Annotated in this window: 47 protein-coding genes (2 of these 47 cut by a window edge); 30 read left to right on the top strand and 17 right to left on the bottom strand. The window is 69.3% G+C overall.

Annotated features, from left to right (window positions below; translation table 11 throughout):
- Positions 1-671, bottom strand: partial view of a M16 family metallopeptidase gene (locus tag KY572_RS02635; protein ID WP_224240539.1) — the 5' end (the start) only. The gene continues 850 nt to the left of window position 1, outside the view; only the first 671 of its 1,521 coding nucleotides appear in the window; the start codon lies at positions 669-671; the stop codon falls past the left edge of the window.
- Complete coding sequence (locus tag KY572_RS02640) at positions 671-2,062, bottom strand: M16 family metallopeptidase (protein ID WP_224240540.1); 1,392 nt, start codon at positions 2,060-2,062, stop codon at positions 671-673. The genes KY572_RS02635 and KY572_RS02640 overlap by 1 nt, the downstream gene beginning before the upstream one ends.
- 251 nt (positions 2,063-2,313) lie before the next feature.
- Between KY572_RS02640 and KY572_RS02645 the strand changes: the two genes are divergently transcribed.
- The 3 genes from KY572_RS02645 (at position 2,314) to KY572_RS02655 (ending at position 5,849) form a co-directional block, all read left to right on the top strand.
- On the top strand, positions 2,314-3,804 hold the full coding sequence (locus tag KY572_RS02645; protein ID WP_224240541.1) for a right-handed parallel beta-helix repeat-containing protein: 1,491 nt from the start codon (positions 2,314-2,316) through the stop codon (positions 3,802-3,804).
- 417 nt (positions 3,805-4,221) lie between these two features.
- The gene (locus KY572_RS02650) at positions 4,222-4,740 is read left to right on the top strand and encodes a secretin and TonB N-terminal domain-containing protein (RefSeq protein ID WP_224240542.1); all 519 of its coding nucleotides are present in this window, start codon (positions 4,222-4,224) and stop codon (positions 4,738-4,740) included.
- A 134-nt stretch (positions 4,741-4,874) separates the two neighbouring features.
- Positions 4,875-5,849, top strand: coding sequence for a CBS domain-containing protein (locus KY572_RS02655; protein WP_224240543.1), 975 nt, complete (start codon positions 4,875-4,877; stop codon positions 5,847-5,849).
- A 37-nt stretch (positions 5,850-5,886) separates the two neighbouring features.
- On the opposite strand, the gene dnaA is transcribed toward KY572_RS02655, so the two are convergent.
- A complete protein-coding gene (gene dnaA, locus KY572_RS02660) occupies positions 5,887-7,239 on the bottom strand; it encodes a chromosomal replication initiator protein DnaA (RefSeq protein WP_224240544.1) in 1,353 nt (450 codons plus the stop codon).
- A 380-nt stretch (positions 7,240-7,619) separates the two neighbouring features.
- On the opposite strand from dnaA, the gene rpmH reads away from it, so the two are divergent.
- The 8 genes from rpmH (at position 7,620) to KY572_RS02700 (ending at position 13,336) form a co-directional block, all read left to right on the top strand.
- A complete protein-coding gene (gene rpmH / locus KY572_RS02665) occupies positions 7,620-7,778 on the top strand; it encodes a 50S ribosomal protein L34 (protein ID WP_044189417.1) in 159 nt (52 codons plus the stop codon).
- Positions 7,779-7,792: 14 nt separating this feature from the next.
- Positions 7,793-8,197, top strand: coding sequence for a ribonuclease P protein component (rnpA, locus tag KY572_RS02670; RefSeq protein ID WP_224240545.1), 405 nt, complete (start codon positions 7,793-7,795; stop codon positions 8,195-8,197).
- Entirely contained in the window at positions 8,194-8,412 is a 219-nt protein-coding gene (yidD, locus tag KY572_RS02675; RefSeq protein WP_224240546.1) for a membrane protein insertion efficiency factor YidD, read from the top strand. Before rnpA ends, yidD begins: the two co-directional genes overlap by 4 nt.
- Before the next feature lie 48 nt (positions 8,413-8,460).
- Positions 8,461-10,272: a membrane protein insertase YidC gene (gene yidC / locus KY572_RS02680; protein WP_224240547.1), complete on the top strand. Its 1,812-nt coding sequence runs from the start codon at positions 8,461-8,463 to the stop codon at positions 10,270-10,272.
- Positions 10,269-11,054 (top strand): KH domain-containing protein, encoded by a 786-nt coding sequence (locus KY572_RS02685; protein WP_224240548.1) that lies wholly within the window; start codon positions 10,269-10,271, stop codon positions 11,052-11,054. The genes yidC and KY572_RS02685 overlap by 4 nt, the downstream gene beginning before the upstream one ends.
- Before the next feature lie 30 nt (positions 11,055-11,084).
- Positions 11,085-11,312: a hypothetical protein gene (locus tag KY572_RS02690; RefSeq protein ID WP_224240549.1), complete on the top strand. Its 228-nt coding sequence runs from the start codon at positions 11,085-11,087 to the stop codon at positions 11,310-11,312.
- Positions 11,309-12,643, top strand: coding sequence for a tRNA uridine-5-carboxymethylaminomethyl(34) synthesis GTPase MnmE (mnmE, locus tag KY572_RS02695; protein WP_224240550.1), 1,335 nt, complete (start codon positions 11,309-11,311; stop codon positions 12,641-12,643). The genes KY572_RS02690 and mnmE overlap by 4 nt, the downstream gene beginning before the upstream one ends.
- A gap of 81 nt (positions 12,644-12,724) precedes the next feature.
- Complete coding sequence (locus KY572_RS02700; RefSeq protein ID WP_224240551.1) at positions 12,725-13,336, top strand: Uma2 family endonuclease; 612 nt, start codon at positions 12,725-12,727, stop codon at positions 13,334-13,336.
- A gap of 11 nt (positions 13,337-13,347) precedes the next feature.
- On the opposite strand, the gene KY572_RS02705 is transcribed toward KY572_RS02700, so the two are convergent.
- A complete protein-coding gene (locus KY572_RS02705) occupies positions 13,348-14,403 on the bottom strand; it encodes a GspE/PulE/PilB domain-containing protein (protein ID WP_224240552.1) in 1,056 nt (351 codons plus the stop codon).
- A 302-nt stretch (positions 14,404-14,705) separates the two neighbouring features.
- Here KY572_RS02705 and KY572_RS02710 point away from each other — a divergent pair, with 302 nt between their 5' ends.
- Complete coding sequence (locus tag KY572_RS02710; RefSeq protein ID WP_224240553.1) at positions 14,706-15,314, top strand: cysteine dioxygenase; 609 nt, start codon at positions 14,706-14,708, stop codon at positions 15,312-15,314.
- Between the two features lie 142 nt (positions 15,315-15,456).
- A complete protein-coding gene (locus tag KY572_RS02715) occupies positions 15,457-15,705 on the top strand; it encodes a hypothetical protein (RefSeq protein WP_224240554.1) in 249 nt (82 codons plus the stop codon).
- A 19-nt stretch (positions 15,706-15,724) separates the two neighbouring features.
- Here KY572_RS02715 and sppA read toward each other — a convergent pair whose 3' ends face one another.
- Entirely contained in the window at positions 15,725-17,524 is a 1,800-nt protein-coding gene (gene sppA / locus KY572_RS02720; protein ID WP_224240555.1) for a signal peptide peptidase SppA, read from the bottom strand.
- 192 nt (positions 17,525-17,716) lie between these two features.
- Here sppA and KY572_RS02725 point away from each other — a divergent pair, with 192 nt between their 5' ends.
- A complete protein-coding gene (locus KY572_RS02725) occupies positions 17,717-20,593 on the top strand; it encodes a M16 family metallopeptidase (RefSeq protein WP_224240556.1) in 2,877 nt (958 codons plus the stop codon).
- A 21-nt stretch (positions 20,594-20,614) separates the two neighbouring features.
- Here KY572_RS02725 and KY572_RS02730 read toward each other — a convergent pair whose 3' ends face one another.
- Positions 20,615-22,177 carry a serine/threonine protein kinase gene (locus KY572_RS02730; RefSeq protein WP_224240557.1) on the bottom strand — a complete coding sequence of 521 codons (1,563 nt, stop codon included), beginning with the start codon at positions 22,175-22,177 and terminating at the stop codon, positions 20,615-20,617.
- A gap of 77 nt (positions 22,178-22,254) precedes the next feature.
- Entirely contained in the window at positions 22,255-24,096 is a 1,842-nt protein-coding gene (locus KY572_RS02735; protein WP_224240750.1) for a serine/threonine protein kinase, read from the bottom strand.
- Positions 24,097-24,355: 259 nt separating this feature from the next.
- On the opposite strand from KY572_RS02735, the gene KY572_RS02740 reads away from it, so the two are divergent.
- Both KY572_RS02740 and KY572_RS02745 read left to right on the top strand, forming a co-directional pair.
- Positions 24,356-25,180: a hypothetical protein gene (locus KY572_RS02740; protein WP_224240558.1), complete on the top strand. Its 825-nt coding sequence runs from the start codon at positions 24,356-24,358 to the stop codon at positions 25,178-25,180.
- A 215-nt stretch (positions 25,181-25,395) separates the two neighbouring features.
- Positions 25,396-27,342 carry a PQQ-binding-like beta-propeller repeat protein gene (locus KY572_RS02745; protein WP_224240559.1) on the top strand — a complete coding sequence of 649 codons (1,947 nt, stop codon included), beginning with the start codon at positions 25,396-25,398 and terminating at the stop codon, positions 27,340-27,342.
- Between the two features lie 1,049 nt (positions 27,343-28,391).
- Here the strand turns inward: KY572_RS02745 and KY572_RS02750 are convergent.
- A complete protein-coding gene (locus KY572_RS02750; protein WP_224240560.1) occupies positions 28,392-29,465 on the bottom strand; it encodes a sulfite oxidase in 1,074 nt (357 codons plus the stop codon).
- Between the two features lie 376 nt (positions 29,466-29,841).
- Between KY572_RS02750 and mnmG the strand changes: the two genes are divergently transcribed.
- Together mnmG and rsmG are read left to right on the top strand one after the other, a co-directional pair.
- Positions 29,842-31,665, top strand: coding sequence for a tRNA uridine-5-carboxymethylaminomethyl(34) synthesis enzyme MnmG (gene mnmG / locus KY572_RS02755; RefSeq protein ID WP_224240561.1), 1,824 nt, complete (start codon positions 29,842-29,844; stop codon positions 31,663-31,665).
- 346 nt (positions 31,666-32,011) lie between these two features.
- Positions 32,012-32,665, top strand: a complete 654-nt coding sequence (rsmG, locus tag KY572_RS02760; RefSeq protein ID WP_317987797.1) for a 16S rRNA (guanine(527)-N(7))-methyltransferase RsmG — start codon at positions 32,012-32,014, stop codon at positions 32,663-32,665.
- Positions 32,666-32,721: 56 nt separating this feature from the next.
- On the opposite strand, the gene KY572_RS02765 is transcribed toward rsmG, so the two are convergent.
- Both KY572_RS02765 and KY572_RS02770 read right to left on the bottom strand, forming a co-directional pair.
- On the bottom strand, positions 32,722-33,228 hold the full coding sequence (locus KY572_RS02765; RefSeq protein ID WP_224240563.1) for an Ig-like domain-containing protein: 507 nt from the start codon (positions 33,226-33,228) through the stop codon (positions 32,722-32,724).
- A 102-nt stretch (positions 33,229-33,330) separates the two neighbouring features.
- Positions 33,331-34,812, bottom strand: coding sequence for a serine/threonine protein kinase (locus tag KY572_RS02770; protein ID WP_224240751.1), 1,482 nt, complete (start codon positions 34,810-34,812; stop codon positions 33,331-33,333).
- 3,135 nt (positions 34,813-37,947) lie between these two features.
- On the opposite strand from KY572_RS02770, the gene KY572_RS02775 reads away from it, so the two are divergent.
- From KY572_RS02775 to KY572_RS02795, 5 genes are all read left to right on the top strand, one after another.
- Positions 37,948-38,739 (top strand): ParA family protein, encoded by a 792-nt coding sequence (locus KY572_RS02775; RefSeq protein ID WP_224240564.1) that lies wholly within the window; start codon positions 37,948-37,950, stop codon positions 38,737-38,739.
- A gap of 110 nt (positions 38,740-38,849) precedes the next feature.
- Positions 38,850-39,752 (top strand): ParB/RepB/Spo0J family partition protein, encoded by a 903-nt coding sequence (locus KY572_RS02780; protein ID WP_263451351.1) that lies wholly within the window; start codon positions 38,850-38,852, stop codon positions 39,750-39,752.
- A 3-nt stretch (positions 39,753-39,755) separates the two neighbouring features.
- On the top strand, positions 39,756-40,205 hold the full coding sequence (locus tag KY572_RS02785) for a bactofilin family protein (protein ID WP_224240566.1): 450 nt from the start codon (positions 39,756-39,758) through the stop codon (positions 40,203-40,205).
- A complete protein-coding gene (locus tag KY572_RS02790; protein ID WP_224240567.1) occupies positions 40,205-40,765 on the top strand; it encodes a hypothetical protein in 561 nt (186 codons plus the stop codon). Before KY572_RS02785 ends, KY572_RS02790 begins: the two co-directional genes overlap by 1 nt.
- 118 nt (positions 40,766-40,883) lie before the next feature.
- Positions 40,884-41,348: a CoA-binding protein gene (locus tag KY572_RS02795; RefSeq protein WP_224240568.1), complete on the top strand. Its 465-nt coding sequence runs from the start codon at positions 40,884-40,886 to the stop codon at positions 41,346-41,348.
- A gap of 504 nt (positions 41,349-41,852) precedes the next feature.
- Here KY572_RS02795 and egtD read toward each other — a convergent pair.
- Both egtD and egtB read right to left on the bottom strand, forming a co-directional pair.
- The gene (egtD, locus tag KY572_RS02800) at positions 41,853-42,851 is read right to left on the bottom strand and encodes an L-histidine N(alpha)-methyltransferase (RefSeq protein WP_224240569.1); all 999 of its coding nucleotides are present in this window, start codon (positions 42,849-42,851) and stop codon (positions 41,853-41,855) included.
- Between the two features lie 19 nt (positions 42,852-42,870).
- On the bottom strand, positions 42,871-44,163 hold the full coding sequence (gene egtB / locus KY572_RS02805; protein ID WP_224240570.1) for an ergothioneine biosynthesis protein EgtB: 1,293 nt from the start codon (positions 44,161-44,163) through the stop codon (positions 42,871-42,873).
- A gap of 410 nt (positions 44,164-44,573) precedes the next feature.
- Here egtB and KY572_RS46980 point away from each other — a divergent pair, with 410 nt between their 5' ends.
- The 3 genes from KY572_RS46980 (at position 44,574) to KY572_RS02825 (ending at position 49,088) form a co-directional block, all read left to right on the top strand.
- Complete coding sequence (locus KY572_RS46980; RefSeq protein WP_263451284.1) at positions 44,574-46,535, top strand: ATP-binding protein; 1,962 nt, start codon at positions 44,574-44,576, stop codon at positions 46,533-46,535.
- A gap of 255 nt (positions 46,536-46,790) precedes the next feature.
- Positions 46,791-48,302, top strand: a complete 1,512-nt coding sequence (locus KY572_RS02820) for a hypothetical protein (RefSeq protein ID WP_224240571.1) — start codon at positions 46,791-46,793, stop codon at positions 48,300-48,302.
- 72 nt (positions 48,303-48,374) lie between these two features.
- Positions 48,375-49,088 carry a hypothetical protein gene (locus KY572_RS02825; RefSeq protein ID WP_224240572.1) on the top strand — a complete coding sequence of 238 codons (714 nt, stop codon included), beginning with the start codon at positions 48,375-48,377 and terminating at the stop codon, positions 49,086-49,088.
- A gap of 65 nt (positions 49,089-49,153) precedes the next feature.
- Here the strand turns inward: KY572_RS02825 and KY572_RS02830 are convergent, their stop codons facing one another.
- Entirely contained in the window at positions 49,154-49,801 is a 648-nt protein-coding gene (locus KY572_RS02830; RefSeq protein ID WP_224240573.1) for an NADPH-dependent F420 reductase, read from the bottom strand.
- 108 nt (positions 49,802-49,909) lie between these two features.
- On the opposite strand from KY572_RS02830, the gene KY572_RS02835 reads away from it, so the two are divergent.
- From KY572_RS02835 to KY572_RS02850, 4 genes are all read left to right on the top strand, one after another.
- Positions 49,910-50,809: a LysR family transcriptional regulator gene (locus tag KY572_RS02835; RefSeq protein ID WP_224240574.1), complete on the top strand. Its 900-nt coding sequence runs from the start codon at positions 49,910-49,912 to the stop codon at positions 50,807-50,809.
- 160 nt (positions 50,810-50,969) lie between these two features.
- Positions 50,970-51,524, top strand: a complete 555-nt coding sequence (locus tag KY572_RS02840; RefSeq protein ID WP_224240575.1) for a hypothetical protein — start codon at positions 50,970-50,972, stop codon at positions 51,522-51,524.
- A gap of 21 nt (positions 51,525-51,545) precedes the next feature.
- A complete protein-coding gene (locus KY572_RS02845; protein WP_224240576.1) occupies positions 51,546-52,136 on the top strand; it encodes a hypothetical protein in 591 nt (196 codons plus the stop codon).
- Positions 52,137-52,255: 119 nt separating this feature from the next.
- Positions 52,256-52,675: a helix-turn-helix domain-containing protein gene (locus tag KY572_RS02850; RefSeq protein ID WP_224240577.1), complete on the top strand. Its 420-nt coding sequence runs from the start codon at positions 52,256-52,258 to the stop codon at positions 52,673-52,675.
- 77 nt (positions 52,676-52,752) lie between these two features.
- Here the strand turns inward: KY572_RS02850 and KY572_RS02855 are convergent, their stop codons facing one another.
- The 4 genes from KY572_RS02855 to KY572_RS02870 all read right to left on the bottom strand — a co-directional run.
- Complete coding sequence (locus KY572_RS02855; protein ID WP_224240578.1) at positions 52,753-53,409, bottom strand: hypothetical protein; 657 nt, start codon at positions 53,407-53,409, stop codon at positions 52,753-52,755.
- Positions 53,410-53,437: 28 nt separating this feature from the next.
- Positions 53,438-54,925, bottom strand: coding sequence for a hypothetical protein (locus KY572_RS02860; RefSeq protein ID WP_224240579.1), 1,488 nt, complete (start codon positions 54,923-54,925; stop codon positions 53,438-53,440).
- Between the two features lie 239 nt (positions 54,926-55,164).
- Positions 55,165-56,100 (bottom strand): DUF2381 family protein, encoded by a 936-nt coding sequence (locus KY572_RS02865; RefSeq protein ID WP_224240580.1) that lies wholly within the window; start codon positions 56,098-56,100, stop codon positions 55,165-55,167.
- Between the two features lie 103 nt (positions 56,101-56,203).
- Positions 56,204-57,671 carry the 3' portion of a serine/threonine protein kinase gene (locus KY572_RS02870; protein WP_224240581.1) on the bottom strand. 548 nt of this gene lie beyond the right edge of the window, so 1,468 of the gene's 2,016 nt are visible here — the last part of the coding sequence; its start codon lies off the right edge, out of view; it ends in the stop codon at positions 56,204-56,206.

Raw genomic sequence — 57,671 nt, forward strand, 5'->3', positions numbered from 1 at the left:
GTGGCGGGCACACCGGACACGGGGTGGCCGTACGGGTGGTGCGCGCCGAACACGGCCTGCTGGTAGGCCAGGCTGGCCAGGAACCAGGGGATGCCCAGCCGCCGCACCAGGTCCGCCTGCTGCTGCTTCTTGCGCCGCTCGAAGTCCTTCTGCGCGAGCGTGGGCCGGCGCGCCACGTCCGACAGCAGCGAGAGCGCCTTGTCCACGTGGCGCGTCAGCACGCGCGCGCCCACCATGGCGCCATCCGCGCTGACCGACACCGAGGGCGACACGCCCAGGTCCGCGAAGGCGTTGTCCAGGGCGACGGTGTCCTTTCCGCCCGCGCCCTCGAGCAGCATCCGGTAGGAGATGTCCGCCAGGCCCCACTGCCCGGCCGGGTCCTGCGCGCCGCCGGCGGCGAAGGCTACGCCCAGGAAGACGAGCGGCAGCTCGCGGCGCGAGTTCACCAGCACGGTGAGGCCGTTCTCCAGCTTCACCTGCTCGAAGACGGGCAGCACCAGCTCGGGAGACTTGCCCGTGCCCGGCATCCGCGCGCGGAAGGCCTCGGGGTCCTCCGTGCGGGGCGCCTCGGCCTGGGGCGCGGGCGCGGGCGCGGGCTTCGTCTCGGCCGGGGGGGTGGTGGCGCAGGAGGCCAGGGCGAGGAGGCAGAGCGCGAGGAAGAGGCGACGCATCACTTGTTCTCCTTCGGAGCGGCGGGGGCCTGCGGCGGCGGCACGGCGTGCAGCACGACGCGCGCGTCCGGACGCAGCATCTCGTTGGCGTAGCGCTTCACGTCCTCCAGCGACACGGCCTGGTAGCGCGCCAGGTCCTGCGCCAGGTAGCTCGGCTCGCCGATGAAGTGGTTGTAGCTCTGGAGCACGTCCGCCTTGCCGCCGAAGCCGCCCACGGACTCCAGCCCGGAGAGCATCTGCGTGTCATAGCGGGTGCGGGCGCGGTTGAGCTCCTCCTGGGTGATGCCGCTCTTGCGCAGCTCCTCCAGCACCGCGTCCACCTCCTTCTTCAGCGTCTCGGTGGAGACGCCGGGCCGCGCCACCACCTCGATGGTGAAGGCCGACTGCGCGCCCAGGCTCTCCTGGCTGGCCTCCACGCTCTGGGCGATCTGCTTGTCCAGCACCAGGCGCTTGTAGAGACGGCTGGCCTTGCCGGTGGCCAGCACCGTGGCCAGCACGTCCGCGGCGGCGTCCCCCTCGGTGAGGTAGGCCGGGCTGTGCCAGGCCAGGCTGAGCATGGGCAGGGTGGCCACCGTCTCGTCGTGGCGGATGACCGTCTCGCGCGTGAGCTTCACCGGCGCCACCTGGGGCTTGTCCGGCTTGGGGCCGCCAGGCAGGGTGCCGAAGTACTTCTCCACCAGGGCCTTCGTCTTGGCCACGTCGAAGTCTCCGACGATGGTGAGCGTGGCGTTGGCGGGCGCGTACCACTTGCGGAAGAAGCCCTTCACGTCGTCCAGGCTGGCGGCGTCCAGGTCCTTCATCGAGCCAATCACCGCCCCGTGGTACGGGTGCGGCAGCGGGAAGAGGGCGTGCCACAGCTTCTCGTTGGCCAGGCCGTAGGGCGCCGTCTCGGTGCCCTGGCGGCGCTCGTTCTTCACCACCTCCTTCTGCGTCTGCAGCTTCTCCTCGGTGAGCGCGTCCAGCAGGAAGCCCATGCGGTCGCTCTCCAGCCAGAGCGCCGTCTCCAGGTGGTTGCTGGGCACCGTCTCGAAGTAGTTGGTGCGGTCGTAGTTGGTGGTGCCGTTGAGGTCCGTGGCGCCAATCTGCTCGAGCAGCGAGATGTGGACGTCATCCGCCACGTTCTTGGAGCCCTGGAACATCATGTGCTCGAAGAGGTGGGCAAACCCGGTGCGGCCTGGGGCTTCGTGGTAGGCGCCCACGTGATACCAGAGGTTCACCGAGACGATGGGCAGCTTGCGGTCCACGGAGAGGATGACCTCCAGACCGTTCTTGAGCTTGTACTTCTCGTAGGGGATGGAGAGGACCTCGCGGCCAGGCTCCAGCGGCTTCGCCTCCTGGGCGAGCGCGGGCAGACCGAGCGCGAGGACGACGGCTGCGACGAGGGCTTTCATGCGCGGCTTGCGCCTCCTTGGGTGCCCCTGCGCTTAGCACGTGCCACCGCCCGGGTGGGGAGAGATCAATCGAGGGAACAAGCGCCTGCGTCCATCTCCCGCCTGGGCAGTTGTCAGGCAGGGGAGCGCGGATAGTTGGGGAAGGAACAACTGCGGCGCTGTTCGGTTGTGGGCGCCCGATGAACTATTCCCACTTTCGACGAGTCTCCTCCCTTCGCCGTTCGTGTCCCTCTTTCTCCTGGCTGCCTTTCGTGGGTCTGCTGGTCGCTCTCTCGGCAGCGGCGGCACACGCCGCGGATGAAGGCATCGGCGCGCAGGCCCGGCCGAACCTGGCCTTCGCCGACGTGGCGCCGGTGCGCACGTTCCACGTGGCGGTGAATGGGAGCGACGGAAACCCGGGGACGGCCTCGAGCCCATGGCGGACGATCAACTACGCGGTCACCCGCCTGCGTGCTGGCGAGGCGGCCTACGTGCACGCCGGCACCTACTCCGAGCGGGTCGTCATCCACTCGAACGACGGCACGGCCACGGCGCCCATCCAGCTGCTGGCGGCTCCCAACGAGGCGCGGCCGGTGATTCGCGGCGGGGACTCGAAGACGGGCCCGATGGTCCGCATCACGCGCAGCTACTGGGTGGTCTCCGGCTTCAACATCCAGCCGGCGGGCAGCCAGGTGCAGGGCGTGGCGTTCGAGGGTGCGCGCTTCGTCGTGGTGCGCGACTCGGAGGTCTCGGGCGGGACGGGCCCCTCGGCGGTGGTGTTCCACCGGGGCGCCAGTGACATCGGCTTCCTGCGCAACAAGGTGCACGACTACACCTTCGGCTCGCACGACAGCCACGGGATGCTGGTGCTGCCGGACACCGCGCGCATCCTCATCCAGGGCAACGAGTCCTGGGGCAACGGCGGAGACTCGTTCCAGTGCCAGGGCACGGACACCGCCTCGGGCACCGCGCTGCCCATCGACATCACCGTGGAGAACAACCGCTTCCACGAGGACCGGGAGAACGCGGTGGACATCAAGACGTGCGACCGCGTCACCGTGCGCAACAACAAGTTCTACGGCTACCGCCCCACCTCCACCGCGCCGCAGGGGGACGCCATGGTCGTCCACTGCTCGGCGCGCCGCATCCTCGTGGAGGGCAACCGCATGTGGAACAACGGGCGGGGCATCGCGCTGGGCGGCACGCAGATCTGGCGCGAGCCGGTGACGGACGTCATCATCCGCCGCAACCTCGTGTTCGACAGCACCACGTCCGGGGGCGGCAAGGGCGAGGGCCTGAACGTGGGCACCAGCCGGCGCGTGCGCGTGCACCACAACACCTTCGCCTTCATCCCCATGGGCGCCATCCGGGTGGCGGACAGCTCCAACGGCCCCCCGGAGTCCACCGAGCTCTACAACAACATCCTCTATGCCACCCCGCGCGCGCTGGACGTGGCCCTGGCCACCACGGTGGGCTTCAAGTCGGACGGGAACGTGGCCTACCAGGCGGGCAGCGACTCCGTCTTCCGCGTGGACGGGCGCTCCACCACCCTGAGCGCGTGGCGCTCGGCGACGCGGCAGGATGGCTCGAGCCGCATGGCGGATCCGCTCTTCGTGAGCGAGCCGCGGGCCAATGACTTCTACACGCTGCCGGGCTCGCCGGCCCGGGACATGGCCCTGCCGCTGCTCATCCCGGCGCCGCCGCTGCTCACCGGTCCGTGTGGGACGGGGCTGGACGCGGGCTTCCTGGAGTCCTGCACCTGAAAAAGACAACAGCCGTGATGCTCTCCGGGGGCTGAAAGAGCATCACGGCTGCTGGAATACCACGGGTCGTCCAGGCATCGGTGTCGGGGAATCCGATGCCTGGGGGGCGGTGCCCCGCGGCTTGCTGCGATTCACCTCTTCATCACGTCCTTGGCTCCTGCCTGCGCCTTTGGATCGGTCGGTGGCAGGTGCCTCGGCTGCTTCTGGGAAAAAGACCCGGAAATATTCGATCCGGCCACATCCCTCGAGAGGTAGGAGGTGAGCGCAGGCCTGCCTCCGGGGTAGTTCCACTCGGAAGCCGAGCCTTTTCGCGGGGCGGGTGGGCGGAAGGGCAGGCAACGGGGGTGGGAGGATGCGGGCGGAGGGGGTCGCTATCCTGGGCCCATCCGCCCTGAAATCCGGAGCCTGGAGGAACCCATGAGCCTCGTTCGTGTCGTCCTCGCCGTGGGGGTGCTGCTGTGTATGCCAGCCCTGGCGGACCCGCCTCGCGCAGACTCCAAGCGCATCACCATCGATGTGGTGAAGGCGGACATCCATGACGTGCTGCGGATGCTGGCGGAGTACGGCCGGCTCAACGTGGTGGTGTCCGACGAGGTGCAGGGCAAGGTGACGCTGCGGCTGCGGAACGTGCCATGGCGAGAGGCGCTCGACACCGTGCTTGCTTCCCACGGGCTGGGCAAGGAGCTGAAGGGCAACGTGCTGCGCGTGGCGCCCATGAAGCGGCTGACCGAGGAAGCCGAGTCCCGCGCGAAGGTGAAGCAGGCGCGCGAGGAGGCGGCACCGCTGAACACCTACCTCATCCCGGTGAGCCACGCGCGGGCGTCGGACCTGCTGCCACACGTGCAGGCGCAGCTCTCGCCGCGTGGCCGTGCCAGCGTGGACGCGCGGACCAACACCCTCATCGTGACGGACGTGGCGCCGGTGGAGCTGCCGTAGCGCGCTTCGTCCTCTGGCTCGGCTTCCGGGTTGGTGCTCCGGGCACCGGACGGGAGCGAGCCCCTCGCTCGGGTGCCTCCGGACGTGGCGGTGTCCACGCTCCAAGGAGCGACGCACTCACGAGGAGGACGATCATGGCGACAGAGCGAGGAGAGAACATCCAGGACATCGGGCCGGAGACGGGCGGGACACGTCGAATCATCACGCCAGAGACCCGAGCTCAGCGCAGCGAGTCACGGGCGGCGCAGACCTATGCCTTCTTCCTGAGGGACCTGGAGGCCAAAGGCCTGGACCGCAAACTGGCCGAGCAGGCGATCCAGTCGGTGCTCTGCGTGATGGAGCAGCGGCTGATGACGGACGAGGCGCGGCACATGGAAGCGCAGCTACCGAGGAAGGTGGTGGCGCTGCTGGAGCGGTGCGAGCGGCACAAGGAGCATCCCTACCGGAAGTTCGGCCGGATGGAGCTCTTGGGCATGGTGTCCGAGGACCTGGGAGTGGACATCAAGGAGGCCGAGCGCATCACCTGCGCGGTGTTGGCGACGGTGCGTGAGCACATCACCGAGGGAGAGGCGATGGACGTGCTGGGCCAGCTGCCGCACGAACTGCGCACGCTCTGGGAGTTCAACGGAGCGAGTACCCCTCGGCACGGGCTGAGAGGCCAGCACGGGAGGACGGGCCGGCACGTGGAAGAGGTGATGACGCGGGATGTGGAGGTAGTGCACCCGGAGGACACGCTGCGCGAGGTGGCGGAGAAGATGCGTACGCTGAACGTGGGCCCCATCCCGGTGTGTGACGGGGAGCGGCTGCAGGGCATCATCACGGACCGGGACATCGTGGTGCGAGCGGTGGCGCAGGGGATGGACTGCAACACCACGCCGGTGTCGCGGGTGATGACGGAGGAGGTGGAGTGGATCTACTCCGACGAGGACGTGGGGATGGCGGCGGCGCGGATGAGGGATGAGCAGATCCGCCGGCTGCTGGTGGTGGACCGGGACAAGAAGCTGGTGGGCATCCTGTCGCTGGGAGACATCTCCGAGGCAATGGGCCAGCCCGAGGCCGGCCGCACGCTGGAGGCCATCTCCGAGCCCTCGCAGCCGATGGCCCACTGAGGCAACGAGGGGGACGGCAGCTCCGGGGCTGGGCGACTCACCCGCCGCCCAGCTTCTCCTCGAGCTCCTCGAGCTCGCGCTTCACCGCGGGGTCCGTCTCCCGGGCCGCCTCGATCTTCCGCACCGAGGAGATGACCGTGGAGTGGTCCTTGTTGAAGCGCGAGGCAATCTCCGGGAACGAGCTCTTCGTCAGCTTGCGGCACAGGTACATGGCCACCTGGCGCGCGTGGGCCAGGGCCTTGTGGCGCCGGTCCTCCTTGAGCGCCTCCACCGTCAGCTTGTAGTACCGGGCCACCTCGCGCTGGATGACTTCCACATCCACCACGCGGCTTGCGGGCAGGATGTCCTTGAGCACCTGCGAGGCGAACTCCACCGTCACCGGCTGGCGCGACAGGCTGTGGATGGCCGACAGCTTCACCAGCGCCCCTTCCAGCTCGCGCACGTTCTTCTGGATGTGCCGCGCGATGAAGTGCGCCACGTCGTCCGGCAGCGACAGCCGCTCGGCCTCCGCCTTCTTCTGGAGGATGGCCACCCGCGTCTCGTAGTTCGGCTCGCGGATGTCCGTAATCAGCCCCATGGTGAACCGGCTGCGCAGCCGCTCCTCCAGGCCCGGAATCTCCGAGGGCAGCGTGTCGCTGGTGAGGACGATGGCCTTGTTCAGCTCGTAGAGCGTGTTGAAGGTGTAGAAGAACTCCTTCTGCGTCTCCTCGCGCTTGCCCAGGAACTGGATGTCGTCGATGAGCAGCACGTCGCACTCCTCGCGGAACTTCCGCCGGAAGTCCGCCATGCGGTGCTCGCGCACGCTCTCCACGTACTCGTTGGTGAACTGCTCGCTGGACAGGTACACCACGCGCTGGGACGGGTCCTTCTCCCAGATGTGGTTGCCCACCGCATGGAGCAGGTGCGTCTTGCCCAGCCCCGTGCCTCCATAGATATAGAGGGGGTTGTAGTTGTGGCCCGGCTTGTCGGCCACCGCCGCCGCGGCCGCCGCCGGCAGCTGGTTCGAGTCCGACACCACGAAGGTAGCAAAGGTGAACCGGACACTCAGCCGGGGCGGCCGGGCCAGGTTCTCCTTGACTGGCGGTGCGGGAAGCAGGTTCACCGAGGCGGAGGACTCCACCACCACCTCATAGGCCACTTTGGCCAGCCCCTCCCCTACCCGGGCCAGGGTTGCCTCCAGCAGCGCGCGGTAGTGGTCGTCCACCCAGTCGCGGAAGAAGCGATCAGGAACGCCCAGCACCAGCGCACCCTCACGTACATCCAACGCCCGCATCCGCTCCAGCCAGGTCAGCGCATACGTCTTCCCCTCTTGCCGGAGGGTATCCAGCGTCCGGGCCCAGATAATTCCAGCACTTGGCGGCGTACTCAGAGCTTCTGCGAGGGCACTCACGCGTGTCTCGGGGATGCAAAATCGGCCACGGGCCGAGGGCCGACCGTGCTAACAAACGCACAGTGGACGATCAAGGACCTGAGTCAAAGCACCGGAAAGCCGATGGTTTCTGGTGACGTTTTTGATCGGCAACCGCCATGCCGCCGTGACGGAATTGTGGTGGCCACACCCCGACCCCCCAGGTCTTGGGGGCGCTTGCCTGGGCTTCACTCGGAGTGTGGAACGCGCAAAAAGAGCGGGGCTGATCGGGCGGCCGAGCACGGATGTGGGCCTGTCATGACGTCCAACGTTGACTTGGGTGGGGGAACGGGTTACGAGCGCCGCCTTTTCCCAAGGCCGCGCCGGATCAGAGGTGCCGCCGGAGTTTCAGGAGTTCAGTCATGGCCAAGGCCAAGCGCACGTATCAGCCGTCGAAGGTGAAGCGCAATCGCACGCACGGGTTCCGCAAGCGCAACAGCACGCGCGCCGGACGCGAGGTCCTCAAGCGTCGTCGGGCGAAGGGCCGCAAGCGCCTGGTGGTGTCCGCGCCGAAGAAGTAAGCCCAGAGGCACTCGTGACGGACGCGGGCGCGGGGGCAGCACGCCAGGGAGAAGGCTTCCCCAAGGCCCTGCGCCTGCTGCGCCGCCACGAGTTCCTCCAGGTCCAGGAGGGTGGGCAGAAGCTGTCGCATGACTGCCTGCTCGCCCTGGTGAAGCGCAATGGCCGGCCGTACACCCGGCTGGGGCTCACCGTGTCCAGCAAGGTAGGCAACGCGGTGGTGCGCGTGCGCCTGCGCCGCCTGCTGCGCGAGCTGTTCCGCAAGCGGCGTGGGCAATGGCCCGCCGGGCTGGACGTGGTGTTGGTGGTGCGTTCCTCGGGGAAGGATGTCTCCTTCGCTGAAATGGCACGTGCCTTCGACGGTGTTACCCGCAAGCTGCAGCGCCTGTCTCCCGCCACGCCAGGAGGGGCTTCCAAATGAGTCCGCTCGCCTTCCTCCTCGCCCTGCCCATCCGCTTCTACCGGCGGTTCATCGGGCCGCTGCTGCCGAAGGTGTGCCGCTTCCACCCCTCGTGCTCCGCGTACGCGCTCCAGGCGCTGGAGAAGCACGGCGGCCTCAAGGGCTCCTGGCTCACGGTGCGGCGCCTTTCGCGGTGTCACCCCTTCCACCCTGGTGGCCTGGATCCGGTGCCTTGAGCCCGGCGGCCGCCCCGTCCTGCCCTCTCCGCCGCGAGAGGGGACCTTATGAACCTTCCTGACGATCCCTTCTCACCCGACTCGAACGACTCGCAGAAGCGGCTGATGATTGCGCTCGGCCTGTCCTTCGTGGCCGTCACCTTCTACATGCTCGTGCTGGCCCCCCAGCAGCAGCCGCCACCCGCCGTGGCGAGCGCGGACGGGGGTGTCATCGAGGGCCCGGCGGACGCGGGCGCGTTGGCCGCGGCCCCGCAGCAGCCCGGGAGCACGCCCGAGGTGACGGCGCCAGGCACGCCAGCGGCGGAGCCGGAGCTGGCGGTGCAGACGGTGCAGCGCACGCGCCAGGAGGCCGTGTACGCCTTCTCCAACGAGGGCGCGGGCTTCACCTCCGCGGAGCTGCAGGGCCCGAAGATGCGCGAGCAGCAGACGCTGGGCATCGCCGAGGGCTACAAGAAGCTGTTCGGCGCGGAGCTGCCGCCGCCGCCGCAGATGAACCTGGTGCGGCCGGTGCCGGGCCAGCCGCTGCCGCTGTCGCTGTCCATCGAGGGCGCCGCGCCGCTGCCGGCCAACACGCGCTGGGCGGTGGCCGAGACGGGCCAGGACAGCGTCTCCTTCACCACGCGCCGCGGGCCGTGGGAGGTGACCAAGACGCTGGCGTGGCCGCACGCGGGCTTCGAGCTGGCCTACACGGTGCAAGTGAAGAACACCTCCGGCCAGGCGCTCACGGGTGAGCTGCAGCTGCACCACAACCGCGCCATCGATCCGAACTTCGAGCACGCGCCGTCCTTCTTCGGCGGGGTGGGCAACCAGAGCCGCGCGGCGTGCCACGTGGGCGAGGACCTGTACAAGCTGGTGCCGGACGAGGATCCGCCGGAGATTGCCCAGGGTCCGGTGCACTACTTCGGCATCGACCAGCAGTACTTCCTGTCCATGCTCTACCCGATGGAGGGGCCTCGGCCGGGGCGCTGCGTGCTGACGGCCACGCCCACGGCGCGCCAGGTGATGACGGCCTTCCCGCTCTCGGTGGGCGCCGGCGAGACGGTGACGCTGAAGTTCGGCGGCTGGTTCGGCCCGAAGGATCCGGACTTCCTGCTGCCCGTGCCGGGCCCCCAGGTGCTGAGCAGCACGGGGATGACGGCGGCGGCGTGGCACCCCACGCTCGAGAAGACGGTGGACTTCGGCATCTGGGAGCTCATCTGCAAGGTGCTCCTGTTCTTCATGAAGAAGTTCCACGCGCTCACCGGCAACTGGGGCGTGGCCATCATCCTGCTCACCGTGCTGGTGAAGCTCGTGCTGCTGCCGCTGACCTACAAGTCCATGGTCGGCATGGAGGCGGTGAAGGAGCTCCAGCCGAAGATGGAGGAGCTCAAGAAGAAGTACGCGGATGACCGCGAGCGGATGAACATGGAGGTGATGAAGCTGTACCAGCAGGCGAAGGTGAACCCGCTGGGCGGTTGCCTGCCCCTGCTCATCCAGATGCCGGTGTGGATCGCCCTGTTCACCTCGCTGCGCAACAGCTTCGACATCTACTGGGAGCCCTTCTTCGGCCCGGTGTGGAACGACTTGACGTACAAGGACCCCACCTACCTGCTGCCCCTGGCGCTGGGCGTGTCGATGATCATCACCCAGAAGATGCAGCCGCAGATGATGGATGCGGCCCAGGCGCGCATCATGATCTGGGTGATGCCCATCATCTTCACGGCGACGCTGCTGCAGTACCCGGCGGGCCTGTCGCTCTACATCTTCACCAACAACCTCCTCTCCATCGGTCAGCAGTACGGGTTGAGGAAGTGGCTGGACAGGCAGAAGCTCAAGCGCGGGGGAGCACCGGTGGAAGCCGTGGGAGGCAAGCGCAAGTGAGCGAGCAGGCCCTACCGCAGCAGCAGCCGCCCTCGGGTGCCAACGGCGGTGGCACCACGCGCTCCCGGGTGGAGCGGCTCCTCACCGACATCCTCGGGCTGATGGGCTACCCGGCGCGGCTGGAGTTCCAGGATGCCTCCGATGGCAGCCTGGCCGTGGCGCTCCACTTCGAGTCCGGCGCGCCTGCGGGGGTGGAGACCGGCAAGCGCAGCCAGGTGGTGGACTCGCTCCAGTTCCTGCTCAACAAGATGCTCCACCGCCCGGGCGTCGAGCGGCGGTGGGTGCTGCTGGGCGCTGGCGTCTTCCCCGAGCCCCGGCCGCGCAAGGAGCCGCAGGCTCCCGCGCCTGCTCCTGGTTCGAACGGGGCCGCGGCCGCCGCTCCCGCGCCACGCCAGCCTCCGCCTCCCAAGGCCCAGGCGCAGGCGCCCGCTCCGTCCGCGCCTCCCAAGGCCGCCAAGGCTCCGGCGCCCGCTGCGGCACCGGCCAGACGCGCGGAGGCGGATGAGCGCACGGTGGAGGTGAGCGAGGATGCGGCGCTGAAGGAGGCTGCCCGTCAGCTGGCCGGGAAGGCAGCCACCCTGGGGCGCTTCTATGCCATCGCCGCTATGAAGGTGGAGGACAGGGCTCGCGTCTTGAAGGCCGTGGAGGGTGTGACGGGCGTGGCGGTGGCGGGCGAGGGCGAGGGCCGGTGTCGCCGGGTGGTGTTCACTCCGGAGAAGCCGGCGCCGCTGCCTCGCAAGCTCCTGCTGCCGGATGATGACGAGGACGACTTCGAGGGCTGAGTCCGTTTCGCTCGGCCTGCAGGAGAGGATATGGGCAAGGCGAAGTCTCTGAAGGACAAGTTGTTCGGCGCGGCCGTGCTGAAGATGAGCTTCCGCCTGCGCGGGGACGAGGACTCTCCGGCCTTCAAGTTCGTCTACCCGGGCGTGCTCCGAGACCTCGAGCTGGAGGACGGCGCGGTGGAGAAGTACATCGAGGAGAACCGCGAGGCCGTGGAGAAGGCCGCTCGCGGCTCCTCGCCGGCTCCTGGCGCGCGGTGAGCCACGCCACCATCGCCGCCCTGGCCACGGCGCCCGCCGCGGGCGCGGTGGGCATCCTCCGGCTGTCGGGCCCGGCCGCGCTCGACGTGGGCCGCAAGCTGGCTCCCGGCATCCCCGCCGAGCCCACGCCCCGCCACGCCTACCTCGCCAGCTTCGTGGACGCCGAGGGCCGGACGCTCGACGAGGGCCTCTTCCTCTACTTTCGCGCGCCGCGCTCCTTCACCGGTGAGGACGTGGTGGAGCTCCAGGCGCACGGCAGTCCGCGGCTGCTGCAGCTCCTGCTCCGGCGTGTGCTGGAGGACGAGCGCGTGCGCCCCGCGCGCCCCGGTGAGTTCACCCGCCGCGCCTTCCTCCATGGGCGCATGGACCTGACGCGCGCCGAGGCCGTGGCGGACCTGGTGGCGGCGGACTCGGAGGCGGCGGTGCGGGCCGCGGCGGCGGGGCTGTCCGGAGCGCTGTCCACGCGCGTACGAGGCCTGGAGGAGCCGCTGCGCTCGCTCCACGCGGACCTCGAGGGCGTGCTCAACTTTCCGGACGAGGCCGAGGGCGCCGATGAGGACATGAGCGCCCGCGTCGCGGCGCTGCGAGCCCAGGCCCAGGGGTTCCTCGACGAGGCGGGGCGTGGACGGCTGGTGCGGCGAGGCGCTCGGGTGGTGCTCTACGGGCCGGTGAACGCGGGCAAGTCCACCCTCTTCAACCGGCTGGTGGGCGAGGCGCGAGCCCTCGTGGACGATGAGCCCGGCACCACGCGCGACGTGCTGGAGGCGCGCGTCGAGTGGGACGGGCTGGCGCTGGCGCTGCTGGACACCGCGGGCCTGCGTGAGGCGCCGGGGCGCATTGAAGCGCTCGGCATCGCCCGGACCCGTGAGGCGCTCGCCGCCGCGGACCTGGCCGTCCTCGTGCTTCCTCCCGAGACTCCCGACACCGTGGCCGAGGCCTGGGCGCGCGAGGCGGGCGCCACGCCGGTGCTGCACGTGGCCGGCAAGTGCGACGTGGGGGGAGCTGCCCTCTCCTTCCAGGGCGCGGAGCAGCTCCGCGTGAGCGGGCTCACGGGAGAGGGTGTCGAGGCGCTGCGCACCACCGTCCTCTCGCGCCTGTGGGGAGGCGGGACGCCCTCGGCCGTCGCGCTCGTCTCCGAGCGTCATGCTGATGCGCTGCGCCGGGCCTGCGACGCGCTGGCGCGGGCCGAAGAGGCCAGCCGCGTGTCCACCCTGGAGGTCGTCTCGGGCGAGGTAGGGCTGGCCCTCGAGGCGCTCGGCGAGGTGTCCGGCACGCACGTCTCCGAGGCCCTCCTGGACGCCATCTTCCAGCGCTTCTGCATCGGCAAGTAGGCCATCTCCCGAGGGCCGCCGGTCGATGTCAGACCGCTCCCTATCATGCGTTCTCGTCCAGCCGCCGCACGGGAGACAACGGTGACGCAGACCCGCATTGATCAGGCGACGTACTCGGTCCTCAACGCGCTACCCCTGGGGTGGGTGGGGGAGATCGTCGAAGACGAACTCGTGGCCTCGCCTCGGCCCCTGGCCGCCCAGACGCGCGCCGCCTTCATGCTGGGTGTGGAGCTGGGAGAGCAGCTCGACCAGCGGCGCGGGGGCAATGGCCGCTGGTGCTTCCTGCGCGCGCCGGAGCTGCACCTGGGCCGCGACGTGATGGTGCCGGAGCTGGCCGGCTGGCGCCGCGAGCGCGTGGACACTCCGCCGGATCCGAGCGCCCCCTTCCTCTCCCTCACGCCCGACTGGGTGTGCGAAGTGGTCTCTCCGGTGACCATCGCGCTGGACCGCACGCGCAAGCTGCCGCTGTATGCCCAGCACGGCGTGTCTCACGCGTGGTTCATCGATCCGGAGGCGCGCACCCTCGAGGTGTTCCAGCGCCTCAAGCGCGGCTGGCTGTTCGCCGCCTCCTACGAAGGTGACGCCGTGGTGCGCGCCGAGCCGTTCCCCCACGTGACGTTCCACCTCGGCTCGCTCTGGCTGCCCATGGAGCTGGAGACGGAAGCGCCCCGGGCGCTCGCCATGGCGCGCTAGGCCTCGGGGCCTCAGTTCGGGCGCAGATAGGTCTCGTTGCCCAGCCGCAGCAGCCGGCGCACCGCGCGCAGCAGCAGCTCCGGATCCACCGGCGCAGCCAGGAAGCCCAGCGCTCCCACCGCCTGGGAGCGCTTCAGCTCCTGCTCTGGCGCCTTGCCCGCCACCAGCAGCCTCGCCACCAGGCGCTGTCCGAGCGCCTCCACGGCCGGCAGCGGCGACACCACCACGGTGTCCTCACCCGCCTCGCGCACCTCCGCCGCGCTCACCACCCGCGCGGGGATGCCCGCCTCGCCCAGCACGCGCTTCAGGCCCGTGCTCGCCTCCGGGCCCCAGCCGTAGATGAGCACCCGGGCCACCGTCGAGGCGGTCCGCAGCGCCGGGAAACCCAGGAGGGTATCGGTTACCGACACGAGCTGATCCGACACCGGCTCCAGCTCCAGCTCCAGCGGCGACAGCAGCGGCAGCCCGTCCTGCTCGTACGTGGTGGCCCGCGCCACCGGAGCGTCCTCGAGCAGCTCCTGCTCGATGACCACGTCCTCGAGCATGCAGTTCGCCATGAAGTGCATCACCTCATCGGCATCCGGCAGCGAGACGCCCGGAGAGGCCGCGGGCGTCGGCGTCGCGTACACCTCTCCGCGATACAGCCGGCCGATGGCCCGGTTGATGGCCGCATCCGTCGCGAGCCGCGGCACCACCCGCCCCTTGCCCGACACGCTCTTGACGACATCCAGCGCATCCAGGCTCGCCGGCGCCGCGATGGCCACCACCAGCACCGAGTCGCGCGTGCCCTCCAGCCGCAGCGGCACCACCCGGTAGCACTCGGCCACCTTCACCGGCACCAGCCGCGCCAGTCGCCTGTCGAGCAGCTGCGAGTCCAGGTCCACCGCGGGGATGCCCGTCTGCTCCTCCAGGGCGGAGAACACCTCGCGGGCGCCCGCGAAGCCCTGATCCACCACCACCTTGCCCAGCGGCAGGCCCCACTGACGCTGGAACGCCAGCGCCGATTGGAGCTGCAACGAGTCCACCACCCCACGCTCCAGCAGGATGTCGCCCAGTCGCTTCTTCATGGTCCGTTCCTCACTGCCGCCCCCTGAGGCGGTCCACGGTGGGTGACCCGGCGGACTGTGAGTCACTCGGGCCGGGAGTGACCAACGCTCTTACCGGCCCCTCGCCTGCCCGTCTTCTTCCCGGACGCCAGATGCTTCCGCTTGGGCGCCACAACCCCTGGACTTTCCAGGATTTTCCTCGAAGCTCTCTGGGTAGGCGGGCTGTACGGGTTCTGGAGGTGTGGGCCCCTGCGTCGTCTCCTGGGCAGGCGTGCGGCGAGGACTCGTTTGAGTGCCAGGGTAAGTGGTAGTGCGAGCACCCCGTGCCCATCTTCCGGGGCGTGTACGAGGCGTCTCTAGAAGAGGTGCTCCGGTGCCTGCGGGATGAGGTCCACGGGGCTTGCGGCGCGATGAAGGTGGGGCGGCGGCTGGAAGGTGTCCGCGTCCGCCCCGAGTCCCTGGGCCCCTTCCTCCACTTCAAGCGCGGGCGCTACACGCGCAACCTCGTCTATAGGGACCCTCGCTTCGAGGTGGTGCTCAACTGCTGGGACAGCGGCGTGTCCTCGCCCATCCACGACCACTCCGAGCAGGAGTGCTGGTTCAGCATCCAGGCGGGCACCTTCATCCTGGAGGACTACCCGCTGCTGGCCGGCGGGCGGAAGCCCGGGTACGCGCTGCTGGGGACGCCGCGCATCTCCGAGCCGGTGGGCGCGGGCCATGTGGACTACCGTGGGCCGCTGGACTCCATCCACCGCGTCTCCGCGCTGGAGGGCCCCGCAGTGACGCTGCATGTGTACGCGTCGCCGGTGGAGCAGTGCCTGGTGTTCGATGTGCGCCGCCAGCGTTGCGTCCCGCGCCAGCTCTGCTACCACTCCGTCTTCGGCCGTCCCGTGGCCGAGCGCCCCCTGGGCGAGCTACCCGATCGGGCGTAGGGTCCGAGGTGCGCGTCCGGGGTAGTGTCACCGTCCGCCAGTAGGGTGCGCCCGTCACCTGCTCCCAGGCGTCCCACGCCAGCAGCGGAGCGTCAGCGGTCCTTCCAACGACGCGTCCGCGCGGGTGACTTCGGAGGTTGCCATGAGAATGCAGGGTTGGATGCCGGGCCTGGGCCTGGCGCTGGGAATGTGGCTGAGCGCCACGCCGGCACACGCGGACGACAGGCGCCGCGAGCCCGCGCGCTGCGAGGACCGCTGCGATGACGAGTCCAAGCGGTGCCGGGAGATCTGCAAGAAGTACGCGGGCAACGACAACGACGCGTGCTTCAAGGCGTGCAGCGACGAGGAGAAGCGCTGCACGGCTCAGTGCAAGGAGGCCTCGCGCAGGTAGGCCTCCCCCCTCGAGCTGACTACCAGCGGGTGTCGGGCAGCGGGGCCCGGAGCGCCTGCGACTCGGTGCGGATGAGGCCCAGCCGCACCCCCAGCCGGTACAGCGCCTGCGTCTGCTCCACCACCGGCGTCCACGGAGCGAGCGCTCTCACCGAGGCACTCGCCTCGTCCTCGCTGTTGTCGCCGGCGCCGCCGCCGAGCATCTCGGCCAGCACCTCCGCCGGCTGCTTCTTGCGCGGGAACACCTGCACGTGCACCTCGGCGTCCTTGGAGAGCTTCGCGGCCTCCCGGGCCAGCTCCAGCGCCTTGGGGAAGCCGCCGACCTCGTCCACCAGCTTGTTCGCCTTGGCGTCCTCGCCCGTCCACACGCGGCCCTTGGCCAGCGACTGCAGCTGCTCCAGCGGCATGTTGCGCCCCTTGGCGGCCCGCTGCGTGAAGTCCGCGTAGACGCGGTCCAGCGCCGCCTCGTTCTTGGCCCACTGCTCCGGGGTGAAGTCCGCGTCCGAGCTGTACATGGTGGCGTCCTTGCCCAGCGCGATGGTCTCCCAGTTCACGCCCAGCTTGGACCAGAAGTCCGCCGTCACCATCTTCCCGCCGAACACGCCGATGCTGCCGGTGATGGTGCCCGGCTGGGCGACGATTTTGTCCGCGTCCATGGAGACGAAGTAGCCGCCGCTGGCCGCGTAGGTGGCCATGGAGACGATGACGGGCTTGCCCTTCTCGCGAGCGCGCTGCACCTCGCGGCGCACGGTGTCGCTGGCCACGTAGCTGCCGCCCGGGCTGTCCACGCGGAAGACGATGGCCTTCACCTTCGGATCCTCCGAGGCCTTGCGCAGCGCCAGCGCCACGCTGTCGCCGCCCATCGTCTGGTCTCCGCTCAGCGGGTTGGAGTCGCTCTTGCCGCGAGAGACGCCGCCCACGCCGTACACCAGGGCAATCTTCGAGTCGCCGCCAGTGTTGGGCCGGCCCGCGCGCTCCAGGTACTTGTCCACGAAGAGCAGCTTGCTGTCCGTGCCCCCCAGCTGCTTCACCTTCTCGAGCAGCTCGTCGCGGTAGATGAGGCCGTCCACCAGCTTCGCCTCCAGGGCGGCCTGGCCCAGCAGCGGCGCCCGGTCGATGAGGGCCTTCACCTCGTCCTCGCTCAGCTTGCGGTCCTCGGCGATGCCGCGGACGATCTGCCCGAACAGGCTGCCGAGCAGCTTCTCCATGGCCTCGCGGTGCGGAGGGGTGAAGGTCTGCTCGGTATAGGTGTTGACGGCGTTCTTGTACTCGTAGCGCTGGCCGATGCGCGGCTGCACGCCCACCTTGGCGAACGTCTCCTTGGCGAAGGGCGTCTCCATCGCCACGCCCGTGAGGTTCACGTCGCCCGAGGGCTGGATGTAGACTTCATCGAACGCGGCGGCCAGGTAGTAGGCGCCGGTGGCCCCGCCGCCCTCGCCGAAGGTGTCCGCGTAGGCGATGGCCTTCTTGCCGCTGGCGCGGAAGGCCTTCACCGCGTCGCGCAGCTCCTGCACCTCGGCGAGCCCGCCGGGCTGGCCCACGTGCACCAAAAGCCCCTTCACGCGCTCGTCCTTGGCGCCCTTCTCCAGCGCGTCCAGCACGTCGCGGATGGTGGTCTCCTTCTGGCCGAAGGCGCCCGCCAGCGAGTCCTCCGCCACCACCTCGGGCAGCGGCTTGTCCAGGTCCAGCTCGAGCACCACGGCGCCCGGCACGGAGGGCTTGCTCGAAGCCGCCGCGACAACCAGGAGCATGAAGCCGAAGAAGACGAGCACCGACAGGGCTCCAATGACGGCCAGCGCTCCGACGATGAAGCGTTTCATGTGACGCAGACTCCTCGGGACCGGTGAATGGTCGGCCCGGAATGGGTGCTTACTACTAACGAGCCCCCGGCACGATGTTCCAGCACATGGAGATGGGCACCCGGGCGTCCCGGGCCCCGAGCCCCAGGCTCCAAACCCACTCCTATCGCACTGTCCACGGTCGGCCGTGCGAGCGGACGGCTCTTTCTCGGGATGACGTGTAGGGTTCGCGGGGTTGGAAGCCCCGTGCACTCCCTGTGGACCCCCGAGAACCGCATGCGCCGTCTCTCCCTACCCCTCTTCGCAGCCCTGCTGCTCGGCGCCGCGCCGGTGCTGGCACAGGGCCCAGCCCCCGCTGCCCCCGCCGCGAAGGCGGCCCCCACCAAGGCCAGGGCCGGCACGCTCGCCCCGGTGGCGAGCGTCGAGGGCATCAACGAGTACCGCCTCCCCAACGGGCTGCGCGTCGTCCTCTTCCCGGACCCGACCAAGCCCACCGTCACCGTCAACGTCACCTACTTCGTGGGCAGCAAGCACGAGGGCTACGGCGAGGCCGGCATGGCCCACCTGCTCGAGCACCTGCTGTTCAAGGGCACGCCGAAGACGCCCAACGTCCCCCAGGCGCTCACCGAGCGCGGCGCCCGGCCCAACGGCACCACCTGGCTGGACCGCACCAACTACTTCGAGACGCTGCCCGCCTCGGACGCGAACCTCTCGTGGGCGCTGGCCTTCGAGGCCGACCGCATGGTCAACAGCTTCATCGCCAAGAAGGACCTGGACAGCGAGATGACCGTGGTCCGCAACGAGCTGGAGCGCGGCGAGAATGATCCGCACTCGGTGCTCCAGCGCCGGGTGATGAGCGCGGCCTACCTGTTCCACAACTACGGCAAGCCCACCATCGGCACGAAGGCGGACCTGGAGAACGTGCCCATCGATAGGCTCCAGGCCTTCTACCGCAAGTACTACCGGCCGGATAACGCGATGCTCGTGGTGGCCGGCCGCTTCGACGAGGCCAAGGCGCTCAAGCTCATCCAGGACACCTTCGGCCGCCTCCGTCCGCCCGCCCAGCCCGTGCCCCGCACCTACACCGAGGAGCCCACCCAGGACGGTGAGCGCCAGGTGACGCTGCGCCGCGTGGGCGAGACGGGCGCGCTCACCGCCGTCTACCACGTGCCCGAGGGCGCGCACCCCGACTTCGCCGCCATCGACGTGCTCACCGAGGTGCTCGGCGACAACCCCTCGGGCCGGCTCTACAAGGCGCTCGTCGAGACGAAGAAGGCCGCCCGCGCCTACGCCTACAACGCGCAGCTGCAGGACCCGGGCGTGCTGACGTTCGGCGCCCAGGTTCGCGAGGGCCAGTCGATGGACACCGCGCGCGAGGTGCTGCTCGAGACGGTGGAGGAGGCGGCCCGCACGCCCTTCACCGCGGAGGAGGTGGCCCGCGCGAAGACGAGCATCCTCAAGCAGTTCGAGCTCATCCTCAATGACTCGGAGCGCTCGGCCATCTTCCTGTCGGAGTGGGGGGCCATCGGCGACTGGCGGCTGTTCTTCCTGCACCGCGACCGCATCGAGGCGGTGAAGCCCGAGGACGTGACGCGCGTGGCGGCCACCTACCTCAAGACGTCCAACCGGACGCTGGGCCAGTTCATCCCCACGCCGAAGCCGGACCGCGCGGAGCTGCCGCCGCGGGTGGACGTGACGGCCATGCTCCAGGGCTACAAGGGCCGCGCGGCCGTGGCCCAGGGTGAGGCGTTCGACCCGTCGCCGGCCAACATCGAGGCGCGCGTGCAGCGCTCGCAGCTGCCCGGCGGGCTGAAGCTGGCGCTGCTGCCCAAGAAGACGCGCGGCGAGATGGTGAACGTGGTCGTCAACCTGCGCTGGGGCACCGAGCAGGCGGTGATGGGCAAGGCGGAGGCGGCGAGGACGGCGGGCGCCATGCTCCTGCGCGGCACGAAGACGAAGAGCCGCGAGCAGATTCGGGACTTGTTCGACAAGCTCAAGGCGCGCGTGAGCGTGGACGGCGGGCCCACGGGCGCCTCCGTCTCCGTGGAGACCACGCGGCAGAACCTGCCCCAGGTGATGAAGCTGGTGGCCGAGGTGCTGCGCGAGCCCGCCTTCGATGCCAAGGAGCTGGCGCTGCTGCAGCAGGAGCGGCTGGCCGGGCTGGAGAAGGCTCGCACCGAGCCGGACACGGTGGGCAGCTACGCGTTCCGCCGGGCGCTCGGCGGGCACTACCCCAAGGGCCACCCCTACTACGTGTCCACGGTGGAGGAGGACCTGCAGGCGCTGAAGACGGTGACGCAGGAGCAGGTGCGCGCCTTCCACCGCGACTTCTATGGCGCCTCGCAGGGCGAGGTGGCGGCGGTGGGTGACTTCGAGCCGAAGCAGCTCTCGGGGCTGGTGGGCGAGCTGTTCGGCGGGTGGAAGAGCCCGGCGCCGTACGCCCGCGTGCCGCAGACCTTCAACGGCGCGGCGGCGCAGGCGCAGGCGCTGGAGACGCCGGACAAGGCCAACGCCTTCTTCATGGCGGGGCAGAACCTTCAGCTCAAGGATGACAACCCGGACTGGCCGGCGCTGATGCTGGGCAACTTCATGTTCGGCGGTGGCTTCCTGAACTCGCGGCTGGCCACGCGCATCCGCCAGAAGGACGGCCTGTCCTACGGCGTGGGCAGCGGGCTGAACGCGGGCTCGTTGGATCCGGTGGGCTCGTTCTTCACCTACGCCATCTACGCGCCGCAGAACGCCACGAAGCTGGAGGCCGCGATGCGCGAGGAGCTGGGCCGGGCGGTGGAGAAGGGCTTCACTCCCGAGGAGCTGGAGAAGGCTCGCGCGGGTCTGCTGGAGTACCGGCAGACGGGGCGCGCGCAGGATGGCGGGCTGGCGCGGACGCTGGCCAGCTACCTGTACTTCGGGCGGACGCTCGAGTTTGACGCGGCGCTCGAACAGCGCATGGCGAAGCTGACGAGCGAGGACGTGCGCCAGGCGCTCGCGCGGCACGTGGATGTGAACAAGCTCACCGTGGTGAAGGCCGGAGACTTCGCCGGGGCGGCGAAGAAGGAGAAGCCCTCGGTGCCCGCCAACGCCGCTCCGTAGGAGCGACGGATGGGAGGAGGCTCAGGGCTTCTGGGCCTCCTCTTCGTCGCGCAGCAGATCCACCAGCACGAACGTGGTCTGCCCGGCCTTCACCTCGATGGGCCGCTCCACGCTCTTCTTCAGGGCCGGGTTGACGAGCTTCAAGGTGTACGTGCCCGGGTTGATGTCCAGGCTCGCCGAGGGCTCCACCCTGGCCAGCTTCTGGCCCTGGAGGTAGATGAACGCCCAGGGCCGGACCTCGATCTCCAGCAGGCCTGACTTCGCACCCGGCACCGCCTTGATGTCCACGGCGGGCGTGGGCGCGGCAGCCTCGGCGGGAGGACTGGGGGGTGGACTCACGGGCTCGGCGGGGACGGCCGGCGCGGCGGGAACCGCCACGGGAGCGGGTGCTGGCGGCTCGGAGTCGTCGGAGAGCAGGTACCCGCCTCCCGCGAGGAGCAGCACGGCGCTGGCAAGCACCGCGCGCCTTCGCCCATCGGTTCGAGAGGGAGCTGCCGGAGCCGCGACCGGAGGCGGTGCTGACGGAGACTCCGTGGGCGCCGGGCGGATCAACGTGTCCGAGATCAGGTCCTGGACGGACAGCACCGAGGACGGGCTCGGGGTGGGGCGAAGCGCCGTGTCCTCGAGCGGCTCGTTGCTCGGGGGCAGCGGGAGGGATGGGGCCTGCTCTCTCGGTGGCGAGACCTGGGCGATGAACTGGGCGACGTGCCCGGTCGTCACGGGCTTGCCCGTGGACAGGAGGTACTCCTCCAGGGCCGTCTGGAAGGCGAGGCAGTCCGGGTAGCGCTGGGCCCGGTCCCGGGTGATGGCTCGCTCGAGGATGCGCAGCACGGGCTCGGGCAGCGTCGGCTGGAGCTGAGCGGCGGGCGTCGGCGTCTCGTACAGGATGGCGTGCATGAGGCTGACGTCCGTGTCCGCCTGGAACGGTCGCTGGCCCGTGAGCAGCTCGTAGAAGACGATCCCCAGCGCGTACACATCGACCTGCCGATCCAGCGTCTCGTTGCGGATCTGCTCGGGCGGCATGTACGCCAGCTTGCCCTTGATGAGCCCGGTCTGCGTGCGGTGCTGCTGGCCGGCGGCCTTGGCGATGCCGAAGTCCACCACCTTCACGGAGCCCTGACGGGACACCAGGATGTTGTCCGGGCTGATGTCGCGGTGGACGATGTTCAGCGGCTGGCCGGTGGCCGGATCCTTGAAGTCGTGGGCGAAGGTCAGGCCCTCGCACGCCGCCGAGAGGATGCGCGCGCAGAGGGCGGGAGGCAGCGGAGCGCCGCGCGTCAGCGCGTCATCGAGGAGCGTGCGCAGGCTCGGCCCGTCGATGTACTCCATGGCCAGGTAGTAGGCGCCGTTGGCCTCGCCGAAGTCGAAGATCTGGACGATGTTCGGGTGGGTGAGGCGAGCGGCCAGCGTGGCCTCGCCGAGGAACATCTGGACGAAGGACGGGTCCAGGGCGAGGTGTGGCAGGACGCGCTTGAGCACGAGCTGCTTCTCGAAGCCCATGGGGCCGGAGGTTCTGGCGAGGAACACCTCGGCCATGCCGCCGACCGCGAGCTGCCGGATCAACTGGTACTTGCCGACCTGCATGGCGGGCGGATCCTCCGGGCCGGGAGCACACCGACGGCCCGAGACGGTGACAGCCACCGCCGCGAGCCGGGCTCAGCCTACTCCTCGAGGTTGATCTTGATGACCTTGGTCTCGCCCGGCTTCAGCTCGAAGGCCTGGGTGATCTTCTTCTTCAGGTCCTCGTTGACGAACTGCACGGTGTACCTGCCCGCCGGAGTCTCCACGGGATCAAACGGCGTCTGTCCCAGGTTGCGCCCGCTGAGGATGACGGTGGCGTAGGGGCGGACGCGGAACACGACGGTGCCCTTGCCCACGGGAGCCGTCGGAGCCGGCTTGGGCGGCCGAGGCTTGGGCTTGATGTTGGGCTTCGGCGGGTTCGTGGGCGTGGGGTCGGGGCTCTCGGGAGTGGCAGCGGCGCCGTCTGGCGGACGGGCGGGAGGATCGACCTTGGCCAGCTCGACCGGAGGGGTGTTCTCGGGGGGAGTGGCCGGAGGCGTGCCCGTCTCTCCCTGGGGCTTGTCGGGCTGCTCCGGTGAGGGCGCGGTGTCTGGCTTGGGAGGGTTCTCCGCCACGACGGGAGGGCTCGGCGGCTTCGGCTCGGTCGTGGGAGGAGACAGGACCACCGGCGGAGGCGTGACGGGGTCTGGCTGGGAGCGGGTCCGCCAGAGCACGAAGCCACCCCCGACGAGGAGCAGCGCGGCACCCGCGGCGGCGGGTAGCCACCGCTTCCTGGAGGTGGTGGGAGCAGTGGTGTCCTGCTTCGTCGGTGGCGCCTCCTCGACAGGGAGGGCCATCGTCTTCGAGGGGAGCTCTTCGGGTTCAGCCTGGCGCGGAGCGGTCTCCTCCACGGGAGCCACCATGTCCCCGGTTCGCGACTTCGGGGCCGGGCGCGTACCGCTGCGAGGCCCGGTTCCCGGGCTGGAGATGGGGGCGGGCGTGTGGGTGGGCGTGGCGGAAGCCCGCGGGCCACTGCCACTGCCACCGCGCGCCGTGCCCGACTGCGGGGTGGGCATGGGCGCGTCGGTGGAGGGCGTCACCTGGGAGATGAGCTGGACGATCTGCTGGGTCGTCACGGGCTTGCCGACGGAGAGGATGAACTCCTCCAGGTCGGCGGCGAGCGCGAGGCAGTCCGGGTAGCGCTGCTCGCGGTCCTTGGACAGCGCGCGCTCGAGGATGCGCTGGACGGCCTCGGGGAGCTCCGGCCGGTGCTGGGCGGCGGGAGTCTGGGGCTCGAAGAGGATGGCCTGCATGAGGCTGGCATCCGTGGGAGCATCGAAAGGCTTGTGGCGCGTGAGCAGCTCGTAGAGGACGACGCCGAGCGCATACACATCCACGCGGCGGTCCAGGTTCTTGGCGCGGACCTGCTCGGGCGGCATGTACGCCAGCTTGCCCTTGATGAGCCCGGTCTGCGTCTTGTGGCCCTGGCCGGCGGCCTTGGCGATGCCGAAGTCCACCACCTTCACGGCGCCCTGACGGGACACGAGGATGTTGTCGGGGCTGATGTCGCGGTGGATGAGCCCGAGCGCCTCACCGGTGGCGGGGTCCTGGAAGTCGTGGGCGAAGGCGAGGCCCTCGCAGGCGGAGGCGATGAGGCGGGCGCAGACGGCGGGAGGCAGGGTGAGGCCAGCGGTGTTGGCGCGCTTGAGGAGGACGCGGAGGTTGGGCCCGTCGATGTACTCCATGGCGAGGAAGTACTCGCCGTCGGCCTCACCGAAGTCGAAGATCTGGACGATGTTGGGGTGGTTGAGCTGGGCGGCGAGCTTGGCTTCGGCGAGGAACATCTCGACGAAGGTGGGGTCCTCGGCCAGGTGCGGGAGGATGCGCTTGAGCACCAGCGTCTTCTCGAAGCCCATGGGGCCCGCGGCCTTGGCGAGGTAGACCTCGGCCATGCCACCGGTGGCGAGCTTGCGAACCAACTGGTACTTGCCGAGTTGCTGCATCACGAGCCGGATCCTCCTCGAGGGGTGGACACCCTCCAGGGCGAGGGCGGGTGGAGACCGCCGCGCAGGGCAGACGGTGACACAGAGTCGGGTCGGAGGGGAATGCGGTAGATGAGAGAGCGGTGACCCGAATGCCTGCCCGCCTGGAGATCTAACGGGTCATGGACAGAGGGGCCAGTGCCAGGGTGGGTGGGAGCGGGATGTCCATACCCTGCTGGGAGCATGGCCGTGCCGGTGGCGGCTCCTAGCATCCCGGATCATGCGCCACGAGATGATCCCGAGGGCCTGGGTGCTGCTTGCCTGCTGGCTGTGCGTGGGAGGGATGCCCCGGAGTGCCTTCGCGGAGGGGGCATTCGAGCGCTCACTCCAGACGGCGGTCCGGCTCTACGAGAGCCTCGAGTTCGAGAAGGCCCTGGAAGAGCTCCAGAAGGCACGCCGGAGGGCGCGTGGGACCGAGCAGGAGGTGAGCATCTACCTGCATGAGGGCATCTTCCTGGGAGACATGGGAGAGCGCGAGCAGTCACGCGCCGCTTTCAGGAAGGGACTGCTGCTGAAGCCCGAGGCGATCCTGCCCCTCCTGACTTCTCCAAAGCTGGAGAGGGACTTCGAGGAGATCCGTGGCGAGGTGATCGCGGAACTGGCACGTGAGCGCCGGGACCAAGAGAGCCTGTCACGCGCGAGTGGCTCTGGAGATCGGCCCGAACTGACTGCTCGACCGAATCTGAAGCCACCGGAAACGGCTGGGCCCGAGTTCATGGCTGTCACGGAGGAAGCGCGAGCGCGCTCACGTGTGCCGGTGGCGCCGTTGGTGCTTGCGGGAGTGGGCGTACTGTCCGCAGGAGCGGGGGCTGTGTTCGGGTTGCAGTCACGCTCCAACGCTTCGAAGGTAGGGGATGCCTATGCAGGAAGGCTCCCATCCTCGACAGAGGTGAGGGAATTGCGGTCGCGCCTGGATGCTGCTGGTGCCCAGGCTTTCACAGCCAGCGTGTTGTTCGGCACTGCTGCTCTCGCAGCAGGAGGAGCCGTGGTGACCTGGCTGCTCACCTCGGATCACCCAGGTCCGAATGCGGGGGAGATACGCTGATGCGGTCTGTGGCTGGCTGGATGGGTGCGCTGTTGCTAGTAGCTGGGTGCGCTGTGCCAGTAGGTGTGAAGACGTGTTCCTCGGATGAAGACTGTATTTATGAGGGTGGGCTCTGCGACGTGAGAGCGAGGCTCTGCTACACGGAGCCACCGGTCGATCCGAGCGAATGCTCCCCGCTGTGTCCCGACTATCAGGTCTGCACCCGAAGGGGCTGCGTGGCTCGATTCGACTCATTGGTCATCGAGACGCCCGCTCACAATGCGCTGCTTGATGCAGGGTCTGTACAGGTAGTGGCCCGACTCACCGTCAAAGAGGCCTATCGGGGTGATACCCGCTTTCCTTCCGATGTGGACTTCAAAGCGGCGCTGAGTGGCGGTGGTTTGGGTGGAGCTATTGCGAACTTCGGCCACGACGACGCTGGTACGTACACCGCAGTTTGGACACCGCCGGCAGTGGAGGCCAGCGTCACCCTGCGTGTCGCGCACCGGGAGGCGGATGCCGGGCTGGCGGACACCGTGACGGTGAGAGTGGATGCGGTGCCGCCGGTGTTCAACGTCTCCGTGCCGCCCGCGACTACTGGCGTGTCGAACGGAGGCACGACGTATGCGGACCCCGATGCGGGCAGCCTCGCCAATCTCTGGAAGAGGGATCAGCAGGTGCGCGTGGAGATCCAGACCAATGAGGTGAATCTAGATACAAGCACCCTGAAGGTAGCCTTGAGGGGAACGGACGGTGTTGCCTCGCCCCCGGTTCCCGTGACTCCGGTGACCCAGGGCTGCACCGCTGTCTTCTGCGGCGAGGCCGCCTTGAATCTGTGGGAGCCGACCCTCGATGCATTCCGCGGGTCCATGGCCTTGGAGGTTCAGGGCAATGATCTCGCTGGGAATGTGGGGACGACATCTCCGGCTTCGCCCCTGGTCAATGTGACGCGCTGGAAGTGGGCTGTCAGCGGTCTTTCCGGCACCATCAGGACCAGCCCTGCCATTGGCGAGAGAGGGACCGTCTACATCGGCACCTCCGACGGCAAGGTAGTGGCGCTCACTCCCGAGGGTAAGAAGGCATGGGAAGTGATGCCGGGTGGCTCCGTGGCCAGCTTGGCCGTGGGGGCTTCCGATGGAGGAGTGGAGTCGGTCTATGTGGCGACCAATTCCATGAACAATAAGACTGTGCTCCACGCACTCTCCAGTGAGGGGGGAAGATCGCGGGTGCGCTGCCCCAGTGGCACTGCTGAACTCGATGGGCCGGTTCTGGGCGCCATGGCTGTCACGATGACGGGAACTGCGCCGAACCGATTCGAGTCGGGCGTGGCCGTCATCAATAGCGGTGCGACCACTCAACTCTGGGCTGTGCGACCCGACGCATCAGGGCTCTCGCAATGTATTCCCTCCAGTTCAACCTTCGCGATTCCTGGGACGATTCCGGATGGTTCGCTGGTGGCGAGTAGCGCCAACTTCTTCTACCCGACGGCAGCTACAGCCTCGATCGTCAGCTATACCTTTGGTGGCAACGCCTTGAATTGGACGGCTTCAGCTGGTGCGCAGCCCGTCTATGGACTTGCCCTGACGGGTGACAGCCTCATTGGCGGGGCGGCGGGTGCTCTCCCCAGTCAAGGAGGCCTCTACTTTGTTCCTGTTACGGGAAGTGCCACCGCTACGCTACTGACGGGTACAGGTGGCGGCCGAGTGTGGAGCCCTATCATCGGAACCGGCGGAACCAATATCTTCTACGGCCAAGAAACCGACGCCGACCAAGGTGATCTCAAGAAATATGATCTGCCAGGCCAGACGGTTACCAATTCCGCCATACCTAATATAGGGGTGTTGAAATATGCCCCGGCACTGGGGGCTGACGGAGTGCTGTATACGGCACCGAGTTCTTCAAACGTCGTATCGGCTTGGTCCGCGAACGACCTCAGCGCACGTTGGGCGGTCATTCTGAGCGGGGCAGCGAGTGCCTCAGTGGGGCTGGACTGCGCAAGAAACGCTTCCGGCACGGTCGTACCAGGCAGGCCTGGGACGCTCTACGTGCCGTCCGGAGGAACACTCCACGCCATCATCGTGGACAGCCCGGGCCTCACCCGGGATGCGGCCGCTTGGCCCAAGTACCAGCACGACGCTCGCAACACTGGCAACCCAGCCACACCTATGCCCAACTGCCAATAGTGTCTGGGGGAACCTTGGAACGAGTAGCGCGGTCGGCCCGAAGCTTGTGGTGTGTGTGGGCTGTCGTGCTCGCCGCCTGCTCGTCGAGCCACAACGAGGCGATGAAGTCCGAGCCTCCAGCCTCCACCGTGCGGCCCGTGCCCCAGGTCTCGGGAACACCAGCCGTGGAACCACCCTCCTCTCCCCGCCCGTTGATCCGTCCGGATGCCGGTGCCCCCGGCTGTACTTCTTGCGGTCCGAATGATCAGTGCGTGGAGGGGCGATGCGTGTGCCAACCCCTCACCTGTCTGTCGCTCCGTCAACGCTGCGGACAGGTGAGCGATGGGTGTGGCGGCATCCTGGACTGTGGGCGCTGCTCCCGCTGCCTGCCCGAGGAGATGGACTGCTGCGGCTCATGCATACCGAGGTCCGAGGGACGCTGCCCCGACAACGTCCACTGTCCTACGCCTCTGCCCGTGAGATGACGCGCGGCGGATCTCCCACCACTTCCGGTGTCAGACCGGAGGGTTACTCCTTGGTCCAATCCGACGAAGGAGTTCCTCTGAAGTCCACGCTTCCCATTTTCTCAAGCATCGCTTCTGTCCCGGGCTCCTTGCCCGAGGAGCGCGAGTGCTCCGCTCCCTCGGGCGCTTCCTGCCATCCGGAAGCGTGCTCGGGCCGCGGCAGCGTCCGTGAGGCGCTTCGAGACGCCCTGGGACTGGCCTGCGTGGCGTCCTCCAGCCCTTCGGGAACAGAGCCCTCGATGCCGGTGTCTCTCTCAAACCATGGGGTTTCCGTTCACGCCACGCGGCTCGCTCATGCGAGCTCTGGAGCTTCCACTGTGACTTCCATCTGTCCGCCCGAGGCGTCGGAGTTGGTACAGCCCTCTCCCGAGACGCCGGAGGCCACGGGCCTTCGAGGCGGCACGCCTGAGCCTCGCCTCCTTCCTGTCTCGCGACTCTCCCGGAATGCCGGACGCGCGCCCTCCCCTCCTCGCGAGCAGAGCGGCTCTCGCGAGCCGCGCAGCTTCGTCGATGTGCTGAGCTGTCTGATGTAGCCGGCGGCGGGCCTCAGCCCACGTTCACCACTCGCACCTGCACCGCGTTGTTGCCGTAGCCCAGCCGGTTCCAGGGCGCTGTCTCCGGCTGCGTCTCGCCCGCCTCGTCCGTGGCTCGCGCCCGCAGCGTGTGTCGACCCGCGGTCGCGTCCTCCCAGGTGAAGGCCCAGCGCACCCAGGCCGAGGGCCTCGGCGTCTCCAGCAGCGTGGCCGGCTTCCAGCTCTCCCCGCCGTCCACCGCCACCTCCACCTGCACCACCCGGCGCTCTCCGCTCCAGGCCATGCCTTGCACCACCACCCGCCCCGGCGCCACGCGCTCGCCCTCCTCCGGTGAGGTGATCAGCGACTTCACCCGCATCCGCGTCACCGGCTCGGCGGCCTGGCCATTGGCCATGTCGTAGATGTAGCGCTCCCGCTGGTAGTAGCCCTCGAACGGACGCGTGAGCGCCTCGATGCGGCTCACCCACTTCACGCTCGCCATGCCGTACCAGCCCGGCACGAGCAGCCGCACCGGCGCTCCATGCGCTCGCGTCAGCGGTGCTCCATTCATCTCCAGCGCCAGCAGCGTGTCCGGGTGCAGGGCCTTGCTCAGTGGGAGGGAACGGGCGAAGCGCTTGCTCCCCTGCCCGTCGGCTCCCTCCACCAGCACCTCCACCACATCCGAGCGCAGGCGGGCCCTCCCGAGCACCTCCGCCAGCGGGACGCCCTTCCACACCGCCGTGCCCAAAGCTCCCTGCATCCACGGCTCGCCCTCGGGGAGCGGTGTCATGGAGGTGCGCCCGTTGCCCGCGCACTCCAGCGTCGCTGTCAACGTGCGCAGGGTTCCTCGCGACAGCTCCGCCAGCCCCAGCGTGAAGGCCGTCTCCACCGCGCCTCCCACCGTGATGCGGTGCGTGGCGGCGGGCAGCTCCGGCTGCGGGTGGTTGCTGCGCACGTAGAAGGAGGCGGTGGGCGTCTGCGCCTCGGCCAGGGCTTCCGGCGGCGTCTCCGCGTTGAAGGGCTCGGCCTTCACCACGACGAGCCTGGCACGCTCCTCTTCCTCGCGGACCTCCCGCGAGGGCTCCGCCGTCCCCACATCCGTCTCCATCGCTCCCTCCCCGGCCTTCCCCTCCGTGGGAGATGGGATCCGCCGCTGCTCGGGGCAAGGTCCTTCGTTCAATGGTGTGCATCCGGGCGCCGGGGAGGCCTGTGTCCCCCCTCCCGCCGCGCTTTGGGCGAACTGGTATGACAAGCAGACAGGTTCGGCCGGAGCGCGCCGCCCGGGCCCCTCCGATGACCTTGGCGGCGACGAACCACCTCCTTAGAGGGGGGGGGCGGCCGGGCGGTCGAGGGAGAGGTGTCCTTCCCGCTCGCCGCAGCCGGCGGCGGTCCGGAACGCGGCAGGCGAGCGTCTCTCGTGGTAGGGCTCGGGACGTGGCACACCTCCGTCCCGCTCCCGCCCCTCGCGGGGAGCTCTTCCAGCCATGAAGCACCGGTATGACGTCATCGTGGTGGGCCTGGGCCATGCCGGCTGCGAGGCCGCCCTCGCTTGCGCTCGCATGGGGCTGGAGACCCTCGGCCTCACCCTGAAGCGCGAGCGCGCCGCCGTCATGAGCTGCAACCCCGCGGTGGGCGGCACCGCCAAGGGCCACCTCGTCCGCGAGCTGGATGCCCTCGGCGGCGAGATGGGACACGCCGCCGACCGGGCCGGCACCCACTTCAAGACACTCAACGCCTCCAAGGGTCCCGCCGTCCAGGCCACCCGCGTCCTTTGTGACCGCGAGGCCTATGCGCGCATCGTTCAGTCCGTCCTCTTCTCCCAGCCGAACCTCACCGTGCACGAGGCGGAGGTCTCCTCCCTCGTCGCCGAGAACGGCCAGGTGGCAGGCGTGGTGCTCGGCGATGGAACCCAGGTGCAGGCGCGCGCCGTGCTCCTCACCACCGGCACCTTCCTCCAGGCCCTCATGCACGTGGGCGAGAAGAAGGAGGTGGGCGGGCGGCTCGGGGATGAGGCCGCGAAGGGCCTCTCCGACTCGCTGCGCTCCCTGGGCTTCGCGCTGGGCCGCTTCAAGACGGGCACTCCCGCGCGCCTCAAGCGGGATTCCATCGACTGGGAGGCCGTGGAGCCCCAGCCGGGAGATCTCCCTCCGCGCTTCTTCTCCTGGCGCACCCGCCGGGCCGTGGCAGCGGGCGAGCCCTTCCCGCTCCAGCCGGCCGTCACCTGCGGCATCACCTTCACCACGCTGGAGACGCACCGGCTGCTGCGCGACAACCTCCATCGCTCGCCGCTGTTCCAGGGCGACATCGTTGGCCGAGGGCCTCGGTACTGCCCCTCGCTGGAGGACAAGGTGGTGCGCTTCGCCGCGCGCGAGCGGCACCAGGTGTTCCTGGAGCCCGAGGGCCCGGACTCGCCGCTGGTGTACCCGGCGGGACTGTCCACCAGCATGCCCGCGGACGTGCAGCTCGAGTTCCTGCGCACCATCCCCGGCCTGGAGCATGTGGAGGTGGTCCGCTTCGGCTACGCGGTGGAGTACGACTACGCGCCGCCCACGCAGCTGTCCGCCACGCTGGAGACCAAGGCCGTGCGTGGCCTGTACTTCGCCGGCCAGCTCAACGGCACTTCGGGCTATGAGGAGGCGGCCTTCCAGGGGCTGTACGCCGGCATCAACGCCGGGCTGCGGGTGAAGGGCGAGCCGCCGCTGTTGCTCGGCCGGGACGAGGCGCACGGCGCGGTGCTGGTGGACGAGCTGGTGACGAAGGGCGTGGACGAGCCCTTCCGCATGTTCACCAGCCGCTCGGAGCACCGGCTCAAGCTGCGCGAGGGCAACGCGGAGCTGCGACTGGCCCGGCACGGACACCGGGTGGGGCTGGTGCCGCGCGAGGCGCTCGAGCGGGTGGAGGCGCGGGCGCGGGCCGTGGCGGAGGAGGTGGCGCGGCTGAAGCGCACCGGGCTGGCCCCGCGGCTGAAGCGCCCCGAGGTGAGCTACGCGGCGCTGGCGGCGGAGGCGCGCCAGTGGCCCCCGGTGCCGCCCGAGGTGGCCGAGGAGGTGGAGGTGGAGGTGAAGTACGAGGGCTACATTGCCCAGGCCGAGCGCGCCGCGGCTCGGGAGGCGGAGGCGTGGGACGGCTGGGTGATTCCGGCGGGCTTCCGGTTCTCCGAGGTGCGTGGCCTGTCGGCCGAGGCGGTGGAGAAGTTCACGGCGCACCGGCCGGGCACGGTGGGACAGGCGCGGCGCATCCCCGGGCTGACGCAGGCGTCCCTGTCCCTGCTCCTGGTGGCGCTGAAGAAGGAGCGCGCCGCCGGTTAGGGCACGTGGGCGATGCGCCGCCAGATGTGCGGATCCGGCGCCCACGGTAAGGCTGATCGACAGGGAATTGATCAGAACGCTTGGAATCCGACCCCGCATCGGTGTATTTGCTGCCCCCCCCGCCGAGCCTGACTTCTGGCCCGAACAGAGGGGACTCAGCGGGTCGGATCAGGCTCCACCACCCTGTCAAGTTGGTATGTCCCGGTGCGCTTTCGAGCACGGCGCCCGAATGTGATTCTGTGGACATGATCGCCACCGCCCTGTGGAAAACGTGTGGATAACCCACGCTTTTCTGGAGCGATCAACGAAATCAACGACTTGCGGGCCGGGGGGCTGTGGAGGATCTGTGGAAAACAGCCGCTTCTTTGATCAGCTCCAACAGGGGTGTAGCGCGCTGGGGGTAGGACTCGCCGAAGACGTCCCGCCGAAGCTCCTGCGCCTCATGAATGAGCTTCTGAAGTGGAATGCCAAGGTGAACCTCACCGCCATCACGGCGCCCGAGGAGGTGCTCGAGAAGCACTTCCTGGACTCGCTCGCCGTGCTGCCCGAGGTGGAGAGCGCCGCCTCGCTCCTGGACCTGGGCGCGGGGGCTGGCTTCCCGGGCCTGCCGCTCAAGCTGGCGCGGCCGGCGCTCACGGTGACGCTCGTGGATGCGGTGGGCAAGAAGGTCGGCTTCCTCAAGGCCGCCATCGCCGCGCTCGGGCTGAAGGACGCGCGGGGGCTTCATGCTCGAGCGGAGGGCAAGCCCGAGACCGAGGGCATTCCTCGCGCCGAGGTGCTCATCGCTCGCGCCTTCATGGACTTGCCTGACTGGCTGAACCTGGCGCCCGCCTACGTGCTGCCGGGAGGCCGCGTGGTGGCGATGCTCGGCAAGGCCTCACCGGAGTCGGAGCTGCAGGCCCGTGCCTCCGAGCGCACCCTGCGCCTGGTCTCCTCGCGTCAGTACCGCCTGCCGTTCTCGGGCGCCGAGCGGCAGATCGCCGTCTTCTCCAAGGAGTGAGCCGCCCGAGGCGCGCTCCCTGGCCCGTCAGGACGGCGTGGTCGGTGAGGCGCTGATCAGCGCGAGCGCCACGCCACGGACTCCGACTGCAGCGAGAGGATCCGCGAGCTCTTCGGCAGGGCTCCTCCCGCAAGGCACGTCGTCGCTCCCGAGAGCGTGAAGGTCGTCGAGGCCGACAGGCCCTGCGCGTTCGTCACCGTGGCCGTGATGGACGGCGTGGTGCCCGTCAGCACGCACTGCGATGGCGTCCACTCCACCTCGCTCTGCGCGGCTTCCGTCGTGGGTGTCCCGAGCGTGCCCGTGTTCGCGGCCCAGGTGATGGTGAGTGCTCGTGCCTGCGGATCACTCGCCACGACGCGGAAGGTGACGCGGCTGCCCGCGAACACGCGCAGATCAGACTGAAAGGTGCTCGTGATGCGCGGCGCGGACTGTGTCTCCGGCGCGCGCGCCCGTGGGGCGGCGGAGCGGGCCACCGGCTCGGTGGGGGGCTGGCTGCATGCGCCTGCCACCACTCCCAGCGCGGCCAGCACCGCCCTGCCCGTCCATCGTCTGTGCGAGTGCATGGCGCGCCTCCCGGCTCCTCGCTCGCGAAGGCGGGCGATGCGCACAGTGTAGGAGGCTCCCCAAGGCGGGCCAGTTTTCAGCGCCCTGCCCTGCCCTGCATTTCAGAAGTCGATCTTCTTCGGGCCTGGGCTGATCAGCGCAGAGTCGGTCGGCGAGGGCAGCGGACAGTCCGGCCCGTACAGCTCGAACGAGCGCACGTGCATCCAGCTGCCATGCACACTGGCGCCGACGAGGCGCACGTACCGGGCGACGCGCTGAGGGAACCAGACCCGGCGCGGGACGTCGTTGTTCGAGGGGATGTTGATCAGCGAGTGCAGGAAGGTCCAGCGCACGCCATCCAGGCTCGTCATCACGGCGCTTCGAGCCGTGGCGCCCAGGCGCGTGTCCCAGGCCCAGTCCACCACCATGGAGTCGATGAGGTGGTTGTGCCCCAGGTCCACCGTGAGCACCGGGTGATTGAGGTCGGCGCTCTGCCAGAACGTCTGCCGGTCATGGTCGAACGCGCGCTGGGGCTCGTCCTTCCCCCAGTGTGACGAGGCGCTCGGGGTTCCCGCCCTCGCGAAGTCACACGCCAGGGGCACGTGGGCTGCTGCCTCCTGCTCCCTCACCTGCGGTGGCCCCTGATCCGTGCCGGGATTGTGGATCATCTCTGGAGGGCTCGGGAGGGAGCCTCTTGGAGGGCGTTGCCCGAGGCGGTCGGGGCGCTGGGGAGGCGATGTGGGGCTCCTGCCAGGCTCGGTTGTGTCGGGCGGAGCGGGCTGGGTGACGCGGCCCGTGACGAAGCCGGCGGCGAAGAGGAGGACGGCGGCGCCTGCGCCGATGGCCACGGGGCCCAGGCGACGGCGAGGCGTCACGCGAGGCGACTCCGGTGAGTCGAGCTGGCGCAGCGCCGCATCGGCCGAAGCGAAGCGGTGAGCCGGATCCACCGAGGTCAGGCGTGCGAGGAAGTCGCGGAAGTGGACGGCGACATCCACGCGCGTGGCGAGCATCTGCTCCCCTTCCTTGCGCAGCCTGGACTCGCGCGTCCACGAGAGGGATTCCACGAGCGTGACGCCGAGGGCGAACAGATCCGTGGTGGCGTCCAGCTCGCCACCGGCCTGTTCGGGAGGAGTGTAGTGAGAGGCCTCGGGGCTGGCGCGGCCGCGGACCCAGCCCGCGCCGAAGTCGACCAGGAAGAGCGCGCCATCCGGACGACGGATCAGGTTGGCGGGCTTGAGGTCGCCGTGGAACACCTGAGGCGATCGACCTTGCAGGTAGCGGAGGATGTCGAGGACCTGTCGAGCCAGATCACGGGCTTCGAGCTCGGTGTAGTGGCGGCTGTCGAGCTCGGCCTCGAGCGGGGTGCCTTCGATGAACTCCTGGGCCAGATAGAGCCGGGTTTCAGCGCCGACCCCCAGCTGCAGCATGTCGAGGTAGCGCGGGATGCGCGGGTGGGTGAGGCTCTGAAGCTGTCGTGCTTCCTGGTGGAAGGCTTGGAGGGTGGTCGCGGCGGGCTCGAGGGAGAAGGACAGCTCCTTGAGGACGATCAGCCCGTCGGTGTCATCGGCGAGATAGGTGCGGGCAGCTCCGCGCTGTCCGAGCATCTGACGCACGCGGTAGGGCCCGACGCGGACCGCGACTCCACAGTGGGTGCAGCGTTCGCCACCTGCCACCTGCGCGCAACCGGGACAGATACCTGCTGGCGGAAGAGGGCCCGTGATCAACGTTCTTCTGGGTCCTGACGACATGGGACGGCCTCCCACCGCGAACGGTCATTCATTCTCCGCCGGTGAGGAGATGGGGACAAGGGCAGGGGCAGGCAGGGAGCGACGCTCGCGACGTGTGGAGGTTCGAGGGTCGCTCTCTCCCCACCTTATATATGCAGCTGCGTGAGTCCCGGGGGAGGAGCAGTGCTTCCGGGTGTTATGCGCGTGAGTCAGAAGATGAGGCATGAGCTGAAAGGCCTGGGCGCATGCATGCAGTCGGGTGACCAGCTTTCGAGCTGCTGCTGACCTCGAGGTTCGAGTCACGGGTGAGCGTGGGTCGAAGCGGCACGAGGGTTCGATGATCAGCCAACGTCTCGCGGACCTGGCGCAGTGGTTGATGCACGAGTTCCCACGGTTCGTTGCGCGCGTTGCTGGCACGGGTTCTCGGGCCTGGGGACGCAGGTCGCGGGTCCCTCGTCTCGGCGCGGGTCCCCCCATCAGCGGATGGGTCCTCCCGCGCCGGCCGTCCCGCTCTCCCAGGATTCGCGGCACGAGGTGGCTGCGCTGTCGACGATGCATGCGGCTGAGCTGGTATGGCTGTCAGACAGGTTGCTGATGGCTCGTGGATGGAGGCATCCCCTGCGTGCCGTGATCAGCGGGTCTTGCGGTCAGCTCGTCGATGCGCGGTGAATGGAGTGTCGACCCTCGCGCGCGATGTTCCATGTGGAACATCGAAGCAGCGAGGTCTCCCTTCTCATCGCGTGGAGTGACAGTCCGCGTATGGCATGCGCTGTCCATGCCTCTTGTTCCAGGTGGAACGGCTCATGGAGGGCTCCAGGATGCGAACTGGAGGCGCTGGTCACCTGCTTCGTGGAGCGCTGAGGTCTGTCGTGCGGTCATGCCTCGCGCGGTCTCCCAGGACACGCACTCCGGCCTGGTCTTCATGAATCCCCACGCCCTCATGATGAGCAGGCAGCCCGGCCGTTCAATCCACTCAAGAGCCCAACCACGTTCCACGTGGTTGTTCGTGGTCGCTGAGCGGAGTCGCTCCTGGCTGATCAGCGACACCAGCCTCTGTCACGTGGAACGCTCGCAACGGGGGAAGGTCGAATCAGGGAGGCGTCGCTGCTCGGTCGTCGTTCCTTGTTCCAGGTGGCACGCAGAGGTCTGCGATGCGGCCATGGCTGCTCATGGTCCGGTCTGTCGGTCGGCCTTCGTTGTTCCACGTGGAACGCGTGGCCCCAGATGAGGGCGCGCGAGATGGTTTCGGTTCCTTGATGCAGCCGACCCTGTTCCACGTGGAACGTGCGTCTCCGAAGTTGGGTGAGCTGCTGGAGTCCACTTGAGCACCAGACCTTCGTGTTCCACGTGGAACGTGCAGGGCGGCAAGGAGCGTGACCGCCAGGAACTCCAATCCGTTACTCGTTCGCTTGTTCCACGTGGAACGTGCGTGGCCGTCACGAGTCGCGCAGCTGGGTTCCATCTCCTTGATGCGCTCGCCCTGTTCCACGTGGAAGCTCCGGGGCCGGAGAAGATCGACCCGCGCGGGCCTGCTTGATCAACCATGCCTTCGGGTTCCACGTGGAACACTGGTGTCCGCGGAGAGGCCCGCTGTTGGGCTCTCCCTTCGGGTCTTTGTTGGGCTCTTCATTGAGTCTTGTTCCACGTGGAACGCGTGCGCCGGCATGGGGGCTGTTGGGTGCGGTCTTCCGGTCTCCCGCTCCACCGTGTTCCACGTGGAACGTGCGTGTCCCATCAAGGTCGATACGTGGAGGAGAGCTGCCTGATCAGCAGACCCGGCTTGTTCCACTTGGAACGTGCGCGCTATCGGGAATGCGCGCGCCGGATGGTCGCGCGTGCCCCATGTGATGGACCCTGTTCCACGTGGAACGTGGGCATCAACGGAGCAGGTGAGTCTCGGCGTGCATACGTGTTCCGTACGGCGGCTCCTGTTCCACGTGGAACGTGAGCATCAACGAAGCAGGTGAGTTCCGGGCGCCCATGCGTTCCGTGTGGTGGCTCCTGTTCCACGTGGAACGTGAGCGCTAGCGAAGCAGGTGAGTTCCGGACGCGGCCACGTGTTTCGTGCGGTGGTTCCTGTTCCACGTGGAACGCGAGCATCAGCGAACCAGGCGAACTCAAGCTGTGGCCACGTACTCATTCATTCGACGCTGTTCCACGTGGAACGTGGGCATCAGCGAAGCAGGTGAGCGCCAGACATCCGACGTGCTCAGGCGTTCGACGCTGTTCCACGTGGAACGCGCGGTGCCAGTGCGGTCGAGCACTCATGGATGACGGCCCAGTTCTCAGCCCGGCCCTGTTCCACGTGGAACGTGCCCGAGCCATCGGGGCTCTGTCTTCCCAGGAACCGGACGCGGCTCATGGGACTGGTGGGGTGGAGGCAAGTCGAACAAGGGAAGCCGGCAGAGTCCTCCCCGATGTTCGCGCAGGCCCAGTGCACGTCGACTGATCACGGACACCAGAGAAGTCGACCGGACCCATTCCGCGCCGACCCACCGTGAGCCGATGGAGAGCGGGACGGCCGGCGCGGGAGGACCCATCCGCTGATGGGGGGACCCGCGCCGAGACGAGGGACCCGCGACCTGCGCCCCAGACCGCGGACCCGTGCCCGGCGCGCCCGTGTCACCCGGTCCACCCGCGCCACCCCTGATCAGCAACCTCCGCCCTCCGTGCCGGATGAAGCGCCCCCAGCCCGCGCTCCACCGCGCACCCGAGGCCCCGCAACCTGGTCCGCCGGCCGGTCCCGTTCCACGTGGAACACCAGCCCGACAGGGGTTCCGGCCCCGTGCCGGAGACCCGCTCTCGAGCCCCTGCCAGAGCCCGCTCCAAGCACCTCAGTAGGGGAGGGAGCAGGCAGAAAAGGACACTGGATTGGATGTTGGTTTGGTGGCTCAATGCGCCCGCACTTTCGTGCTCCCGGCGACACCCGAACCGTGCCGCCCGGACCCCCGAGAGTGCCTCGGAAGGCAACGCGGAACCCCGGACACCGGGCACCGAATGAGGATGGGCCACGTGGGTCGAATCATCTGCATCTCCAACCAGAAGGGCGGCGTCGGCAAGACGACCACCGCCATCAACCTCGCCGCCAGCCTGGCCTCGGCCGAGCGCCGCACGCTCCTGGTCGACATGGATCCCCAGGGCAACGCTGGCAGCGGTCTGGGCCTCAAGCGCGACGCGCTTCACGGCACCGTCTATGAGGCGCTCCTCAATGGTCGTCCCATGAAGGAGCTGCTCCACCCCACCGAGCTGCGCTACCTCCAGGTGGTCCCCGCCACCCCGGACCTCACCGGCGCCGAGGTCGAGCTCGTCAGCCAGGACCGCCGCGAGTTCCGCCTCCGCGACGCGCTGCGCCCCCTGGCCAAGGAGTACGACTACATCCTCATCGACTGCCCCCCGTCGCTCGGCCTGCTCACCCTCAACTCCCTGGTCGCCGCCGACTCCGTCCTCATCCCCCTGCAGTGCGAGTACTACGCGCTCGAGGGCCTGTCCCAGCTCACCCACACCGTGGACCTGGTGCGCCAGGGGCTCAACAAGGACCTGAAGATGGAGGGCATCCTGCTCACCATGTTCGACGGTCGCGCCAACATCGCCAACCAGGTGGTGGATGAGGTGCGCGGCTACTTCAAGGACCAGGTCTTCGGCGTGGTGGTGCCCCGCAACGTCCGCCTGGCTGAGTGCCCCTCGTTCGGCAAGCCCATCATCCTCTATGACATCAAGTCCAAGGGCTGCGAGAGCTACCTCGCGCTCGGCCGCGAGATCATGAACCGCGAGGGCAGGAAGCCGCCTGCGCGCAAGGTCGCTTGATTCACGATCCGACTCCAGGAACCCTGCCTCAACCTTCTCCCTCCCGCCTCCTCCTATAAGGAAGAGCGGAGGGGCCCGGCGCTCCGGCGCCACCGCGGAGACGAGACGTGCTGAACGCGAATGCTGGTGACAAACAGAAGCGGGCGCTGGGCCGAGGCCTCTCGGCCCTCATCCCCCAGGCCGGCCCCGCCGCCGCCGCCAACACGGTGGCCGAGCCCGCGCCCGCGGCTCGCAACGGCGTACTCAAGCTGCCCATCGAGTCCATCCATCGGGACAAGGAGCAGCCGCGCCGCTACTTCGACGAGACGAAGCTGGCCGAGCTCACCGAGTCCATCAAGGTCCAGGGCGTGCTCCAGCCGGTGCTCGTGCGAAAGGACGGCAACAGCTACAAGCTCATCGCCGGCGAGCGTCGCTGGCGCGCGGCCCAGGCCGCCGGCCTGAAGGAAGTCCCCGCCCTGGTGCGCGAAGTCACCGAGGCCCAGGCCTTCGAGCTCGCCCTGGTGGAGAACATCCAGCGCGCCGACCTCAACCCCATCGAGGAGGCCGAGGGCTACCAGCGCCTGATGGAGGAGTTCAAGCTCACCCAGGAGCAGATCAGCCAGCGCGTGGGCAAGGAGCGCTCCACCGTCGCCAACGCCCTGCGCCTGCTGTCCCTCCCAGAGGATGTGAAGGGCCTGGTGGCCGATGGCTCGCTGAGCATGGGCCATGCGCGCGCGCTGCTCGGCGTGCCGCGGCTGCCCGAGATGCAGGCGCTGGCGGTGCAGGTCGCCGAGAAGAAGCTCTCGGTGCGTGACACCGAGAAGCTGGTGCAGCAGAAGCGCCAGCATAAGAAGGATGGGGGCCGGCCTCCGAAGCAGAGCCCCCAGGTGAAGTCCCTGGTCGAGGAACTCCAGCGTCGATTGGGGACAAAAGTACGTCTGACGGAGAAGGCTCCAGGGAAAGGAACTTTGGAAGTCGACTTCTTCTCGTACGATGACCTGGACCGTCTCTTGAAGCTTCTCAGGAAGGAGTAGCGCGTGGCGCTCCTCGGCGGGAAAAAGGACGAAGCACCCAGCAGCAGCAGCAAGCCATTGTTCAAGCGGGAGGAGGATTTCGTGTCGACGCGTCCAGGCGACATTCACACGCTGCTCGGTAAGGGGAGCGATTTCACCGGCAAGCTCACCTTCGAAGGGCAGGTGCGCATCGACGGCAAGTTCAGCGGTGAGATCTTCACCAAGGACACCATCGTCATCGGTGATGGGGCTCGCGTGGAGGCCACCATCAGTGCCGGCACCATCATCATCCACGGCACCGTGGTGGGGAATGTCACGGCCACGCAGATCATCGAGCTCAAGCAGCCGGGCCGCGTGAAGGGCGATCTCCAGACGCCGGCCCTCACCATCGAGCGAGGCGCCACCTACGACGGCAACTGCCGGATGGAAGGCAGCAAGCCGGCGGCGCCCGCGCCGGGCGGCGACAGGAAGTAGTGCCGTCGCTCCGTCACAAGGGGCTCCGGGCGGCCGTGCTGGCGCTCGCCGTGCTGGCCGCCGGGTGCTCGAAGAAGAAGGAGGAGCCTGCTCCCTCGCCAGGGAGCGGGACCTCGACGGGCACCGCTGAGCGCCCGTCTGCCCCGCGTGCGGGCGTGAAGGTGCCCCTGCCGCCCGGCTGGTCGGCGCTCGTGGCGGGGGACGGCAGCTTGCAGGTCGGGCCTCCAGGCCAGCCCGTGCTGCGTGTGGATCACCGCCCCGGCGAGGGAGCGAAGATGCCCTCCGCCGAGCAGCTCGCGGACTCCATCAGCCAGCAGTACTCCGACTTCCAGGTGTCGCTGGATCAGGAGGAGGGCGACGCGAACGTGGCCCTCGTGCGCATCACCCTGGCCCCGAAGCTGGCCGACGGTGGCCTGGGCCCGCATGGGCCCGCGCTCCTGGGCGCCCGACGCGTCGGGGATGAGCTGTTCCTGTGCGCCACGCTGCCCGGAGTCACTCCCGAGGACGTGCGCCTGGCCACCGAGGCCTGTCGGAACATCCAGGTGCAGGCGGCGCCGTAGCAAGCCTCACGGCAGGGACTCGGGACGAACTGGCCAGCGCTTGCTGATCCGCTCGCTCAGCCCACGCCGTGTGCCGCTCCCCACGTCGTGCGCAGCTTGTCCGCACGGGAGATCATCCATGGACTGGAGAGCGAACCTCGTCGAGGACGACGTTGCGGTGCAGGACATCCTGCGCCAGGCCCGCAGGGTGGCGGTGCTCGGCATGCGCCCGGAGAGCCACGCCCACAAACCCGCCTTCGCCGTCCCCGAGTACCTGCAGGCCCACGGCTACGAGGTGATTCCGGTGCCCACCCACGAAGGGGCAGGGGACCGCATCCTCGGGAAGCCCACCTACCGCGCCGTGGCGGACGTGCCGGGCGAGGTGGACATCGTCGACGTGTTCCGTCGGCCCGAGGACATCGACGCCCATGTGGAGGACTTGATCAGCAAGCACCCGAAGGTGGTGTGGTTCCAGCTCGGCATCCGCAATGACGCGGCGGCGGAGCGGCTGGCGCGCGCGGGCATCCGCGTGGTGCAGGACCGGTGCATGAAGCTCGAGCGCATGAAGCTCGCGGAGACCGAAGCCGGCACCTCCGCCTCCTAGGCTTGGGGGCTCCTGTCAAGCCGCACACCCCCTGTGGGTGTCCCACCCAGGGTGGCTCGGAGTCGTTCAAAAGGAGGCCCACGCGGGCCGTGAGCACGTCCCACACGCAGTGGGGCTTCACGTTTCCGAAACGAATTCATAACCTATGCCTCACGCCTGGAAGTTGGCCCCCCGTTGGGCACCGGCCCCGGTGCCCGCGCATCGAGAAGGAGTGAAAGCAATGGCTCTCCCCGAGTTGCTCTCCCCCGCCGTCAGCGTCGTCGGGGTCCTCCTTCTGGGGCTGCTCACAGCGGCTACCCTCGCGGCCAGCAAGGCCCGCCCGCAGCCGGTGCCGGTGCGCCGCGACTCTCCGCGCCGCCGCCGCTGATCACCGCCAGGCTCCGTGAGCCCCCAGCGCATCGGCCTCCCGGTGCCGGGCGACATGTACCCTGAAGACTCGAAGCCGCGGACCGTGCGCCGCTGGAGGCGAGGAGCTCCCCGCCTCGCGCCGCGCGCCGCGGGCCCTCAGCGCTTGAAGGCCAGGGAGAGCGCGAAGTCTCCCGAGGGATCCGTCCACCACGCGGTGAGGTGAAGCCCCGCGGCGGCCAGCTCCGCCTCCACCTGCCGAGGGTGGAACTTGCAGCTCACCTCCGTGCGCAGCACCTCGCCCTCCTCGAAGTGGGCGAAGCACTCGAGCGCCGGCAGCCGCACCACATGCGAGCGCTGGGCGATGAGCTGCATCTCGATCCAGCCGTTCTCCTCGTCATAGGGCGCGTGGTGCGCGAAGGCCTCCACGTCGAAGTCGGCGCCCAGCTCGCGGTTGAGCACGCGCAGCATGTTGCGGTTGAACTCGGCCGTCACCCCCGCGCTGTCGTTGTAGGCGGCGAACAGGCGTTTCGAGCACTTCACCAGGTCGGTGCCCAGCAGCAGGCCCTCTCCCGGCTCCAGCCCGTCGGCCAGCTCTCGGAAGAAGCGCGCGCGCTGCAGCGGCTTGAAGTTGCCGATGGTGCCTCCGAGGAAGACCACCAGCCGCCGGCCTCCCCGGGGCAGTCGCCCCAGGTGGCGCTCGAAGTCGCCCACCACCGCGTGCACGTGCAGCCCCGGATAGTCGTACGCCAGCCGCTGCGCCGCGCCGCGCAGGAAGGACTCGCTCACGTCGAAGGGCACGAAGCTCCGCAGCCCTTCCTCCATGAAGGCGTCCAGCAGCAGGCGCGTCTTCTCGCTCGTTCCGCTGCCCAGCTCGATGAGCGTCTCCGCTCCGCTCAGCCGGGCGATCTCCGCCGCGCGCGCCTCGAGGATCTCCCGCTCGCGCCGCGTGGGGTAGTACTCGGGCAGCCGGGTGATGTCGTCGAAGAGCTGGCTGCCGCGCTCGTCATAGAGCCACTTGGGAGACAGCTCCTTGGGGCGCCTGCACAGCCCGGTGATGGCATCCTCGCGCAGCGCGTTCAGCGCATCTCCTGGCCGCACGTGCACGTCCACCGTCACCGCCCGTGCGCGCGCAACACTTGCTCCCAGCACCCTCATGCTTTTTCCCCCCTGACCTTCACTTCACGCTCCGCGCGCAGCGGAAGCCGGCGAAGATCTGCCGCCGAATCGGAAAGTCCCAGTTGCGGAAGCTGTTGCGCACCGCCACGGGCGCGCTCGCCCAGGCGCCGCCGCGCAGCACCTTGTAGTCCGCGCCGAAGAAGACCTCGGAGTACTCGCGGTACGGGAAGGCGCGGAAGCCCGCGTAGCCGCTGAAGTCGCTGGCCGTCCATTCCCACACGTCCCCCAGCAGCCCCCACACTCCGTCCGCGCTGCGGCCCCGGGCGAACGCACCCACGGAGGCCGGGCCCCACGTGTCACCGCCCAGGTTGGCGTGCAGGGGCGTGGGCCGCGCGCCGCCCCACGGGTGCTCGCGTGGCGTGCCGTCGCTGCCCTGCGCGGCCTTCTCCCACTCGGCTTCGGTGGGCAGGCGCTTGCCGGCCCAGCGCGCGTACGCGTCCGCCTCGTACCAGCACACGTGCTGCACGGGCTCGTCCTTGGGTAGCGGTTCGATCCAGCCGAAGCGTCGGCGCAGCCACACATGCTGGCCCTGTGGCAGCCAGAAGAGCGGGTGGCTCAGGCGCTCGGACTGGATGAAGTCCCAGCCCTTCGGGTGCCACCAGCGCGGATCCTCGTAGCCACCCGACTCCACGAAGACGAGGTAGTCCCCGTTGGTGACGGGGTGCGCGTCGAGCAGGAACGCGGGCACGTCCACCGTGTGCGCGGGGCGCTCGTTGTCATAGGCCCACGGGCCGTCACTGCCCAGGCGCACCGGGCCGCCGGGGATGAACACCTCGTGCTGGGGCACGGCGCCGGGGCGCGGGCTCTCCCGAGCGGCCGGGCGGTACTCCCACGTCGTCATCAGCTGCAGCGTGGCGGCGAGCGTCTCCGCGTGCTGCTGCTCGTGCTGGGCCACCATGCCGAAGACGAAGCCGTCCTTGAGCAGGGGCTCGGGTGAGTCCTCCGGCAGGGTGTCCAGGTGCTCACGGACGGCCTGGCGCACGCGCGCGGCGTAGGCGAAGGCATCCTCCGGAGCGAGCAGCGGAAGCTGGGAGCGGGTACGGCGCGGGTGGAGGAAGGCGTCGTAGATGGCGTCGAAGGCCGGCTCCGTGAAGGACCGGCCACCCAGGGCGCGCAGCAGCCACTGTTCCTCGTAGTTGGCCACATGCGCCACGTCCCACACGAGGGGAGACATCAGGGGCGAGTGCTGGCGCAGCAGCTCCGCTTCCGGCAGCCCCGCCAGCATGTCGAGCGTGCGCGCGCGGGCGCTCTCCAGCTCCCTCCAGGCGTGAGCCTTCCAGGGAATCTCCATCACACGCCTTGCTTGTCTCGCGCCGCCCAAGTGCCCCCCTGTGCGCCGAAACTAGGCAGCCTGCCGTGGACTGGGGAGCGCCTGTCTGCACGTATCCGCACTTTGCGTACGCCACTCCACGTCCGGATTGTCTGTTTCGGACGATTCGCCGGTGTTGGGTGCTGGCGCGAGCCTTCGAGCCAGCGCTTGCCCCTCGCGGACGCAGGTGTGGCAATGATGCGGGGTGGAAGCCAGGGGGGCGATGGAGGGGGGACACGGCTTCCGCCCATCCCAGTCAGCGCAGTCCTCGGATGCCTGCCATGACCACACGCAAATCTCACACCTCGCTGCCACCGGTGCGCTCGGAGGAGTCTGCCCGCGGGGCCGCCGGGTCCCCGCCGCAGGGCAGTGCCGAGGAGTCACTGTCGAGGATGCTCGAGCTGCAGGCGGAGCTCGCCGCGCTGGCGACGCGGGGAGAGATGGAGGCGGTGATGCGGCTCATCGCCACGCGAGGGCAGGAGCTCTCGGGGGGGGCGGGAGCGGCGGTGGCCCTCATCGAGGAGGGGGAGATTGTCTGCCGCGCCGGCACGGGCAGCGTCGCCCGGGCGGTGGGTGAGCGGATGCAGCTGGAGGGCACGCTGACGAGCCAGTCGATGGCCTCGCGTCAGGCGATGCGCTGCGACGACACGGAGCTGGACACGCGGGTGGACCGGGCGACGTGCCGGCGGATGGGAGCGCGCTCGCTGGTGGTGACGCCGCTGGTGTTCGGGGAGCGTCCCGGCGCGCTGCTCTTCGCGCTCTCGCCGAGGCCGAACGCGTTTGGCGAGGTGGAGGAGCGGAGGGTGTCGCTGCTGGCCCGGAGCGCGGGGCCGCTGCTGGCGCTGGCGCAGGCGTCGAAGGTGGCGGTGGAGCGCGAGCGGGAGCTGTGGGCCCTCAAGGAGATGATGCGCAGGCGGGACGCGGAGCTGGAAGTGGTGATCCAGTCCATCGAGGAGCCAGCGTACCTGGTGGGCGAGGGCGGTGCGGTGCGAGCCAACCGGGCGGCGCTGGAGCTGCTGGGAGCGGACAGCGCGCTGGGGCTGAGGGGCCATCCCGTGCTGCTGGCCGAGCGGCTGCAACCGCGGAGTCCGGAGACGCAGGCCCCGGTGGGACTGGACGAGGATCCGCTGGCGCGGGCGCTGACGGGGCAGCCGTGGACGCGGGAGCTGGTGGTGCGCCACACGCGGGCGGGGATGGATGTGCGGGTGCGCACCTCGGGAGCGCCGGTGCGGGTGGACGGGAAGGTGGTGGCGGCCGTGGTGGTGCACACGGACGTGGGAGCGCGGCGGCGGGTGGAGGAGCAGAAGGATCAGTTCCTGACGCTGGTGGAGCGCTCGACGGAGTGCATCGGCATCACGACGCTGACGGGGCGACCGGTGTACCTGAACCCGGCGGGGCGGGGGCTGCTGGGCTTCGAGAGCCAGGAGGCCTTCCGGGCCAGCGCGGTGCTGGAGACGTACCTGCCGGAGGACCGCGAGGCGGCGCGCGTCGCGTTCACGGCGGTGCGGGAGCGGGGACACTGGGAGGGCGAGCTGCGGCTACGAGACAGGCGTACGGGCGAGGCGATCCCGGTCTGGCATCAGCTCTTCACGCTGGTGGCGAGGGAGACGGGGCGGCCGGTGGGCCTGGGCTCGGTGACGAGGGACTTGCGCGAGCCGCTGCGCGCGGAGGCGGTGCGCGAGCGGCTGATCGACATCGTCAGCAATGATCTGCGCGAGCCGCTGTCGGCAATAGCGGTGGCGGCGTCCACGCTGCTGCGGCGGGGGGAGCTGTCGGAGGCGGACACGAAAGCGGCGGGGCGCATCGCGCAGAGCGCGGAGCGGATGGGGCGGCTCATGGGCCAGGTGCTGGACTTCACGCGGACGTACCTGGGCGCGGGGCTGGTGCTGCTGCCCACGCGGATGGACCTGGATGTGGTGGCGCAGGACGTGGTGGCGGCGGCGGAGCTGGAGCACCCGGACCGGCTGGTGCGCTACGTGAAGCGAGGGGACGCGAGCGGGCTCTGGGATAGGGAGCGACTGGTGGAGCTGCTCTCCATGTTGCTGGGCCACGCGCTGCGAGGGAGCCCGGCGGAGCGGCCGGTGGACCTGAGGTTGAAGGGGGAGGGGGAGGAGGTGGTGGTGGAGGTGTCTCGGACGGGAGCGCCCATCCCGGCCGAGGTGCTGCCCCAGCTCTTCGATGCGTTCCGTTCCTCCCCGGTGGACGAGGCGCGCCGCGAGCACGAGGGACTGGGGCTGTTCCTCGCGAGGGAGATCGCCCGAGCACATGGAGGAGACGTGGAGGTGCGCTCGAGCGCGGCGGAGGGCACCACGTTCCGGGTGCGGTTGCCGCGAGGGGCCGCGACGGTCGATTGAGGCAGGGCGGTACGGGTGGAGGTGCCGGGCTGCGCGGGAGGGGATTCCCGACGCATGATGCCCTCACATCATGCGGTGGACGCTCTACCATTCCGGGGAGCCGCGACCCGGAGGTGCGGAGTGGCCCTGCAACGCCCGTACGCAGCCGTCACCATCACAGTGCTGCTCGTGAGTGCCTGCGCGAGTACTCCGGACCGCCCCGCCTGTGCGGACGATGGCGGGGGGAGATGCACCGCGGGAGACGATGCACAGCGGGTGCACTGGGCCTTCCTCCTGAACAAGGAGCAGGAGCTGAAGCAGTCCGGCCTGCGGGAAGAAGCCCGGCGCCGTGAGCACCTGGTGCTGGCGGAGATGACGGTCTGGCTGCATGCGCAGGACGCTGAGACGCTGGCGCGTACCTCGCCGGAAGAGATGTACCAGCGGCTCAAGGCGGCCCGGCAGCAGAGGGAGCGACAGGAGCAGGCGCGCGCAATCGCCGTGGAGGCGAGGCTGGATGAGTTCCTCGACTGGGCCGAGCGGCGGTGGGCTCGGAGCGCGGTGCGCTTTCGCAGCGTGGGGCGCGAGTATCTGATGACCGAGAATCCCCTGCGCCAGCAGACCGAGGATGCACTGACGGCGGCAGTGCTCGACTGGGCGTTCACGCACACGCAGGATCCGGACTTCCTGAGCCGGAGCCCGAACGAAGTCGCGGTCTATGTCCTGGCGAAGAACAGCGTGCTGGCCACGGCGATAGAGCTGGGGCAGCAGGCGCCCCCACACCTGGACTACACGCCCCAGCCGGACGAGACGGAGGGCACACCGGAGGAACTGGCGGTGGAGCTGCTCGTGGGCCTCACTCCAGTGGTGGGAGAGGCAGCGGACCTCCACTCCCTTTTGACGGGGCTGAGCATCACGGGTCGCCCGCTCCGCAAGGAGGAGCAGCTGCTGGCGGCGGTAGGGGTGCTGCTGCCCTTCGTGTCTGGGCGGATGCTCGCGGGAGCCGAGATGGTCGAGCGGGCGGCGCTGCTCACGGGACGGGGACTGGAGGAGGTACGGGTGCTGCAGCGGGTGGCCTCGCACGTGAGCCCGGAGGAGGCGCGCGAGGTGGACCGGATGCTGCGCGCCGCGTCGAAGGGCGAGCGGATCGGCGCGACGGATGTGGAGCTGTTGAAGCGCATCGCGCGGAAGCTGGAGCGACCGCTGAGTGAGGCGTCCGAGACGCTTCGCCGAGGCGGCAGGGTGCCCTTTCTAGGGGTGCGCAAGGGCGCGGACGGAGTGCGTCTGGTACCCGGAGAGCCCGCGCATCTGGCTCAGTGCTGGGTGGACTATCAGTTCCGCCATCCGAGCAGGTACCCGCGCTTCACCTACGCGCCGGACGAGGCGTGGAAGCGGCTGTACGAATCCATCCTCCGGAACAAGGAGGCGGGCACGGCCTTCGAGCAGTCAGTGCTGAAGCTCGGTGGGCACGAGAAGAATGTGGCGATGATGATGCCGCCGCCGAGTACCCAGGTACAGGGCTTCATCCCAGACGCGGTGCGAGGCAAGCCGAGCGAGCTGGTTTGGGGCAGGCCCTATCAGTTCGTGGAGGTGAAGGCGCGCGCGAAGCTGGACCTGGGGGGCAACCTCAAGGCCATGCTCGACTACGTGGACGCCTTCGGAGGCCATGTTGAGCTATGGATTCGCTCCGTGAAACATCCAGAGGGACTGACCCGACTCTCTCAACCACTGCTACGGCGCTTGAAGCAGCTCGAACGTGAAGGGAAAGCGACCATCAAGCACCATCCTTAGGAATGCCGCATGCCCTCCAGGCCCCTCATCACCGAGTTCAACCTCTGGCCAGGGCCTCTTCGCTCCTCGGTCGTGAAGGAGCTACTCCAGCGGATATTTCATGATTACCGCTGGTTCAAGCCTACGAGATACGGGCGGGCCTTCCTCAATGGGAAGCTTGAGCCTGAGCGCCCAGACATCGACGCGCTCGTTGCTTTCTATGAGGAGTACCAGAACATCACCATCGCGGCGAAGACAGACCGTGACTTCATCCTCATCTATCCCACCAAGCCTGGCGCTGAGTATCCCTACGTAGGCTCCATCAACTGGACGACCTCCGTGAAGGAGGCGGACAAACCCAAGTGGCGTGCCGCGCACCTGCGGCAGGTCCAGGAAGTCATGTCGCTGGTGGAATCACCCCTGGCACAGGCAGGCCCGGACGACGATTTCCAGCGCAAGACCCGGCGCTTGGTTCCCAACGCCGACGGTTTCGGCCAGGAGCAGGCCATCACCGTGCGCGACTTCAGCGAAGGCCTCGCGGGCCTCTACTGGCGCAGCTTTCTCGGCGCGCCCTTCCTTCGACTCTTCGGCGACCGCCTCGATGCCCTGCCCGCCGAGTGCCGGCAGGAACTCGGCGACGAGCACCTCCTCATCCAGCCCTACGAGCTCCCCACCCAGGCCGGGACTCCCGAGGGCGACGCGCGTGAGCGCCAGCTCATCTCCCTCCTGGGCCCCGAGCACTTCTACGACCACGAGCGCCACCTCAAAGCCACCCGGCGTCCCCAGATTGGGCCGCCGGTTCACTGACGAAGCCCGGAAGCCCGCCAGGCCGCGGGGGATGCACCGGCCCGGCGAGCCCCTGGCGCACCGCCTCAGCGGACGATCTTGATGTTGAACTCCGCCGTCTTCAGCGTGCCGAAGAGCCGGATCCACAGCGGCAGGTAGCTCTCGGTGCCGCGCGACTGGGTGATGTCGCCCAGGTCCAGGATGTGCTTCCAGCCGAACTGCGTCTTGAGGAACTCGCCCACCGTGGCCTTGGCCGCCGCGTCATTGCCGCAGATGAACAGCTGGTGGTCTCCGCCGCCCACCTTGCCCGGGTCCACCATGATGGACGCCGTCACCGTGTTGAGCGTCTTCACCACCTTCGTCTCCGGCAGCGCCGCCTGCGCCAGCTCGCCCAGCGAGTCCGTGTTGCCCGCGAACAGCGTCGGCGGCATGCCCTTGGAGAAGTCCAGCGGGTTGGAGATGTCGATGAGCGTCTTGCCCTTCAGGCTCGCGCTCGCGGCCTTCAGCGCCTCCAGCGAACCGGTGCCGCTGGTGCAGTTGAAGACCAGCTCGCCAAAACCCGCCGCGTCCGCGAACGTGCCCTGTGAGGCCTTGGCGCCCGCGCCCTTCACCCACGCCGAGGCCTTCTCATTGGTCGCCGTGCGCGAGCCCATCTTCACCTCGTGCCCCAGCGCCACGAGCTTGTTGCCCAGCGCCACGCCCACCATGCCGGTACCCAGGATTCCAATCTTCATCGCGTGCTCCTTCTGAAACGGTGCGAGGCGAAAACTACCGGCCTGCCTCCCGGTTGAGAATCACCGCCCTGCTCAACCTTCCGTCAACTTCCGGTTAACAATGCGGGCATGGACCTGTTCTCCGGAGTGCTCCCCTTCCTTCACACCGCCGAGGAGCGCAGCTTCCGCAAGGCGGCCGCCCACCTGGGTGTCACCACCGCCGCCGTCAGCAAGGCCGTGGCCCGGCTCGAGGCGGAGCTGGGCGTCACCCTGCTCCACCGCACCTCGCGCCACGTGTCCCTCACCCCCGAGGGCGCCGCCTTCCTCGAGCACTGCCGCGAGGCCGTCACCCGCATGCAGGCCGGGCGCGAGCTCGTCGCCCAGGCCCAGAAGGTCGCCGAGGGCGAGCTCAAGGTCTCCATGCCCCTCATCCTCGGCCGCGCCGTGGTGCCCGAGCTGGGGCGGCTGGCCGCGCGCCACCCGCGCCTCACCTTCAACCTCTCCCTGACGGACCGCTTCAGCCGCCTGGCCGAGGAGGGCGTGGACGTGGCGGTGCGCATCGGCGAGCTGGAGGACTCCAGCCTGGTGGCTCGCACCCTGCGCGTGCCGCAGTGGGTGACGGTGGCCTCGCCGGCCTGGCTGGGGCGCCATGGCACGCCTCGCCACTACAAGGAGCTGGAGCGCCACGCCTGCCTCAAGTTCGTCACCCCCGCTGGCGTCACCCGCGAGTGGACGTTCAAGGACAAGCGCGAGGCCCGGCCCGTCACCGTGCGCACCCCGGACGCGTTCCGCATCGACCACGGGGAGCTGCTGGTGGAGGCCGCCGTGGCGGGGCTCGGCATCTGCCAGGCCTTCGACTTCATGGTGGCCGAGCACCTGCGCTCCGGGCGGCTGGTGGAGGTGCTGGCCCCGTACGCCGCCGAGGGGCCGCCCATCCGAGCGCTGTGCCTGCCGCGCCGCCAGTCCACTCCGCGCGTGCGCGTGTTCCTCGACTTCCTCCAGCAACTCCTCCGCCGCGAGGAGCGCTGAGCCCGTCTGCCCGCTCCTCCACACGGCGAGCGAGGCCCTGGCACCCCGGGTTGGCGCCTCTGCCCTACGTCCGCTGGATGACAACCCTTCTGTGCAGGGGCTCCGGCGAGGCCCTGCCCGCGTCCGGACAGCGACGCGGACGCACACGAGGAGGCGCGACATGGCTTGGTCCAGGACTCCCTGGTCGGCGTGGAATGGCCTGGGCTTCGGCCTGGTGGCGGGCGTGGTGTTCGCCATCGCCGAGTGCGTGGCCTCACTGGCGGGAGGACAGGGCCTGCTGACGCCCGTGCGCTTCGCGGCCAGCGTCCTCTTGGGCTCTCGGGCCCTGGGGGAGATGCCGCTGGGGCTCATCCTCGCCGCGGGGCTGGCGGTGCACATGGGCCTGTCGGCCTTCTTCGGGCTGGCGTACTCGCTGATCGACGCGCGCATCTCCCCCGAGCTGCGGCCGAGGGTGACCCACCAGGTGGCGGTGGGGATGCTCTTCACCATCGGGGTGTGGGTGGTGACGTTCCAGTTCGTCGCTCGCGGCTACTACCCGTGGTTCCTGGAGACGGCGGAGTTCTTCCAGCTGGCGATGCACGCGCTCTTCTTCGGAGTGCCGCTCGGACTGCTGTTCGCCGCGGCCGAGCGCCGCCGCGTGGCCATCGCCGTCTTCGAGCAGGACGCGACCGAGGAGCGCGCGACGCGCCGGGCTGGCGGAGGCACGCCGGACTGAGCGGCAGGAGAGGAGACGACGATGCGATACGCGATGCGGGTGGGGTGCGTGTGGCTGGCGGTGGGCGCGGTGGGCTGTGCCGGAGCGAGCACGCAGGCGCCGCTGCTCGAGGAGAATCCGGTGGTGGTGAGCGCGGGCCAGGGCGGCGCCGCGGAGATAGACACCGGCCCCTGGGCGTCCCTGGTGCGCACGCCCCAGGCCGAGCAGGAGCGGCGCCACTTCTATGAGCGGGTGGCCAGGGAGCTGGGCCTCGAGCAGCCGTGGGACGCCACGGGTGGCTCGGGCGCCTGGGGTACGGAGGCGGTGGGCGGCGCGGGACGCGCGGGCGGCGAGCGGCGCACCTGCGCGGAGGTGCTGGCCTCCAACGAGCCCACCGTCGTGGTGTCCGGCAGGCTGGACCTGGCGGTGGACGGGCTGCTGACGCTCAACGTCCCGGGCGAGGGGCCCATGAAGCTGCACGTGGACGAGAGCACGTGCGCGGTGCAGGCCCACCGGGAGCGCCCGGCCTCATCGCTGCGCGACGGCACCGAGACGGAGGTGGCCTACGTCATGGTGAACGGGCTGCCCACGGCCCGGGTGGTGCGTGCCGAGCCGGAGCGTTTCCTGCGCTGAGGCGCTTCGAATCCAGACCGCCAGACAAACGCTTGGGGTAAGATGGCCCGAGGTAACCCGGAGGGTTACATCTTGGCTCGCTCCTACCCCAGCGGCCCTGGACTGGATTGACGGAACCCATGGACAAACCCCTCTCGAGCATTCTCGGCGCCGCGGTGCGGAACGCCCGGGTGCGCGCAGGCTTGACCCAGGAGGATGTGGCCGAGCGCATCGGTATGGCCTCGGAGGTATACGGGCGCATGGAGCGGGGGCAGATGCTGCCGCGCGTGGAGAACCTGCGGCGGCTGTGCCTGGTGCTCAACGTGCCCCCGGACGAACTGCTCGGCCTGGAGTCCATGGGCGAGAGCAAGGGCGAGCTGCCCTGGGAGGAGGCGAAGCCGCGCGGGGATGACTCGGCGGACATGCGCCGGCTGCTGCGAAGGCTGCGCCGGCTCAACGCCACCCAGGTGAAGCTGCTGAGCCTCATCGCCGGAGCGATGATGAACAAGGGCCGGCCCGGCAAGGCCCGCAAGCGCACCGCCCTCCGCGAGCTGGATTGACAGGATGTGAGGGTAGGTGGCCTGTGGCCCTACCTCTTGGGTCCATGCAGGTGAACTGACGGCTGGCCGGTGAGCGGTTACGCCCTCCGGGACGCCGCTGTCACCCGCTCTACCCATTGGAGCGTCTCGTCGGTCTTCTTCATCAAGGGCGTGAAGGCACCCGAGCGAATCAGCTCCACGAGCTGCTCATCCCGTCCAATGATGTGGGGCACTTCCCAAGGAAAGGCGAGAGCGGCTTCGCCGTCTTCTCGGAAGCCTGGGAGGGCGGAGAGCGCCTCGAGGTAGTGGGAGTAGGTGTCGAAGAAGCGGTCTACATTCGACGCGATGGGCAGCGCGTACGGCACTTCGTAGGTGTCCACCTCCACCACGGGTTGGCGTCCCAATGCATCGGCCAGGGAGGGAACCGTGGCGTAGTGGTAGGCCATGCCCGCGGCGCCCCCGAAGATGAAGAGCGGCAGGGCCAGACGCGCTTGTGCTTCCTCCTGCCACCCGGCATTGGCCTTCTCCAGGGTGAAGGCGCTCTCATCGTTGCCCGCCATGACGAGGCCGGCCACGTCCGTGGCGAACGAGGCCTTGCTCATCCGCGCGTAGAACGCCGCGAGGACGGCATCGAACGGCAATCCAGAGACCGGCGTTCCGGCCGCGGGTGCTGCCCGGGAGGCAGGCCGGGTCAGCCACTCGAGCCCCAGTTGCTGGCAGACTCCCTCCAGGCGTTCGAGTCCGGGGAGCTTCATGGCTTCATTCTCCGCCTGATGCCAGGGATCAGCTGGGGAACAGTCGCTCCAGGCTCCGCAGCGCCAGCTCTTCGGCGCTGCTCAAGGTCTTTGTCACCCCGGGTACGTCGCTCGCATGGTGGTACCAGGGCTTGAACTGAGCATCAATGGCGTTCATCGCGGCCTCGACCTCCTGAGAAGTGGGAGCAGGGCGAAGCTGGCGGAAGCGGTCCCAGGCCCGGTTGATGTGCCGATGCACGACATCTCGCACCATGGCGATGTTCTCGGCCGCGTTGATGTCTTCGTCTGGGAAGAGGTGCGCGTACTCCAGCGGACGCCGATGATGGATGGGCAGGGTGGGCCCGCTCTCCTTCAGGAGCGCCTCGAACTCCGGACGGAGCCTCGCGTAGGCGCTTCGTGCCTCGGCCCGGAGCTTTTTCTTGGAGGTGTCATCCAGCCGCGTCTGGACGAGCTGCTCGACACGCTCCATGAGCCCGCGCAGGGCAGTGCGTTCCTCGGTGGTGAGGGCGCGCTCTCCCTCCAGCTCCACCTTGGCCCAGAGCCTCTCGAACTCTCGCTTCTTGTCGCCGGGCAGACGTGCCAGCGCGGTGCGCAACCACCCGGCAGCTGCTTCCCCGCCGCGCCCCAGGGCTCGCCGCATGACGGAGCCAGACCAGCGGGCCAGATAGCCGCCTCCCTTGAGGAGGATGCCCCCCGCGTACCAGAGCGCCAGCTCCTCGGCACCCCGCTGTGCCACCCACCTGGCGCCCTCCTTCACCTCGTGGCCCCATCGCCAGAGGATGAGCTCGTGCATTGCCCGGTACTCGGCAACGAAGGCTGCCTGGGTCTCGGGCGGCGGTGGTGGGCGCACCACCTCGGCGGACTCCACCCAACCTTCCGCCTGCGCTTGCCCAGAAGCGTGGACCAGCATCAGGCGGAGGCGCACGGTGCGAGGACCCAGCCCCAAGGTGAACGGAAGGAGCACCTGCACCACCTGCCGTGTGAGCTCGGGAGAGAGCGCTCGTGGCGGTCCGCCCCCTCGGGTGAGTCGGAAGAGGCGGAGACGCCAGCCCTCGACCCGGCCGTCTTCCAGGAGCGCCTCCACTTCGGCCTGGGCCTCGCCGCCCGTGGGCACCTGCACCGCGGCGAGCAGCTGGCCGAGGCCATCGATGCTGGAGCGCACTGTGTCCGCCGGAAAGTCCCGCAGGTGTCGCGGCAGAGCGCGAGCCTCTGGATGCCGCAGCGCGGCGGAGGCGACGTAGTCCACGGTCCACCGCGAGGGGGTACGTTGCAGTGTCAGCGTGGCCACGCCTGCGTGGCGACGGGGATAGCGGGAGAAGACGGTGGCCAGCGTGCGCTGGGTCTCCGCACCGTCCACGGGATGGCCGGCAGGCGCGTCCAGCCCCTGTGCCGAGAAGCCAATGAGGGTGAGGGCGCCGTGCTGATTCCAGAAGGAGAAGGAGAGGCGAGCGTCCCGCGAATGCACGGCGTCGGCCACGGTCGAGAGCTGGGCTGCGAGCAGAGAGGCCTCCGCCACGGTCGCCGCTTCCAGCTCCGCCTCGCTCACGCCTGGTGGAAGCCCGGTACCCCCTACGCCGCTCCCCCCTGCTCCCCCCTGCGCCGTCGCACACCCCAAGGCTCCCAGCCACAGCCACAGCCACAGCCACAGCAGAGCCGAGACGCGCCATGGTGCGGCAGAGGCCGGGTGGGAAGACACGCTGCACCTCCGCACGTCACATCGGGAGAGTAAGGAGCTTCAGAGGCTGCCCGGGACGCTCACGGAAACCGCACGCCCGGCACGGTGATGGTGCGTGCCCTGGCCTCGTCCCACAGCTCGAGGGTGTAGCTCCCTCGGGCTCCGTCACTGGGGATATCCACCTCCATCCAGACCGACTCCCGCTCCCCTGACGTGAGGGCGCGGGGCTGCACCAGCCACTGCGCCTGCAAGGCTTCACCCGACGGACGCACCAGGGAGGCACCCACCGCCTGCCAGGGCTTCATGCCCTCGGGCGCAGCCAGCTGCACCGCCACGACGAGCCTCGCGATCGAACGGTAGACGGTGACCTGCTTCACCCGCGCCGTGTCGGTCCGGGCAGCGGGGAACTCTCGAAGCGGGACCAGCTGGGACGTGAGGCCGCTCGCATCGATGGCGCCGTCCGAGAGCAACGCCGCGAGGCTGACGCGCGGATCAGGGAGCGACGCGGGCGAGGGCCTCGCGGCCAGGCAGCGCTGCAGCTCCACCTCCTTGCGCTGCAACTCCACCTCGGTGCGCTGCAGCTCGGACAGGCAGCTGTCCGGGGGACGGGAGGCCCGGGAGATCTCCACCTGGCGCTCGGCCTCCTCGCGATGGACGACCAGCACGAACGTCGCGCTCTCGGGAGCATCCGGCGGGGTGAAGCGCACCTTCAACCGCAGCCGCTCTCCGGGCTCGAGCTTCTCCGACGGCACGAGGACCAGGAGGCTGCCTGCCACCTCCAGGCGCTGGAAGCGCTCGCGCCCCTCCAGGAGCACCGCGTCCCGAGCCAGAGGCCGATCGAACAGCAGGGTGGTGGACAGACCCGGGCTGATGCAGACCTCGGGCGGCGACACCGCGCCCGCTCCCAGCTCGATGCGGCGGACCGTCGTCTGACACGCAGCAGGCTGCGCCGACACGGCCGAGGAAGTCACCAGCACCAGCAGCGCCAGGAGGAGGGCGGGAGAACAAGGGCGCATGCGACGGAATCTCCGGGGTGGCGGGGAGGGGCGGACGTTTCGCCTCTACCATGCCTCCCAGGATATCGAGCGGCAGCGGGCTGCCACACCCCCCGGCGGGTCGTCAGTGATCGTGGAACACAGCTCGTATCTTGTGGATGGCTCTGACCTTCGGCGCGCCCGGCTCCGAGCCCGGGAGGAACGGAGCCCCCAGATCATTGCCAATCAGGTCCTCCAGCTGACCACAGAACGGCACGCGCTCACCATTGGGCAGCCGGGCCTCGACGAAGCGCGCATACACACGGTCCCGGATGAAGAAATCCCCGACGAGCACCAACCCCTTGGGAATCGGCTCTCGCTGGCCCACGAGGAGCGTGATTTCATGCCTCCCCTCGGGGGCGACGACGGAGTCCTCCCACTCCATGTCCTTCGTCGCGCCGGGCATACGGAACTGCTCATACCAGCCACGCAGGGGGAAGCGGCCGATGTGGAACTTCTCCGCCATGGCCTCCACGGCGCCCGGTGGACACAGCTGGCGGGGTGGAGGGCCTGGGCGGACCGCGGGCTCGGTTGCGGTGCAGCCTCCCACGATCGCGCAGGCCGCGGCCACCGCGAGCGGACCGGCGGTGCTGGAGCCCGAGCTGCGCGGCTTCTCGGGCTCGGGCGGGACAGGGGAGGGCTTCGCGGGAGGTTTCGTCCTCATGGTTGAACCTTTCGGCTGTGTGGAAGGTGGGAGCGCTTCGGCGAGCGCCGGGGACCCCGCGTCAGGAGAGAGGCTCGCGATGTCGGGAGTGCCCGCGTCGCCGCTGGAGCTCGGCGTGGGAAGAGAGGGGCTCGGCTTCTCGAGCGGCGCGGTTGCCGAGGGCTCCGACGCATCGGCGTCCGCCGGCGCCTCGGACGTGGAAGCGGAGGCACCCGAGGCGGGCGCACCCGAGGCGGGCACAGTCCGCTCCCGGCTCCCCCACAGCACCACCGCCAGCACCGCGAGCAGCACTCCGGCCGAGGCGCCCATCACCCACCGGCGGCGCCCAGGCGGCGGACTTCCCGGAGAGGCCCGCTCCGCGGGCGCCGTGGGGGCACGGTCCTCACGCTGAGCGGTGGGCTCGGGTGAAGCGTGCGCTCCCCCCCAGTCCGTCGGGCCCGAGAGGGGCCTCTCCGGGTCATCCACGCTGGACATGACGGCCGGGCCCCCCATGCCCTCTGTCGTCGCGGCGTTCGCGCCGGGCGAGAGGACCATGTCCAAGGTGGGGGCATCGTCATGCAGCAGCGCCTGGAACTGCTCGTGCAGCGCGCGTCCGCTCGCGGGGCGCTCCTCGGGACGCTTGGCCAGCAGTCGCAGCACGAGCTGCGCCAGGGCCACGGGCACCTGCGGATTGAGCACGGCCGGCGAGGCGGGCATCTCCTTTTCGATCAGCGAGGTGAGCACCTCCCGCGGCAGGGTGGGCGGGAAGGGCGGTGCGCTGGTGAGCACCTCGTAGAGCGTGCAGCCCAGCGCATACAGGTCATCCGAGGGCTGGAACGGGTAGCGGGCATTGGGGTCCGCGTACTGCTCGCGGTGGAAGCGCACGGCCTCCGGGGTGCGCAGGTGCGGA

This window comes from Hyalangium gracile (assembly GCF_020103725.1).
In the GTDB taxonomy this organism is placed as follows: domain Bacteria; phylum Myxococcota; class Myxococcia; order Myxococcales; family Myxococcaceae; genus Hyalangium; species Hyalangium gracile.

Excerpts from the sequence above, each read along its gene's own strand:
- KY572_RS02640 (WP_224240540.1), bottom strand. The coding sequence starts at position 2,062 with ATGAAAGCCCTCGTCGCAGCCGTCGTCCTCGCGCTCGGTCTGCCCGCG.
- KY572_RS02650 (WP_224240542.1), top strand. The coding sequence starts at position 4,222 with ATGAGCCTCGTTCGTGTCGTCCTCGCCGTGGGGGTGCTGCTGTGTATG.
- KY572_RS02655 (WP_224240543.1), top strand. The coding sequence starts at position 4,875 with ATGGCGACAGAGCGAGGAGAGAACATCCAGGACATCGGGCCGGAGACG.
- rpmH (WP_044189417.1), top strand. The coding sequence starts at position 7,620 with ATGGCCAAGGCCAAGCGCACGTATCAGCCGTCGAAGGTGAAGCGCAAT.
- yidD (WP_224240546.1), top strand. The coding sequence starts at position 8,194 with ATGAGTCCGCTCGCCTTCCTCCTCGCCCTGCCCATCCGCTTCTACCGG.
- yidC (WP_224240547.1), top strand. The coding sequence starts at position 8,461 with ATGAACCTTCCTGACGATCCCTTCTCACCCGACTCGAACGACTCGCAG.
- KY572_RS02690 (WP_224240549.1), top strand. The coding sequence starts at position 11,085 with ATGGGCAAGGCGAAGTCTCTGAAGGACAAGTTGTTCGGCGCGGCCGTG.
- KY572_RS02705 (WP_224240552.1), bottom strand. The coding sequence starts at position 14,403 with ATGAAGAAGCGACTGGGCGACATCCTGCTGGAGCGTGGGGTGGTGGAC.
- KY572_RS02715 (WP_224240554.1), top strand. The coding sequence starts at position 15,457 with ATGAGAATGCAGGGTTGGATGCCGGGCCTGGGCCTGGCGCTGGGAATG.
- sppA (WP_224240555.1), bottom strand. The coding sequence starts at position 17,524 with ATGAAACGCTTCATCGTCGGAGCGCTGGCCGTCATTGGAGCCCTGTCG.
- KY572_RS02725 (WP_224240556.1), top strand. The coding sequence starts at position 17,717 with ATGACGTGTAGGGTTCGCGGGGTTGGAAGCCCCGTGCACTCCCTGTGG.
- KY572_RS02730 (WP_224240557.1), bottom strand. The coding sequence starts at position 22,177 with ATGCAGGTCGGCAAGTACCAGTTGATCCGGCAGCTCGCGGTCGGCGGC.
- KY572_RS02735 (WP_224240750.1), bottom strand. The coding sequence starts at position 24,096 with ATGCAGCAACTCGGCAAGTACCAGTTGGTTCGCAAGCTCGCCACCGGT.
- KY572_RS02740 (WP_224240558.1), top strand. The coding sequence starts at position 24,356 with ATGCGCCACGAGATGATCCCGAGGGCCTGGGTGCTGCTTGCCTGCTGG.
- KY572_RS02750 (WP_224240560.1), bottom strand. The coding sequence starts at position 29,465 with ATGGAGACGGATGTGGGGACGGCGGAGCCCTCGCGGGAGGTCCGCGAG.
- mnmG (WP_224240561.1), top strand. The coding sequence starts at position 29,842 with ATGAAGCACCGGTATGACGTCATCGTGGTGGGCCTGGGCCATGCCGGC.
- KY572_RS02765 (WP_224240563.1), bottom strand. The coding sequence starts at position 33,228 with ATGCACTCGCACAGACGATGGACGGGCAGGGCGGTGCTGGCCGCGCTG.
- KY572_RS02770 (WP_224240751.1), bottom strand. The coding sequence starts at position 34,812 with ATGCTCGGACAGCGCGGAGCTGCCCGCACCTATCTCGCCGATGACACC.
- KY572_RS02795 (WP_224240568.1), top strand. The coding sequence starts at position 40,884 with ATGGACTGGAGAGCGAACCTCGTCGAGGACGACGTTGCGGTGCAGGAC.
- egtD (WP_224240569.1), bottom strand. The coding sequence starts at position 42,851 with ATGAGGGTGCTGGGAGCAAGTGTTGCGCGCGCACGGGCGGTGACGGTG.
- egtB (WP_224240570.1), bottom strand. The coding sequence starts at position 44,163 with ATGGAGATTCCCTGGAAGGCTCACGCCTGGAGGGAGCTGGAGAGCGCC.
- KY572_RS46980 (WP_263451284.1), top strand. The coding sequence starts at position 44,574 with ATGCTCGAGCTGCAGGCGGAGCTCGCCGCGCTGGCGACGCGGGGAGAG.
- KY572_RS02830 (WP_224240573.1), bottom strand. The coding sequence starts at position 49,801 with ATGAAGATTGGAATCCTGGGTACCGGCATGGTGGGCGTGGCGCTGGGC.
- KY572_RS02835 (WP_224240574.1), top strand. The coding sequence starts at position 49,910 with ATGGACCTGTTCTCCGGAGTGCTCCCCTTCCTTCACACCGCCGAGGAG.
- KY572_RS02840 (WP_224240575.1), top strand. The coding sequence starts at position 50,970 with ATGGCTTGGTCCAGGACTCCCTGGTCGGCGTGGAATGGCCTGGGCTTC.
- KY572_RS02845 (WP_224240576.1), top strand. The coding sequence starts at position 51,546 with ATGCGATACGCGATGCGGGTGGGGTGCGTGTGGCTGGCGGTGGGCGCG.
- KY572_RS02850 (WP_224240577.1), top strand. The coding sequence starts at position 52,256 with ATGGACAAACCCCTCTCGAGCATTCTCGGCGCCGCGGTGCGGAACGCC.
- KY572_RS02855 (WP_224240578.1), bottom strand. The coding sequence starts at position 53,409 with ATGAAGCTCCCCGGACTCGAACGCCTGGAGGGAGTCTGCCAGCAACTG.
- KY572_RS02865 (WP_224240580.1), bottom strand. The coding sequence starts at position 56,100 with ATGCGCCCTTGTTCTCCCGCCCTCCTCCTGGCGCTGCTGGTGCTGGTG.